The organism is Mesorhizobium sp. PL10 (assembly GCF_053714315.1).
In genome coordinates this window covers 1-54,735 of record NZ_JBSKBR010000006.1, presented here as the reverse complement: position 1 = coordinate 54,735, position 54,735 = coordinate 1, and the positions used below count along the sequence as shown (strand labels likewise).

At 62.2% G+C, this 54,735-nt stretch carries 58 protein-coding genes, 1 tRNA gene and 1 pseudogene (1 of these 60 only partly in view); 18 read left to right on the top strand and 42 right to left on the bottom strand.

From position 1 onward, the window contains the following. Nucleotides 1-253: the final stretch of a D-alanyl-D-alanine carboxypeptidase gene (locus tag ACWGTO_RS11625; protein WP_454574997.1), read on the top strand. It extends 1,127 nt beyond the left edge of the window; the window shows 253 of its 1,380 coding nt (coding positions 1,128-1,380); its start codon lies beyond the left edge, outside the window; the stop codon is at nt 251-253. A 46-nt stretch (nt 254-299) separates the two neighbouring features. Here the strand turns inward: ACWGTO_RS11625 and ACWGTO_RS11620 are convergent, their stop codons facing one another. The 4 genes from ACWGTO_RS11620 to ACWGTO_RS11605 all read right to left on the bottom strand — a co-directional run bounded on the left by ACWGTO_RS11620 (nt 300) and on the right by ACWGTO_RS11605 (nt 3,756). Continuing rightward, nucleotides 300-998, bottom strand: a complete 699-nt coding sequence (locus ACWGTO_RS11620; RefSeq protein ID WP_454574996.1) for a DnaJ domain-containing protein — start codon at nt 996-998, stop codon at nt 300-302. Beyond that, nucleotides 998-1,729 (bottom strand): VWA domain-containing protein, encoded by a 732-nt coding sequence (locus tag ACWGTO_RS11615; protein WP_454574995.1) that lies wholly within the window; start codon nt 1,727-1,729, stop codon nt 998-1,000. The genes ACWGTO_RS11620 and ACWGTO_RS11615 overlap by 1 nt, the downstream gene beginning before the upstream one ends. 107 nt (nt 1,730-1,836) lie before the next feature. Continuing rightward, nucleotides 1,837-2,274: a DUF1489 family protein gene (locus tag ACWGTO_RS11610; RefSeq protein ID WP_454574994.1), complete on the bottom strand. Its 438-nt coding sequence runs from the start codon at nt 2,272-2,274 to the stop codon at nt 1,837-1,839. 78 nt (nt 2,275-2,352) lie between these two features. Beyond that, nucleotides 2,353-3,756, bottom strand: a complete 1,404-nt coding sequence (locus ACWGTO_RS11605; protein ID WP_454574993.1) for an L-serine ammonia-lyase — start codon at nt 3,754-3,756, stop codon at nt 2,353-2,355. A gap of 187 nt (nt 3,757-3,943) precedes the next feature. Between ACWGTO_RS11605 and ACWGTO_RS11600 the strand changes: the two genes are divergently transcribed. Further along, complete coding sequence (locus tag ACWGTO_RS11600) at nt 3,944-4,687, top strand: DUF599 domain-containing protein (RefSeq protein WP_454575223.1); 744 nt, start codon at nt 3,944-3,946, stop codon at nt 4,685-4,687. Here the strand turns inward: ACWGTO_RS11600 and ACWGTO_RS11595 are convergent. The 8 genes from ACWGTO_RS11595 to ACWGTO_RS11560 all read right to left on the bottom strand — a co-directional run bounded on the left by ACWGTO_RS11595 (nt 4,636) and on the right by ACWGTO_RS11560 (nt 10,507). Continuing rightward, nucleotides 4,636-5,433: a YdcF family protein gene (locus ACWGTO_RS11595; protein ID WP_454574992.1), complete on the bottom strand. Its 798-nt coding sequence runs from the start codon at nt 5,431-5,433 to the stop codon at nt 4,636-4,638. The two genes, ACWGTO_RS11600 and ACWGTO_RS11595, sit on opposite strands and share 52 nt — an antisense overlap. A gap of 10 nt (nt 5,434-5,443) precedes the next feature. Beyond that, nucleotides 5,444-5,971, bottom strand: coding sequence for a hypothetical protein (locus tag ACWGTO_RS11590; protein ID WP_454574991.1), 528 nt, complete (start codon nt 5,969-5,971; stop codon nt 5,444-5,446). A 1-nt stretch (nt 5,972) separates the two neighbouring features. After that, complete coding sequence (locus tag ACWGTO_RS11585; protein WP_454574990.1) at nt 5,973-7,538, bottom strand: amidase; 1,566 nt, start codon at nt 7,536-7,538, stop codon at nt 5,973-5,975. Next, nucleotides 7,538-7,993, bottom strand: a complete 456-nt coding sequence (locus ACWGTO_RS11580) for a GNAT family N-acetyltransferase (protein ID WP_454574989.1) — start codon at nt 7,991-7,993, stop codon at nt 7,538-7,540. Before ACWGTO_RS11580 ends, ACWGTO_RS11585 begins: the two co-directional genes overlap by 1 nt. 7 nt (nt 7,994-8,000) lie before the next feature. Further along, complete coding sequence (gene gatC / locus ACWGTO_RS11575) at nt 8,001-8,288, bottom strand: Asp-tRNA(Asn)/Glu-tRNA(Gln) amidotransferase subunit GatC (protein ID WP_454574988.1); 288 nt, start codon at nt 8,286-8,288, stop codon at nt 8,001-8,003. A 70-nt stretch (nt 8,289-8,358) separates the two neighbouring features. Further along, a complete protein-coding gene (locus tag ACWGTO_RS11570) occupies nt 8,359-9,204 on the bottom strand; it encodes a radical SAM protein (protein ID WP_454574987.1) in 846 nt (281 codons plus the stop codon). Between the two features lie 134 nt (nt 9,205-9,338). Then, on the bottom strand, nt 9,339-9,755 hold the full coding sequence (locus ACWGTO_RS11565) for a hypothetical protein (RefSeq protein ID WP_454574986.1): 417 nt from the start codon (nt 9,753-9,755) through the stop codon (nt 9,339-9,341). 44 nt (nt 9,756-9,799) lie between these two features. Further along, complete coding sequence (locus tag ACWGTO_RS11560; protein ID WP_454574985.1) at nt 9,800-10,507, bottom strand: metal-dependent hydrolase; 708 nt, start codon at nt 10,505-10,507, stop codon at nt 9,800-9,802. Between the two features lie 134 nt (nt 10,508-10,641). Between ACWGTO_RS11560 and ruvX the strand changes: the two genes are divergently transcribed. Beyond that, nucleotides 10,642-11,148 carry a Holliday junction resolvase RuvX gene (gene ruvX / locus ACWGTO_RS11555; RefSeq protein WP_454574984.1) on the top strand — a complete coding sequence of 169 codons (507 nt, stop codon included), beginning with the start codon at nt 10,642-10,644 and terminating at the stop codon, nt 11,146-11,148. Here ruvX and ACWGTO_RS11550 read toward each other — a convergent pair. From ACWGTO_RS11550 to ACWGTO_RS11540, 3 genes are all read right to left on the bottom strand, one after another. Beyond that, nucleotides 11,066-11,407 (bottom strand): DUF6105 family protein, encoded by a 342-nt coding sequence (locus tag ACWGTO_RS11550; protein ID WP_454574983.1) that lies wholly within the window; start codon nt 11,405-11,407, stop codon nt 11,066-11,068. The genes ruvX and ACWGTO_RS11550 overlap by 83 nt on opposite strands. Then, nucleotides 11,407-12,015: a hypothetical protein gene (locus tag ACWGTO_RS11545; protein WP_454574982.1), complete on the bottom strand. Its 609-nt coding sequence runs from the start codon at nt 12,013-12,015 to the stop codon at nt 11,407-11,409. The genes ACWGTO_RS11550 and ACWGTO_RS11545 overlap by 1 nt, the downstream gene beginning before the upstream one ends. Before the next feature lie 128 nt (nt 12,016-12,143). After that, nucleotides 12,144-13,808, bottom strand: coding sequence for a DNA alkylation response protein (locus ACWGTO_RS11540; RefSeq protein ID WP_454574981.1), 1,665 nt, complete (start codon nt 13,806-13,808; stop codon nt 12,144-12,146). Nucleotides 13,809-13,950: 142 nt separating this feature from the next. On the opposite strand from ACWGTO_RS11540, the gene ACWGTO_RS11535 reads away from it, so the two are divergent. Genes ACWGTO_RS11535 through dprA form a run of 4 tightly spaced genes read left to right on the top strand, consistent with a single transcriptional unit; the run spans nt 13,951 to nt 17,994 of the window. Further along, the gene (locus tag ACWGTO_RS11535) at nt 13,951-14,916 is read left to right on the top strand and encodes an aspartate carbamoyltransferase catalytic subunit (protein ID WP_454574980.1); all 966 of its coding nucleotides are present in this window, start codon (nt 13,951-13,953) and stop codon (nt 14,914-14,916) included. Next, complete coding sequence (locus tag ACWGTO_RS11530) at nt 14,913-16,199, top strand: dihydroorotase (protein ID WP_454574979.1); 1,287 nt, start codon at nt 14,913-14,915, stop codon at nt 16,197-16,199. The genes ACWGTO_RS11535 and ACWGTO_RS11530 overlap by 4 nt, the downstream gene beginning before the upstream one ends. 56 nt (nt 16,200-16,255) lie before the next feature. Continuing rightward, nucleotides 16,256-16,861, top strand: a complete 606-nt coding sequence (plsY, locus tag ACWGTO_RS11525; RefSeq protein WP_454574978.1) for a glycerol-3-phosphate 1-O-acyltransferase PlsY — start codon at nt 16,256-16,258, stop codon at nt 16,859-16,861. Further along, nucleotides 16,858-17,994, top strand: coding sequence for a DNA-processing protein DprA (dprA, locus tag ACWGTO_RS11520; protein WP_454574977.1), 1,137 nt, complete (start codon nt 16,858-16,860; stop codon nt 17,992-17,994). The genes plsY and dprA overlap by 4 nt, the downstream gene beginning before the upstream one ends. A gap of 10 nt (nt 17,995-18,004) precedes the next feature. Here the strand turns inward: dprA and ACWGTO_RS11515 are convergent, their stop codons facing one another. Further along, nucleotides 18,005-19,147 (bottom strand): hypothetical protein, encoded by a 1,143-nt coding sequence (locus ACWGTO_RS11515; protein WP_454574976.1) that lies wholly within the window; start codon nt 19,145-19,147, stop codon nt 18,005-18,007. 1,482 nt (nt 19,148-20,629) lie between these two features. On the opposite strand from ACWGTO_RS11515, the gene ACWGTO_RS11510 reads away from it, so the two are divergent. From ACWGTO_RS11510 to ACWGTO_RS11490, 5 genes and pseudogenes are all read left to right on the top strand, one after another. After that, a complete protein-coding gene (locus ACWGTO_RS11510; RefSeq protein ID WP_454574975.1) occupies nt 20,630-20,911 on the top strand; it encodes a GYD domain-containing protein in 282 nt (93 codons plus the stop codon). Nucleotides 20,912-21,068: 157 nt separating this feature from the next. After that, nucleotides 21,069-21,230, top strand: a pseudogene (locus tag ACWGTO_RS11505) (HK97 family phage prohead protease); the annotation flags it as partial. A gap of 794 nt (nt 21,231-22,024) precedes the next feature. Next, the gene (locus ACWGTO_RS11500; protein WP_454574974.1) at nt 22,025-22,363 is read left to right on the top strand and encodes a hypothetical protein; all 339 of its coding nucleotides are present in this window, start codon (nt 22,025-22,027) and stop codon (nt 22,361-22,363) included. 142 nt (nt 22,364-22,505) lie between these two features. Beyond that, nucleotides 22,506-23,330: a Stf0 family sulfotransferase gene (locus tag ACWGTO_RS11495; protein ID WP_454574973.1), complete on the top strand. Its 825-nt coding sequence runs from the start codon at nt 22,506-22,508 to the stop codon at nt 23,328-23,330. A gap of 589 nt (nt 23,331-23,919) precedes the next feature. Beyond that, nucleotides 23,920-24,300, top strand: coding sequence for a hypothetical protein (locus tag ACWGTO_RS11490; RefSeq protein ID WP_454574972.1), 381 nt, complete (start codon nt 23,920-23,922; stop codon nt 24,298-24,300). 352 nt (nt 24,301-24,652) lie between these two features. Here ACWGTO_RS11490 and ACWGTO_RS11485 read toward each other — a convergent pair. Next, nucleotides 24,653-24,728, bottom strand: a tRNA-Lys gene (locus ACWGTO_RS11485). Nucleotides 24,729-25,053: 325 nt separating this feature from the next. Between ACWGTO_RS11485 and ACWGTO_RS11480 the strand changes: the two genes are divergently transcribed. Then, entirely contained in the window at nt 25,054-25,503 is a 450-nt protein-coding gene (locus ACWGTO_RS11480) for a BA14K family protein (protein ID WP_454574971.1), read from the top strand. A 96-nt stretch (nt 25,504-25,599) separates the two neighbouring features. On the opposite strand, the gene glpK is transcribed toward ACWGTO_RS11480, so the two are convergent. From glpK to ACWGTO_RS11400, 16 genes are all read right to left on the bottom strand, one after another. Then, nucleotides 25,600-27,093, bottom strand: a complete 1,494-nt coding sequence (gene glpK / locus ACWGTO_RS11475) for a glycerol kinase GlpK (RefSeq protein ID WP_454574970.1) — start codon at nt 27,091-27,093, stop codon at nt 25,600-25,602. Nucleotides 27,094-27,178: 85 nt separating this feature from the next. Further along, on the bottom strand, nt 27,179-28,906 hold the full coding sequence (locus tag ACWGTO_RS11470; RefSeq protein WP_454574969.1) for an ABC transporter substrate-binding protein: 1,728 nt from the start codon (nt 28,904-28,906) through the stop codon (nt 27,179-27,181). 77 nt (nt 28,907-28,983) lie between these two features. Then, the gene (locus tag ACWGTO_RS11465; RefSeq protein WP_454574968.1) at nt 28,984-29,271 is read right to left on the bottom strand and encodes a DUF2160 domain-containing protein; all 288 of its coding nucleotides are present in this window, start codon (nt 29,269-29,271) and stop codon (nt 28,984-28,986) included. Nucleotides 29,272-29,273: 2 nt separating this feature from the next. Then, nucleotides 29,274-30,188, bottom strand: a complete 915-nt coding sequence (locus ACWGTO_RS11460) for a carbohydrate ABC transporter permease (protein ID WP_454574967.1) — start codon at nt 30,186-30,188, stop codon at nt 29,274-29,276. Nucleotide 30,189: 1 nt separating this feature from the next. Next, nucleotides 30,190-31,056, bottom strand: a complete 867-nt coding sequence (locus tag ACWGTO_RS11455) for a carbohydrate ABC transporter permease (protein ID WP_454574966.1) — start codon at nt 31,054-31,056, stop codon at nt 30,190-30,192. Next, a complete protein-coding gene (locus ACWGTO_RS11450; RefSeq protein ID WP_454574965.1) occupies nt 31,057-32,124 on the bottom strand; it encodes an ABC transporter ATP-binding protein in 1,068 nt (355 codons plus the stop codon). It lies immediately after the preceding gene. A 10-nt stretch (nt 32,125-32,134) separates the two neighbouring features. After that, a complete protein-coding gene (locus ACWGTO_RS11445) occupies nt 32,135-33,214 on the bottom strand; it encodes an ABC transporter ATP-binding protein (protein ID WP_454574964.1) in 1,080 nt (359 codons plus the stop codon). A gap of 38 nt (nt 33,215-33,252) precedes the next feature. Continuing rightward, nucleotides 33,253-34,773 carry a glycerol-3-phosphate dehydrogenase gene (gene glpD, locus ACWGTO_RS11440; protein ID WP_454574963.1) on the bottom strand — a complete coding sequence of 507 codons (1,521 nt, stop codon included), beginning with the start codon at nt 34,771-34,773 and terminating at the stop codon, nt 33,253-33,255. A gap of 115 nt (nt 34,774-34,888) precedes the next feature. After that, complete coding sequence (locus ACWGTO_RS11435) at nt 34,889-35,656, bottom strand: DeoR/GlpR family DNA-binding transcription regulator (RefSeq protein ID WP_454574962.1); 768 nt, start codon at nt 35,654-35,656, stop codon at nt 34,889-34,891. Nucleotides 35,657-35,927: 271 nt separating this feature from the next. Next, a complete protein-coding gene (locus tag ACWGTO_RS11430; RefSeq protein ID WP_454574961.1) occupies nt 35,928-37,337 on the bottom strand; it encodes a pyridoxal phosphate-dependent decarboxylase family protein in 1,410 nt (469 codons plus the stop codon). A 71-nt stretch (nt 37,338-37,408) separates the two neighbouring features. Continuing rightward, nucleotides 37,409-38,140 (bottom strand): peptidase, encoded by a 732-nt coding sequence (locus tag ACWGTO_RS11425; protein ID WP_454574960.1) that lies wholly within the window; start codon nt 38,138-38,140, stop codon nt 37,409-37,411. Nucleotides 38,141-38,172: 32 nt separating this feature from the next. Further along, nucleotides 38,173-38,967 (bottom strand): transglutaminase family protein, encoded by a 795-nt coding sequence (locus ACWGTO_RS11420; protein ID WP_454574959.1) that lies wholly within the window; start codon nt 38,965-38,967, stop codon nt 38,173-38,175. A gap of 64 nt (nt 38,968-39,031) precedes the next feature. Continuing rightward, complete coding sequence (locus tag ACWGTO_RS11415; protein ID WP_142865793.1) at nt 39,032-39,973, bottom strand: alpha-E domain-containing protein; 942 nt, start codon at nt 39,971-39,973, stop codon at nt 39,032-39,034. Nucleotides 39,974-40,064: 91 nt separating this feature from the next. Next, complete coding sequence (locus ACWGTO_RS11410; protein WP_181057110.1) at nt 40,065-41,477, bottom strand: circularly permuted type 2 ATP-grasp protein; 1,413 nt, start codon at nt 41,475-41,477, stop codon at nt 40,065-40,067. 173 nt (nt 41,478-41,650) lie between these two features. Then, entirely contained in the window at nt 41,651-41,887 is a 237-nt protein-coding gene (locus ACWGTO_RS11405) for an Lrp/AsnC ligand binding domain-containing protein (RefSeq protein WP_112561551.1), read from the bottom strand. Between the two features lie 67 nt (nt 41,888-41,954). After that, on the bottom strand, nt 41,955-42,566 hold the full coding sequence (locus ACWGTO_RS11400; RefSeq protein ID WP_454574958.1) for a DsbA family protein: 612 nt from the start codon (nt 42,564-42,566) through the stop codon (nt 41,955-41,957). A gap of 196 nt (nt 42,567-42,762) precedes the next feature. Between ACWGTO_RS11400 and ACWGTO_RS11395 the strand changes: the two genes are divergently transcribed. Continuing rightward, entirely contained in the window at nt 42,763-43,191 is a 429-nt protein-coding gene (locus ACWGTO_RS11395; RefSeq protein ID WP_454574957.1) for a DUF4864 domain-containing protein, read from the top strand. Nucleotides 43,192-43,197: 6 nt separating this feature from the next. On the opposite strand, the gene tgt is transcribed toward ACWGTO_RS11395, so the two are convergent. The 7 genes from tgt to coaD all read right to left on the bottom strand — a co-directional run bounded on the left by tgt (nt 43,198) and on the right by coaD (nt 47,790). Beyond that, the gene (tgt, locus tag ACWGTO_RS11390) at nt 43,198-44,328 is read right to left on the bottom strand and encodes a tRNA guanosine(34) transglycosylase Tgt (protein WP_454574956.1); all 1,131 of its coding nucleotides are present in this window, start codon (nt 44,326-44,328) and stop codon (nt 43,198-43,200) included. Beyond that, nucleotides 44,321-44,590 (bottom strand): hypothetical protein, encoded by a 270-nt coding sequence (locus ACWGTO_RS11385; protein ID WP_454574955.1) that lies wholly within the window; start codon nt 44,588-44,590, stop codon nt 44,321-44,323. Before ACWGTO_RS11385 ends, tgt begins: the two co-directional genes overlap by 8 nt. Further along, nucleotides 44,580-45,668 carry a tRNA preQ1(34) S-adenosylmethionine ribosyltransferase-isomerase QueA gene (queA, locus tag ACWGTO_RS11380; protein ID WP_454574954.1) on the bottom strand — a complete coding sequence of 363 codons (1,089 nt, stop codon included), beginning with the start codon at nt 45,666-45,668 and terminating at the stop codon, nt 44,580-44,582. The genes ACWGTO_RS11385 and queA overlap by 11 nt, the downstream gene beginning before the upstream one ends. Beyond that, complete coding sequence (locus ACWGTO_RS11375) at nt 45,668-46,117, bottom strand: DMT family transporter (protein ID WP_454574953.1); 450 nt, start codon at nt 46,115-46,117, stop codon at nt 45,668-45,670. Before ACWGTO_RS11375 ends, queA begins: the two co-directional genes overlap by 1 nt. Before the next feature lie 12 nt (nt 46,118-46,129). Continuing rightward, nucleotides 46,130-46,642 (bottom strand): peptidylprolyl isomerase, encoded by a 513-nt coding sequence (locus ACWGTO_RS11370; protein ID WP_454574952.1) that lies wholly within the window; start codon nt 46,640-46,642, stop codon nt 46,130-46,132. Between the two features lie 43 nt (nt 46,643-46,685). Then, entirely contained in the window at nt 46,686-47,180 is a 495-nt protein-coding gene (locus ACWGTO_RS11365) for a peptidylprolyl isomerase (protein WP_454575222.1), read from the bottom strand. A 109-nt stretch (nt 47,181-47,289) separates the two neighbouring features. Next, a complete protein-coding gene (coaD, locus tag ACWGTO_RS11360; protein WP_454574951.1) occupies nt 47,290-47,790 on the bottom strand; it encodes a pantetheine-phosphate adenylyltransferase in 501 nt (166 codons plus the stop codon). 191 nt (nt 47,791-47,981) lie between these two features. Between coaD and ACWGTO_RS11355 the strand changes: the two genes are divergently transcribed. Further along, on the top strand, nt 47,982-48,128 hold the full coding sequence (locus ACWGTO_RS11355; protein WP_192253752.1) for a hypothetical protein: 147 nt from the start codon (nt 47,982-47,984) through the stop codon (nt 48,126-48,128). A 58-nt stretch (nt 48,129-48,186) separates the two neighbouring features. On the opposite strand, the gene gyrA is transcribed toward ACWGTO_RS11355, so the two are convergent. Further along, entirely contained in the window at nt 48,187-50,970 is a 2,784-nt protein-coding gene (gene gyrA / locus ACWGTO_RS11350) for a DNA gyrase subunit A (RefSeq protein ID WP_454574950.1), read from the bottom strand. Between the two features lie 210 nt (nt 50,971-51,180). On the opposite strand from gyrA, the gene ACWGTO_RS11345 reads away from it, so the two are divergent. Then, a complete protein-coding gene (locus tag ACWGTO_RS11345) occupies nt 51,181-52,863 on the top strand; it encodes a SulP family inorganic anion transporter (protein ID WP_454574949.1) in 1,683 nt (560 codons plus the stop codon). Between the two features lie 144 nt (nt 52,864-53,007). On the opposite strand, the gene ACWGTO_RS11340 is transcribed toward ACWGTO_RS11345, so the two are convergent. Beyond that, nucleotides 53,008-53,883, bottom strand: coding sequence for a helix-turn-helix transcriptional regulator (locus ACWGTO_RS11340; protein ID WP_454574948.1), 876 nt, complete (start codon nt 53,881-53,883; stop codon nt 53,008-53,010). 86 nt (nt 53,884-53,969) lie between these two features. On the opposite strand from ACWGTO_RS11340, the gene ACWGTO_RS11335 reads away from it, so the two are divergent. Next, on the top strand, nt 53,970-54,497 hold the full coding sequence (locus tag ACWGTO_RS11335; RefSeq protein WP_454574947.1) for a hypothetical protein: 528 nt from the start codon (nt 53,970-53,972) through the stop codon (nt 54,495-54,497). A gap of 32 nt (nt 54,498-54,529) precedes the next feature. After that, entirely contained in the window at nt 54,530-54,652 is a 123-nt protein-coding gene (locus ACWGTO_RS11330; protein ID WP_454574946.1) for a hypothetical protein, read from the top strand. Nucleotides 54,653-54,735: the final 83 nt, after the last annotated feature.

The window sequence follows — 54,735 nt, the reverse complement described above, 5'->3', positions numbered from 1 at the left end:
GGTGCCGTCCGGCTGGGCGGTGCAGGTGGCGTCCTCGCCCAAACAGTCCGAAGCGCAGGCTTTCCTCGACAAGACCGCCAAGCAGGCGCCGAAGATCCTTGCTTCTGCATCCGGATTCACGGTCGCTTTCGACAAGGATGGCGAGACCTATTACCGCGCCCGCTTCGGCGGTTTCGGTTCGAAGGATGCGGCCTGGAATGCCTGCAATGCTTTGAAGAAGAAGAAAATTACCTGCTACGCCGTCCAGCAATAGGGCGACGTCGAAACCATCTCCCGGAAATTTACTGCGTCGAAGGAGACTAGTTGTGATTGGAGAGCAAGACGTCCTTGGCTTCGTTGATCCGCGCCGCCAGGAAAGACGTGCCGCCGATGTCGGGGTGCAGGCGTTGCATCAGGCGGCGGTGCGCCTTGCGGACATCCGCCGCGGCGGCCCCCGCTTCAAGACCAAGGACCTTGTAGGCCTCCTCCTTAGTCATGGCGCCCGCACCTGGCGCAACACCCAGCCCTTCGCCACCGTTCGCCTCAGCGTCTTTGCGCCAGACGGGAAAACGGCCGTCAAGATACGTCTCTAGCAATTGACGGCTCTCCGGGTCGCCGGGGAGCTCGCGGTAAAGCTGCTGCAGTTCGGCCAGGCCCATCGCACCCAGCATCTTGCCTTCATGGCGGCCTGCCAGAACCAGGCCCTCAAGCCCGCCCGTATCGTGATCAAGCTCCATTTCCAGTGCGGCGGTTCGCACCGTCGAGCGCTTGCCGGGCGCCAATCCGGCTGTGGGCCGCTTCATCCGCATCGACCCATACCAGGCAAGGGCCGCGGCCAGGATGAGGCCGGCAATGCCTTCGCGGCCAACCACCAGCACGGCGAGGCCAACCAGCGCCAGAAGCAGCGGGCCAAGCGTGCGCATGCTGCTCGCCAGTTTTGCCGCATCGGCGCGCACGAAAATGGTCGCCGCGCCAAGCAGCACCAGAAACAGTGCAACAAGTGCAATGATTGCGCCCATCAATTCCCGCCGCCCCTGAGATGCTCGATCAACAGCCGGTCTCCCGGCCTGTCCCGTGCCTCGAGCGCCTTCAATCCACCGGTTGCATAGACGGCGACGGCCGAAAGCAGTCCGGCCAGGGTCGCGGCGGCCCGCCGGTCAAATCGAAACCAGGCCCCTTTGGACAGCCGCGCGATCTCCTTGAACGCCTTTTCTGCGCCGGAATCATGACCTTCCTGGAAGACGAAGACGGGAACACCGTGCAGACCGAGGCTGCCGGCCTTTTGCGCCAGGCCGTCGATATCCTCTTCCATGGCGTCGCCGATATAGACCAGAGCATTGACCTTGGCTGTCGCCGTTTCCTTCAACGCATGTGCCAGCACCTTGCCGATCTGGGTGTGGCCGGCGCGGCAATCAATCCGGGTCATCAATTGCTTCAGGGCGTTGGTATTGGCGACAAACGCCGATGACCGGCACTCGCCCAGTCCACGAAAATAGACGAGTTGGACACTGAGGGTTCCGGCCTTGCCGACGGCATCGAACATTTCGCCTTGCAGCTTGGTGGCGAGATCCCAGGTCGGCTGGCGACTCATCGTTGCGTCGAGCGCAAGGATCAGCCGCCCGGAGCCGATCGCGGACGCGGCAAGTCTCCGCGCCTGACGGATAAAGGCGTCGATCTCGCCGGCATTGGATTGAGGCTTGACCGGCGCAGGGTTGGCCCTTGCGGGCACTGGCTGCTTCTTGTCGCTCATCAGAAGCAAGATGTGGCGTTGCCGGCCCGCTTGCAAGTCCAGCCCCGGACAACATGAAGGGCCAGCGAGCGATCAGCACGGCGGAGAGGCGCGGGGGTGCCTTAGCGCTAGAGCAGACCGAGATCGGCGAGCTCGCGCTTCAGTTTCGGCGGCATCTCGACCATTCCAGCCTTGCCCTTGCCGATATCGGCCGGCGCATCCGACGGTTTCAGGTAGCGCCAGCCCTGGAAGGCGCGGCGCGGCTGCCAGTCGGTGCGCACGACCTCCGGATCGAGCATCAAATGGCAGCGGCCGATACCTTCATCGTCGGTGAAGGGGCGGATTTCGGTGATCAGCTGGCGGCATTGCACGCTGCCCTTGATCACCCAATAAAGCGACCCCCCATCGGTGACCTCGGCGCCGCGCGTCGGCACCATGCGGGTGGTGTGCCAATGCTCGGCCGGCTCACGGGCACGCCGCCGCTCGTCGAGACGTAAGGCGATCCACTCTTCGAGATCCTCGACGCTGTCGCAACCGACGCACAGTTTTAGGAGATTGAGTGCCATGGCTTAAGGTTTAGTCCGACGCGCGATTGCGTCAACGGCCCTGCCCGACTTCTCCACAGAGCCAGCGCGGTTGAGCGTTCAGCATTCAACAACATTGACGGCGAGGCCGCCAAGGCTGGTTTCCTTGTACTTCTCGTTCATGTCGAGGCCGGTCTGGCGCATGGTTTCGATGGCCGCGTCGAGCGGCACGAAATGGACGCCATCGCCTTTGATGGCCAGCGAAGCGGCCGTCACCGCCTTGACGGCGCCGAGCGCATTGCGCTCGATGCAGGGTACTTGCACCAGGCCGCCGACCGGGTCGCAGGTCATGCCGAGATGATGTTCGAGCGCGATCTCGGCGGCGTTCTCGATCTGCTCGGGCGTGCCGCCCATGACGGCGCACAGGCCGGCCGCGGCCATTGCCGAGGCAGAACCAACCTCGCCCTGGCAGCCAACCTCAGCGCCGGAGATAGAGGCGTTGGTCTTGATGATGCCGCCAACTGCGGCAGCGGTCAGCAGGAAATCGCGGATGCTCGGCTGGTCGGCCTCGGGGTGGAAATGCAGCCAATAGCGCAGCACCGCCGGCAACGTGCCCGCCGCGCCATTGGTCGGCGCGGTGACGACGCGGCCACCGGCGGCATTTTCCTCGTTCACCGCCATGGCGTAGATCGACAGCCAGTCATTGGCGAGCAACGGGTTTGGCTTGTTCTGCTGCCATTGTTCCTGCAGCTTGTCGTGCAACATGCGGGCGCGGCGGCGCACTTTCAAGCCGCCCGGCATGATGCCGTCCTGTGACAGGCCGCGGTCGATGCAGCCCTTCATGGCGCCCCAGATGGCATCGAGGCCGGAATCGAGTTCCTCGCGCGACATCTGCGTCTCTTCGTTGATGCGCTTCATGTCGGCAATCGACAGGCCGCTTTTGCCGGCCATCTTCAGCATCTCGACGGCGTTCTTGAAGGGATAAGGCACTTTCTTGCCTTCGGTCGTCACCGAGCCCTTCACCTTCATCCGCTGCAGCTCTTCCTCGGAGACGACGAAGCCGCCGCCGATCGAATAATAAATGCGCTTGAGCAGCAACCGGTCGCCGGCATCATAGGCGTAGAACGCCATGCCGTTGGCGTGGCCGGTGAGCGGCGTTTTCCTGTCGAGCACCAGATCCGTCGCCGGATCGAAGCGATAGGAGGGATGGCCGGGCGGCGAAATCCGCTTGTCGGCGGCGATGCGCGTGGCGATGGTATCGGCCTCATCGGGGTCGACCGTCTGCGGTGTCAGGCCGGCGAGGCCGAGGACAACGGCGCGATCGGAGCCGTGGCCGATGCCGGTATAGGCGAGCGATCCGTGCAGGCTGGCGCCAATCCGATCGACCTTGACGCCGGCCGGGCGTGGCCAGTCATCGCCGGCGATCTCGTCGAGAAACCGCCGCGCCGCCGTCATCGGTCCCATCGTATGCGAACTCGACGGTCCGATGCCGATCTTGAACAGGTCGAAAACCGAAAGGAACACGCTGCGCCATCTCCGGGAGTGAGATCAGACTTACATATAGGACTTTCCATGATGTTTGTGCTGTTTTGACGAATGCGGCGCTGCACCCGCCGACCTTGTTTGCTCCGGCAGCGACATTGTTGTGCGTCAGTCAGTGCCCGACGTCTCGGTCATCGAAGAGCTTGCTTTGCCTGTGCTAAAAGGGGGCATGGGCGATTCCTTCCATCTGTCGACGGCCGATCTCGCGGCGCTGGCTTTCTTCCTCCTTGCATGGGTGCTGCATACGCTGGCGTCCGACGGCAAGCTGGTCAGTCGCGTGTCGCTGACGATGGCCATGAATGTGCAGCGCGAGGCCTGGATGCGCACCATGGCCGAGCGCGAGATCCGCATCGTCGACACCGCCATCATGAGTGGCCTGCAGCAAGGCACCGCCTTTTTCGCCTCAAGTTCGCTGATTGCGCTCGGCGGCTGTTTTGCGCTGCTCGGCGCCTCCGATCAGGTGCTTGCCGTGCTCAGCGACCTGCCATTGAGCGCAACCTCGTCGCGTTCGGCCTTCCAGATAAAGGTCTTTGGCCTGGTGCTGATCCTGGCCTTCGCCTTCTTCAAATTCGGCTGGGCCTACCGCCTCTTCAACTACTGCACGATCCTGATCGGCGCGGTGCCGATCCCGCATGGCGAAGCCTCGCACAACCCGGTCAGCGAAATGGCGGTGTGGCGCGCGGCGCGCATGAACATGTTGGCCGGCAAGCATTTCAATTCAGGCCTGCGCGCCGTGTTCTTTTCGATCGGCTATCTCGGCTGGTTCGTCGACCCGATCGTGTTCGTACTGTCGACGCTGCTGCTTCTGGCGGTGCTGGTGCGACGCCAATTCTTCTCGGCAGCGCGGCAAGCGGTGATCGGTCAGCCGCCCGGCCCAGGGAAAAGCTGGTCGATCCGGCCGGACAGCCAATAGGCGGCAAGCCCGATCCATTCGCGGATCGCCATGGTGGTGGTTTGCAGCGAATCCGGCGCGTTGTCGCGGAATAGACCAAAGCCTTCCTTGCCCGACGTACGATAGTCGACAGGCCACGGGATCGTCTGAAAGCCAGCCTTGTCGAACAGCGCCTTGGAGCGCGGCATGTGGAAGGCGGAGGTCACCAGCAGCCAGGTCTCGCGCGGCTTCGGCGTCACCAGTTCCTTGGTGAAGACGGCATTCTCATAGGTGTTGCGGGATTTGTTCTCGAGCATTAGACGATCGGCGCTCACGCCGAGCGCGTCAAGCAGGCGTGGTGCGGTGGCCGCATCGCCCTCGCCGTCGATGAACAGTTCGCCGGTGCCGCCCGAGACAACCACCTTCGCGTCCGGAAAGCGCCGGGCAAGGATCGCGGTCTCGACCATGCGGTCGCCGCCGGAATTCAGTTCATAGCCGCCGCGCACCAGATTGATGGCGCCTTCGAATCCGCCGCCGAGCACGACGATTCCGTCGACCTTCTGCGGCAGCGTTGGCCTCGGGAAGCGCTCCTCCAGCGGATTGAGCATCATGGCGCCAAGCGACGTCCAGGCCGAAAGCGCGAGAATCAGGAAAGCGAACACACTGCCAGTGGCCGCCAATCGCCGGCGGCCGACCAGCGCCGCGAGCAAGCCGGCCAACAGCAGGAAGATCGCCAGGTTGAGTGGCTGGACGAAGAACCAGAAGATTTTGGAGAGATAGAAGAACATTGCGTGCCTATCACCGGCTTGAATTTTGACGGCCGATGAAGTGCTCGACCGCATTCGCTACTGCCTCGGCCTCGGGACGGCTCAACTCCCTGCCGAAAAGGAGGACGCCGTTCGCGTTGGTCAGGCTGATGACTTCCGACAGTCCCGCTTCATCGGTTGGATAGGTATGCTCGAGGATTTGGACCCTAAGATGCCCTTTCAAAGCCAGTGACGAACGATTTCGCAAAGAACCCCTGACGTCGCGCACGGCTGCGGCATTGGTCAGCCTGAGCGTTTCCTTGCCGAACACCAGCCAGATGAAATCCTTGCCGAGGAAATAGGTGAAGAGCGCAATGATAGCCACGAACGACAGCAGGCCAAGAGTGCCGCTGGTGACGGTTGCGGGCGACGTGTCGGCCAATCCCATATAGCCGGTGTAAGCAACGATCGCTGCCCCGATCAGGACAAAGGCCGTCCTGAAATCCGAGGTACGCGGTGGGTTTGTGATCAGCAGTTCGTCTCTCGTCTCGACGATGGCAATGCGAGACGAAGGCGGCATGCTACCACCATTTCTCCGGCTGGAAGGTTCCCGCCGCCTGCTCGATGACGGCAGCGGTCTGGAACAGGGTTTCCTCGTCGAACGGACGGCCGATCAGCTGCAGGCCGAGCGGCAGGCCCTTGGCATCGAGGCCGGCTGGCACCGCGATGCCCGGCAGACCGGCCATGTTCACGGTCACCGTGAAAATGTCGTTGAGATACATCTTCACCGGATCGGCGGCCATGTCCTCGTCGGCGATGCCGAAAGCGGCGGACGGCGTCGCAGGGGTCAGGATGACGTCGACGCCGGCGGCAAAGACGGTCTCGAAGTCGCGCTTGATCAGATTGCGCACCTTCTGCGCCTGCAGATAATAGGCGTCGTAGTAGCCGGCAGACAGCACATAGGTGCCGATCATGATGCGGCGCTTGACCTCGCGGCCGAAACCGGCGGCGCGGGTCTTTTCATACATGTCGACGATGTCCTTGCCGGGCACGCGCAGGCCGTAGCGGACGCCATCATAGCGCGCGAGGTTGGACGACGCTTCGGCCGGCGCGACGATATAGTAAGCCGGCAAAGCATACTTGGTATGCGGCAGCGAAATGTCGACGATCTCGGCGCCAGCGTCCTTCAGCCAGGCAATGCCCTTCTGCCACAACGCCTCGATCTCTTCCGGCATGCCGTCAACGCGGTATTCCCTTGGAATGCCGACCTTCATGCCCTTGATCGGCTTGCCGATCGCCGCCTCGTAGTCCGGCACCGGGCGATCGACCGAGGTAGTGTCTTTGGCGTCGACCGATGCCATGGACTTCAACAGGATCGCGGCGTCGCGCACGTCGCGGGCGATCGGGCCGGCCTGGTCGAGCGACGAGGCGAAAGCGACGATGCCCCAGCGCGAACAGCGGCCATAGGTCGGCTTGATGCCGACGGTGCCGGTGAAGGCGGCGGGCTGGCGGATCGAGCCACCGGTGTCGGTGGCGGTGGCGCCGGCGCACAGGAAAGCCGAAACGGCTGAAGCCGAGCCGCCTGACGAGCCGCCGGGCACCAGCTGGGCGTTGTCCAGCGTGCGCGCGGTCTTGGTGCCGCCGGCCGAAACAAAACCGCCATCGCCCTGATGCGTGGTCGGCATCACCACCGTGTCGAGGCGCGAACGCCGCCACGGATTGACGACCGGGCCGTAGTAAGACGTTTCGTTGGACGAGCCCATGGCGAACTCGTCCATGTTGAGCTTGCCCAGCATAACGGCGCCGTCGGCCCACAGATTGGATGTGACGGTTGATTCGTAGCGCGGCTTGAAGCCGTCGAGCACATGGCTGCAGGCCTGGGTGTGGACGCCTTCGGTGCCGAACAGGTCCTTGATACCAAGCGGGATGCCTTCCAGCGCGCCACCCTCGCCCTTGGCGAGCTTCGCATCCGAGGCCTTCGCCATGTCGCGCGCCTTGTCGCCGGTGACGACGATGTAGGCATTCAACACCGGATTGGCGCGCTCGATTGCCGAGAGATACGCCTCGGTGATCTCGGCGGCGGAAATTTCCTTGCCGCGCAGCTTGGCGCGGGCCTGCGAAATCGTCAGATGGGTCAGCTCGCTCATCAAAGGCTCTTTTCGTAAAACACCGACCACTCGGAATCGGGATAATCCAGCACCGGGCCGCAGCGCGAGAAGCCGGCGCGTTCATAGACGGTCCAGGCGGCGGGATGGCGGTCGCCGGTTTCCAGCACCAGCCGCTTCAGGCCTTCGCTGCGCGCCAGCGTCTCGACATGCTCGACGATCTTGGCGCCGATCTTTTTTCCGCGATGCGAGGGCCGCGTGTACATGCGCTTGACCTCGCCAACGCCGGGATCATGGCGCTTCAGCGCGCCACAGCCGATAGCCTGCCCGTCGTCGCGGGCGATGAAGACGGTGGTGTCTTCGCCGGCCATCTGCTCGACCGTCAAATGATAGCAGTGCTCCGGCGGCGTCAGTTCGAGCAGCGTCGCGTTGAGCTCCTCGACCAAAGCGCGGACATCGTCCTGCAGCGGTGTTTCGATGGCGATCTCGATTGCCATCGGCCGCCTACTCCACGACCTTCGGCACGAGGAAGAAATTCTCTTCAGTGGCCGGAGCGTTGGCGACGATATCGGCGGCCTTGTCGCCGTCCGTGACAATATCTTCGCGCTTCTTCATCTCCATCGGCGTCACCGAGGTCATCGGTTCGACGCCGGAGACATCGACCTCGTTCAGCTGCTCGACAAAGCCCAGAATGGCGTTTAGCTCGCCGGTCATGCGCTCGGCATCCTCCTCGCTCACCGCAATGCGGGCGAGACGCGCGACGCGCTTCACTGTCTGCAGATCAACGGACATGTCTTTAGCCTTTGGGAAAACCAGATGGCGCTATAGCGGCGCGGCGCGTGCCGCGCAACATCGATCGTGCTCAAGACTGCGCTGCGGTGCCGGCCCGGGCTTTCGGCAGGCGCAGCGGAAGCGGCAGTTCGAACAGGCGCTCCCTGGCCGGACACATGCCGCACGCGGCTTCGTCCTCGAGGGCGGCGAAAGCGTCAAGTTCGGCGCCAGAGCAATCCGGGTCGAGCGGCTGATAGGCGAGATAGCGATCCCATTTGTCGGCAAGGCGGTATTTTGCCTTCTGCATCGGCAGATAGGCCAAGGGTGCGCATTTCCAGATGCGTCCGTCGAGAAGCTGCTTGCAGTGGCGGGCCGGACAGGCCTCCCAGCTGGCGCGCGGGTCGCCGTCCTCGAACGGCAGCATGGTGTCGCCAAAACCTTCGTAACGCCGGGTCCAGTTCTTGTGCGCTGGACGCACCTTGGCGACGAAGCCGTGTTCCTGCCGCCATTGTTCCAGCAAAGCGAAGACCGGTTTCAACCGGTCGCGGTACTCTTCGGAATCATGATGCACGGAGATGACAAGGCGGGCATCCGGGTCCGCCGCAAGGACGGTGGGTAAGGACGGATGGCGATGCAGGAAGAATCCGTTGGAGACGATCTCGATCTGGGTATGCAGCCAATGCCGCCGCACCAGCCCGACAAATTGCGGCAAGTGCGGATGAATGGTGGGTTCGCCGCCAAGCAAGGAAAACCGGGTGACCGAGACGCGGCTGCTCCACAGCCCCATCCAGCGGTCGGCATCCTCGAGCGACACCGTGCCGGAATGGGCATGATTGGAATAGTGCGAACAGCTTTCGCAGGCCAGATTGCAGCCATGTGCGACATGCAGTTCGAGCTTCCGGAATGCCGGCTGCTCTCCCCGCAAAAGCGATCCCATCCGTTTCAGCATCCCCATGGGGCCACGCTAGCACGCGGATACGTGCGGTGCATCTGCCGCCGGCGGCAATTTCGGCCTCTTCCTTTTACGCAATTCCCGAGGGAAAACCGCTCCACACTTTTCCTGGAGTTGCTCTAAGGCAAGGACACGCCTTCGCCGAGGTAATAGCTGCCGCCATTGCCGGCCTGCTCGCCTTCGTCGGCGGTCGGGCGCACCGAGACGATATCGATCTGGGTCGCGTTCATCTGCGTGACCGAAAGCACGTCGGGAAAAAGAAAGCCCGGCTCCTGGCAGATGGCGGTGACCGCCCAGCTCGGCGAGCGCGTCGCCTTGGTGACCTGGACGAACTCGCAATTGTACTCGACGCTTTGCAGGCCGTCCGCCGACAAGATGACATTGCCGGCGTCGATCAGGGTCTGCAGCGTGTCCTTTTTGGCTTGCGCACAAAGCTCCTGGGTTTGGAGATAGACGCCCTTGATGAAGTCCTCGGCGGCCGATGCGGGTGACGCCGCAACCAGCATCGACACGCAAAGAGTCCTTCTCAAACCCATGGTTTCATTCCCTTTTGCGACAAGGGATCGTCCAAACGATCGCTCTACAGTGTGATCGTTTGGCCGATGGCTGGCAAGGCCACGTCCACTCCCGATCCTTCGAGGCCCGCAACGAACTTTTCCGCCGTCGGGTCGATGATCGGGAAGGTGCCGAAGTGACAGGGCACGACCGTGTCGAAGTGGAAGAAGCGCCGGCAGGCAAGGGCCGCCACCGCACCACCCATGGTGAAGCGGTCGCCGACCGGCACGATGCCGATCTTCGGTTCATGCAGTTCATTGATCAGCGCCATGTCGGAGAAGATGTCGGTGTCGCCCATATGGTAGAGCGTCTTGTCTTCCGGGAAATGCAGGACCAGGCCGCCGGGATTGCCGAGATAGACGTTCTGGCCACCATCGAGGCCGAACGATGAGGAATGCAGCGCCTGCACGAAGGTGGTGGTGAAAGCGCCGCAATCGACGGTGCCGCCCAGATTGCCGGGGTTGATCTTGTTGCCGTCGACGCCCTGGCCGACCAGGTACATGCAAATCTCGTAGTTGGCGACGAGCTGGGCGCCGCTCTTCTTCAGCACCTCCACCGCGCCGCTGACATGGTCATTGTGGCCGTGGGTCAGCAATACATGGGTCACGCCTTGCGCCGGCCCTTCCCAACCACCAGTCCATGACGGATTGCCGATGAGATAGGGATCGATGAGGATGGTCGCGCCTGATGTCTCGATGCGAAAGGCCGAATGTCCGTACCAGGTCAATTTCATCAATCGTGTTCCCTCGATTTTGGTTGCGCCGGAAGATAGAACGCCGGCTGCGAAATTAAAGTGACATAGTATGCTCGCGGTTCAAAAGAGCGTGTCAGGATCTTTGTCACGGTAAAACTGGTTTGGGGAAGCCGTTGGGCGTCATAGCAATCGAGGATCTGCCGGCACACCTGGAAGGCGGCAGGACGCTGGCCGGGCTCGACCTCGGCGACAAGACGATCGGCGTCGCCGTTTCCGACCGAGGGCTTTCCTTCGCCCATCCGCGCCCGGTAATCCTGCGCAAGAAATTTTCGCTGGATGCGGCAGCGCTGCTTGCCCAGTTGCAAAAGGACAATGTCGGCGCGTTTGTGCTCGGCCTGCCCATCAACATGGACGGTTCGGAAGGTCCACGTGCCCAGAAATCGCGCGCCTTCGTGCGCAATATGGCTGGGATGACCGACCTGCCCTTCGTGCTGTGGGACGAGCGGCTGTCGACGGTTGCAGCAGAGCGGACGCTGATCGAGATGGATTTCTCGCGCGCCAAACGCGCCGGCAAGATCGATTCGGCCGCCGCCGCCTTTATTCTGCAGGGAGCTTTAGATCGACTCCAGTCGCTTGGCTCATCCGATCGGACGGAACCCGATTTCCCCACCGGCACCTGATCCAGGCGGCGATGTTGCGGCGACGGCGGAACGCCCACAATGCCATCAGCAGGAAGCCGTCGAAAATGCAGGCCCTGGCCACCATGCCCGGAATGATCGCCGGATCGATGCCCAGCATCTGGCCGTAGAGCTCGAACACCACATCATGCAGCTGCCGGCTGAGCATAACGTAGCCGAAATTGATGTCGTTGAGCGACAAGAAGAACCAGCCCCAGAACAGAGCGAGCGGGGCGGCCCACAATGCGAACAGGGTGCGCATCAGTGACCGTCCCTGCGGCTGGAGCCGCCTCTATGGCCACTATCTCTGGGACCGCCGTCTTTGTGACCAATGTCCGGCCGGCCGGAAATGCGCGACAGCAAGGAGCCGTGCGCGGCGCCTTCGGCCATGGCATGCGCAGTGGCGCGGCTCTCGGCCTCGCGCGAAACCGCGCCGGCGACGACCGATCTCCGCTCGGCAAGCATTGCGACGTAGGAGGCCAGAAGTGCCGCCAGTTGCACGGCCACAACCATGAACAGGCCATTGATGCCTTGCGTGGCGCCGGCGATCAAGATCAACGACAGGACGGCGGATGCCGAAATGAAGGCGGTCCGCGCCACACTGTCGGCACCGTCGGGGCTCGCTGCGGCGTTAACCAAACTCTCGACGAAGACCCAGCAAAACAGCACCGCGACCACCAGCAGCGCAATGGCCAACGGCGCCACGACGGCAGCGTTGTCGAGATCGACCAGACGGGTATTTTCCATGACGACGCCGAGCACCCCCAGAGCGCCGGCAACACCGCGGTTTCCATCCATGCAGATGAACGCCAGCAGGGCGAAAACCACCGCCCAGTGCAAGGCCAGAAAAGAGGTCAAAATGGGCCGCATGGCATCCCTGCTTTTGTAACAAAGACAGTGGGCTTTGCGGCCCGCCTCTGCAATGGAAACCATTTGTTAAGGTTAACGTCCATCCACAGGCGGCGGTAAATTCGTGGTGATAGGCTGTGCAGCCGGCCTCAGTTCACCGGTGGATAGAGTGTGTCGATGATCATGCGCGCGTCATGGCGCGAATCGAGCATCCCATAGGTGTTGCGCCACTGGCCGGCGAGCCGCGTCTCGACGAAAGCATCAGCGATCCGCCCTGCCCCCAGCCGGCGCAATTCCGCGGCTGCCGCCGACAGCGCCAGCTGCTCGGTGAGCAGGCGCGCCGATCCCTCATCGGTGCCTGCGACCTGCATGGCTGCCTTGAGCACGCCGATGGTGCCGCGTCCGCCAGCGCCGAGATCGCGGTCGATGCCGGCCAGCACCTCCTCGAACAGGCCGGGCGCGCGGCCGAGCACGCGCAGCACGTCGAGCGCCATGACATTGCCCGACCCTTCCCAGATCGCATTGACCGGAGCTTCGCGATAGTAGCGGGCGAGCGGCGCTTCCTCGACATAACCGTTGCCGCCGAGGCATTCCATCGCCTCATAGAGCAGCGGCGGCGCGATCTTGCAGACCCAGTATTTGACCACCGGCGTCATGGCGCGGGCAAAGGCCGCCTCGCCGCGATCGCTGGCCGCTTCGTCGAAGGAGCGCGCCAGCCGGAACGAAAGGGCTGTGGCGGCGGCGACATCAAGCGCCATGTCGGCCAGCACACGCTGCATCAGCGGCTGTTCGATCAGCGTCGAACCGAACACCTGGCGGTGGCGGGTGTGATGGACGGCTTCGGCGAGCCCTGCCCGCATGATCGCCGACGAAGCGACGGCGCAGTCGAGCCGGGTCAGCGTAACCATGTCCATGATGGTCTTCACGCCGGCGCCGGGCTCGCCCACCATCTCGCCGATGGCATTGACGAACTCCACCTCCGAGGAGGCATTCGAGCGGTTGCCGAGCTTGTCCTTCAGCCGCTGAAAGCGGAAGCCGTTGCCGGAGCCGTCGCCGAGGATGCGCGGCACGAGAAAGCAGGAAAGCCCTTCCGGCGCCTGTCCGAGCACGAGAAAAGCGTCCGACATCGGGGCCGACATGAACCATTTGTGGCCGGTCAGGCGATAAAAACCGCTGCCGGCGCGCTCGGCCCTTGTGGTGTTGGCGCGCACGTCGGTGCCACCCTGCTTTTCGGTCATACCCATGCCGAGCGTCAGCCCGGTCTTCTCGACCGGCGGCTTCTGGCTCTGATCGTATTTGCGCGTCGTAACGCGCGGCGCCCATTCGCGAAACAGCTTTGGGCTGGCCATCAGCGCGGCCAGCGAAGCGCTGGTCATGGTGATGGGGCAGAGATGCCCAGTCTCGAGTTCGGCGGTCAGATAGAAACGCGCGGCGCGCACCTGATGGCGACGGCCGATCTCATTATCGCCATTCTCCCAGATCGAGGAGTGCAGGCCGCCGGCGACCGAGCGGCGCATCAGTGCATGATAGGCCGGATGAAACTCGACCTGGTCGATGCGCCGGCCCTGGCGGTCATGCGTGCGGAGCTTCGGTGTCTCGACGTTGGCAAGACGCGCCAGTTCCTGCGCTTCCTGCGTCAGGACGAACCGGCCAAGCCCGTCGAGATCCTTGCGCACCGGATCGGAAAAACGCTCGGCGAGCTGGATCAGCAACGGATCGCCCCGCCAGGCGTTGCCGCCCGTCAGCGGCGGCGGCTGGTTGGTTACGTCGTCGGTCACGCCCAGTCCTTCTATCGGGAGAAAGGTCCTTATCATCGGAAGGCCTCGAATCCGAAGCCATCGGCTAGATATAGCCCAAGCTTGCCGGCGCACGCGACGAAAATACCGGGGAGAAAGGCCGCAATCCCAAGCTGGCGCTTGCGGCAAGGAATTCTCCCCCCTATAGCAGCGCCTTGAGATGACCGACGCTTCGTCCCTGCCGCTTTATCCTCATCGCCATCTTCTGGGCATCCGCGATCTTTCCCCCGCAGATATCGAGCTTCTGCTCGACCGGGCCGATCGCGCCGTCGCCATTTCGCGGCAGTCCGAGAAGAAGACCTCGACGCTGCGCGGCCGCACGCAGATCAACCTCTTCTACGAAGCGTCGACGCGCACGCAGTCGTCGTTCGAGCTGGCCGGAAAGCGGCTTGGCGCCGATGTCATGAACATGTCGGTGGCGAGTTCTTCGGTGAAGAAGGGCGAGACGCTGATCGACACGGCGATGACGCTGAACGCCATGCGCCCCGACATTTTGATCATCCGCCACCAGTCGGCCGGCGCTGCTGCCCTTCTGGCGCAGAAAGTCGGCTGCTCCGTGGTCAATGCCGGCGACGGCGCGCATGAGCACCCGACACAGGCACTGCTCGACGCGCTGACCATCCGCCGTGCCAAAGGACCGCTGTCGAAGCTGATCGTGGCGATCTGCGGCGACATCCTGCATTCGCGTGTCGCGCGCTCCAACATCATGCTGTTGAACGCGCTCGGCGCGCAGGTGCGGGTCGTCGCGCCGTCCACGCTCTTGCCGTCCGGCATCGAGAAGATGGGCGTCATTGTCTCGCGCTCGATGGCCGAAGGGCTGAAGGGTGCCGATGTGGTGATGATGCTGCGCCTGCAGCGCGAGCGCATGGAGGGCGCCTTCGTGCCCTCGGTGCGCGAATATTTCCGCTATTTCGGCCTCGATGCGGAAAAGCTGAAGGCAGCCAAGGAAGGGGCACTGGTCATGCATCCCGGACCGATGAACCGCGGCGTCGAGATCGCGTCCGAAATCGCCGACGGCCCGCAAAGCGTCATCCAGGAACAGGTCGAGATGGGTGTCGCCGTGCGCATGGCGGTGATGGATGCGCTGCTCGACCCGCGCCGCAACGCAGAGGGCCGCGGCGCATGAGCACGGCGGTCTTTGAGCGCGCCCGCATCGTCGATCCCTCACGCGGCATCGATGAGATCGGCACCGTCATCGTCGAGGGCAAGAAGATCGTTGCCGCCGGCAAGGCCGCCTTGAACCAGGGCGTACCGGCCGGAGCCATTGTCGTCGACTGCGCCGGCAAGGCGATCATTCCCGGCCTGATCGACACGCGCGTCTTCATTGGCGAGCCTGGTGGCGAGCATCGCGAGACCATTGCCTCGGCAAGCGTGGCGGCGGCGGTCGGCGGCGTGACATCCATTGTGATGATGCCCGACACCGACCCGGTGATCGACAATGTCGCCTTGGTCGAATTCGTGCTGCGCACCGCGCGGGACACTGCGATCGTCAACATCTTTCCGGCGGCGGCGATCACCAAGGGCCTGGCCGGCCGCGAGATGACCGAGTTCGGCCTGCTGCGCGAGGCCGGCGCCGTCGCCTTCACCGACGGTCGCCACACCATCGACAGCGCACTGGTGATGCGCCGCGCGCTGACCTACGCCCGCGATTTCGGCGGCGTCATCGCGCATGAGACGCAGGATGACGACCTCGCCTCGGCCGGCGTTATGAATGAGGGCCTCTATGCCAGCTGGCTCGGCCTTGCCGGCATTCCGCGCGAAGCGGAGTCCATCCCGCTGGAGCGCGACCTGGCGCTGGCGCGGCTGACGCGCGGCGCCTATCACGCGGCCAAGATCTCAACCGAGATGGCCGCACAGGCGATGACGCGGGCGAAGGCCGACCAGGCCAATGTCACGGCGGGCGTCGCGATCCACAATCTTTCGCTCAACGAGAACGATGTCGGGGAATATCGCACCTTCTTCCGGCTGACGCCGCCGCTGCGCGCCGAGGAAGACCGGCTGGCGATGATCGAGGCGGTCAAGGACGGCACGATCGACATCATCGTCTCCTCGCACGACCCGCAGGACGTCGATACCAAGCGCCTCCCCTTCGCCGATGCCGCGGCAGGGGCGATTGGACTGGAAACGCTTCTGGGCGCGGCGCTCCGGCTCTACCACAATGGCGATTTGCCATTGCTCAGACTGATCGAGACGCTGTCCACCGCGCCGGCCAAACTGTTCGGCCTGCCCGGCGGTTCGTTGAAGCCGGGAGCGCCGGCCGATCTTGCAGTCGTCGACCTCGAAGAGCCCTGGATCGTCAGCGAAAGCGGCATCCGATCGCGTTCGAAAAACACCTGTTTCGAAGGGGCGCGGCTGCAAGGCATGGTCTTGCAAACACTGGTGGCGGGCCGCACAGTGTTTTCGAACTAGAGTGATCGCGGCACGTCGTGCGTCGATCCGCTGCCAGGGAAATGCGGGGGGAAACAATGAGTTACAACGCCATCCTGGCATTGCTGTTCGGCTATCTCCTCGGTTCGATTCCCTTCGGCCTGCTGATCACCCGCGCCGCGGGTCTGGGCGATGTGCGCAAGATCGGCTCCGGCAATATCGGCGCCACCAATGTGCTGCGCACCGGCAACAAGGGCCTGGCCGCCGCGACGCTGGTGCTCGATGCGCTGAAAGGCACCGCAGCGGTGATGATCGCGCGCCATTTTGGGCACGACTTCGGACTGTGGGCCGGCCTTGGACTCTGGGCGGGCCTTGGCGCCTTCCTTGGCCATCTGTTTCCGGTCTGGCTCGGTTTCAAGGGCGGCAAGGGGGTGGCGACCTATCTCGGCGTGCTGATCGCGCTCGGCTGGCATGTGGCGCTGATCTTTATCGTCGTCTGGCTGGCGATGGCTTTTCTGTTTCGCTACTCTTCGCTGGCAGCGATGACGGCGGCGGTCATCGTGCCGATAGCGCTTTATTTCTGGAGCACGCCTGAGACTGCCGGGCTGTTCCTGGTGATGAGCCTGGTCGTCATCTTCAAACATCGTGCCAACATTTCGCGCCTTGTTGCCGGCACGGAAGGCAAGATCGGAGCCAAGGGTTGAGCAATCCTGCCGCCGGGCCGCGCCTAAGCGACCGGCAGCGGCTGAGCTGGCTGCGCCTGATCCGTACGCAAAATGTCGGCCCGGCCTCGTTTCGCGAACTGATCAACCGTTTCGGCTCCGCCGAGGCGGCGTTAGAGATGCTCCCCGAGCTGATGATTTCGGGCGGCGCCAAAAGGATCGTGCGCATTCCCTCCGTCGAAGAAGCCGAAGCGGAACTGGAAGCAGCCAGCGAGAACGGCGCCCGTTTCGTCGGCATCGGCGAGGCCGACTACCCGCCGATGCTGAAAAACATGGACAACCCGCCGCCGCTGATTGCCATGAAGGGCGAGGCTGCGGTGTTTCGTCTGCCGGCGGTCGCCATTGTCGGCGCTCGCAACGCATCGCTCGCCGGCATCAAGATGGCGCGCATGCTGGCGGCGGATCTCGGCCGCGACGGCTATGCCATTGTCTCCGGCCTGGCGCGCGGCATCGACACGGCGGCACATCAGGGCAGTCTCTCGACAGGCACGATCGGGGTGCTGGCCGGCGGGCTCGATGTCCCCTACCCGCCTGAAAATATCGGCTTGTGCGACGACATCGCCGAACGCGGCGGCGCCGTCATTTCGGAAATGCCGTTCGGCTGGCAGCCGCGGGCACAGGACTTTCCGCGCCGCAACCGGCTCGTCGCAGGCGCGGCACTCGGGCTGGTCGTGATCGAGGCCGCGCAACGCTCCGGCTCGCTGATCAGCGCGCGCCTGGCCGGCGAAATGGGCCGGCTGGTCTTTGCCGTACCGGGTTCGCCGCTCGATCCGCGCTGCGCCGGCTCCAACGGCTTGCTCAAGGACGGCGCCACCCTCGTCACCGAGGCATCCGATGTTTCCGGTGCGATCGCGCCTTTGGCCGGCATACGGGCGCCACGAGCTACGCGGCCGGAAAAGGCACTCGACTTTTCGGCAACGCCGCCGCCCGGCGAGGACGAACGCAGCGGCGTGCTCGAAGTACTGGGCCCAACGCCGGTGGCTGTGGACGAGATCATCCGCCATACCGGCCTCAATGCCGCGCAAGTGTCGATGGTGCTTTTGGAACTCGACCTCGCGGGCCGCATCGAGCGCCACGCCGGCGGCAATGTCTCGCTGGTAATTGGGGGCTCCTGAATTCCGTCGGCTAGCGGAACAGGTACTTCGACACCTCCGGATTGCCTCGGCGCCACATCACGCTGTCCAGAAAATAATGATGCACGTTGATGAAGATCAGCACGATGAAGAAGAACAGCGATGATCCCAGCACTTGCCGGTCGTACGGTATCAGGGCGGTCAGTGCGGACGGGATCAGCCAGAAACCGAGATAGCCAAGGGCCGTGCCGCCAACGATAAATCCGAGGAGCCGAAACCTGTAGAGGGGGCCAAGAAACGACAGGACTTTCGGCTGCGGATCGCTTTCGGCATCGGAGCTGTCACGCTCGACGTTCGTCTGGTAGCGCCAGACCACGGCGAGGTACTGCAGCGAGTGGAGCGCAGGCACGATCAGCAGCCAGAGCGGATTTACTCTGGCAATCAGGATCCAGAGATAGAGCGAGGCGACATAGGCCACCAGACCGTTATAGGGCAGGCCTCCGCCGTTCTTTCGCCAGCGATTGACCAACATCAAAAGCGTGGCCGCCGTCGACGCAATGGCCGCCAGCATGGCGATGTCGGTTATCCAGGAAGGGGCGGCGAATGTATAATAGTCCAGCCCGTAATATTTGCCCTGAGTGACCGCCGTGTTGGTCTGCAGCCAGGCCAGGATCCACACGGCATAGGAGTTGAACAGCAACACCTTCTTGTCGCGATCGTCGAAGAATTTTCGCTTCAGCACCGCGTCCACCATCAGCATGCCGTAGCCCTGCTTGACGTAGTGCCAGCCGACAAAAAAGAACATGGCGTTGGTTGCATAGCCGAGCAGGCGCGTGTTCGCCGCCGCCGCGCCATAGGCAAAGAACCCGGCCATGACCAGGGGCACGACAATGCCCGCGAAGATGTAGCGGAGTTGCAGGCTCCGGTCGTAGCCGTCGCCAGATACCTTGCGCCCGAAATTGCGATAGAAAAGTTGGTAAGAGTGGGCGAAGTGGGGATAGTTCACGAGATAGGCCACGAAGACCATCGTGGCGGCTACCGGACCCTCATACTCGAGCGGCACCAGAAACAGCACCGGCAGAATGAGAAAAGCGCTGCCGCCCAGCATCAGGAAATCGGCGACCGGGCCGAAGAGGTATTTTTGAGGTGTCGCCGCCTTGGGGGCTACAGCGTCCGCCGAAAGCTGAAGTGTCATACGAGAACCCTCCCCTGGGAAGGCCCGAGTTTAGCCAGCGGCGGGTGTGGCGACAAGGTTGGAGGCGCGCCTTGGGCCGATGCAGGCCGCAAGTCGTCTGTCATTTTGCGAGTGGTGATGGTGAGCGCGACGGCGAACCCATGACCTACTGACTGAAGTCCGGGCCTCAACGCTAAAACGAATGTAAGCACTACGACTTCGACGGGGCGAGCGGCAAGGCTGTCACTCACCAGCCATGGGCCCATGCCGATGACGATATCCGGGAGCAAAAAAGGCAAGGCTCAAGTAGCCCGCGGCAGACGACAAGGACGGCCGACAATTTAGGCAGGTTGAAGGTGCCCGATCGACCGCTCGCGCATCCTCAGCACGAGCAGCCGGGTAGCTGCGAACGGCGCCAAGACGACAAACGCCATCGTGACACTGACGAAAACCGACAAGAGACAAATCCCGCCGGGGACGGAGCAAACTGTTTCCATGACGTACCCCTTTTCCACCGTTGACCTGGTGGCCTCCTCCGCGCGCCTGCAAGCATGCTCCCACTTCAGGGGAAATACAAGCATGCTCTAATAGACAAGGGCCGGAACAGGTTTCTCAGGAGAGATCAGATGAGCTTTCTTCGCCCTGGACCAAAGCCAAAAAGGCGTACCCCAACAGCGACTGCTTCGAGGCTGGGCTGTGAGGCGCAGCAGCCGGCTCAACAGGGTGCGAACAGCGGTCATGGCAGCGCTCTGGCGGGCTAAAGGAACCTAAATCAGAGCTTAATCGTTCAATCAGGGTATGGCGCCAATCGGGTGTGCGCATGAACCCTCGTGACAAGGCTATTTCTCCGTTTGAGGAGGAACAACACCAAGTCCAACTCGCAAAGAGCGCGCGCCTCCGAGAGCTTCGATCTCATGCGTCTTGGCTGGCCTTCGACCCTCATGCCCAGTTTCATGATGAGATAGACCTCTCAGCCATTTTTGAGGAAAACGCGTTGCGCCCACGCTTATGGAGCGACGTACGTCCCAGGGACTTCAGTCGTAATTGAGTCATTCCTAATATGCCTTTAGCTTAGGCAGTGCGGGGGACCCCCGAATTCCAAACCCGCAATGGCCGGTGCGCCTGCTTGCCCAAGCAACCCCCCGCACCGGCCATTCCTACTTTCTGGGGCTGAGGTGCTATCGCATCGAGGCGATGGAAGGAGACGGAGGGAAGTTCCTGCGGCTGAGCAGCGCCGAAAATGATCTGGATTAACGTCACATGTCGATTGGCGAAATGCGGAACGTCCAATCGACGATTCCGGGGATAACGTCAGACCTTAGTCCAACAGCAGAAGCCCGCTACTGAGTGCTCAGCAATGGGCATCTACCCCGCAAGGAACCGACCGCTGTATCCATAAATTGAATATTCGGCAGATCACCAGATCTGCTGATTATCGAGGGAGGATGTCATATGCCAACGTTCATAGTCACAGGGTCCTATTCAGCCACCGCAGCGAGTGGAATGATTGACAATCCGTCGAACCGAGAAAAGGCGGCCCGTGCCATCTTTGAAGCAGCGGGCGGGAAGCTGCTTTCTTTCTACGTCACGACGGGCGAAACTGACTGGATGGCAATCACGGAATTCGGCGACGGTGCCGACCTGATCCCCGCACTTCTCGTCGTCGGCGCATCGGGAGCAGTATCGAATGTCAAAACCGTGCGGGCCTACACGGGCGCAGAGTTCAAGGCGGCCCAAGAGAAGGCGGGCAAAATCGCCTCTTCCTACAAATCGCCGGCAAAATAAGCAGACCACCGATGCACCATAACGGGCCGGCAAGGCCTGTAATTTATCACGTTGCCAGGCCAGGCCCGCTGCTTCGGTGGCGGGCTTTCTTCAGGCTCGAAGGGTAGCTCATACCCACATTGTCGGCACTTAAACGCGCCACCGCTCGCCGAAGCGCACGATCCTACAGGCTCGCTTGACTGAGGTTAGTGCGGTACTATGGCCGGCCTACACCACCACAAGCATCGGGCTTTCGCGCTCAGATGAAAACCACTCCGCTGCCAAGCGCCGCTTGCTTGCAAAGGCCGAAGCGGCACACCGCCTGCGCGGCATCAATTAGATGATACTACTTGATTGTTGAAGTGTATCCGGGGTCCACATGTGGGGCCCGGTCCATCGCCAGCGCGATTACGAATAGCACTCCAACGATGAGAAATGGAGCGATTAGGATCGCCGCGCATGTCGGATTTATCTTTCTCATTGGGGTATCGTGCGCCGCTCAATTTAATCAAATCCAAAGAAACACGGTTAACCGTGCCGGCGGCAAGCGCAGGGGCATTCAACTAAAGCGGCAACTCGACCAATTGGCTGAAAGCGAAATGCTACGCGGTTGGGGAGCTCGACCTGCTTGGCGTCGAGCGGGAGGCGGGCAAGCCGGCCTTCGCGCTGATGGCGGAGCGAGGCACAGGGCGCTATGTCGGCTCGGCGTTCATCACATTGAACCGGGAAATGCGCGAACGGCTCTGGCAGCGGGTCCAGGACCACGCAGGGGCCGCTCCCAAGGGCATGAAGAGGCCAGCGACGAATGGGTCAAGCCCGGCATCATCGGCCGTGTGAAGCACCTACGTGGCGAGGACGACCTGCGGCACGCATCCCTGCAGGATTTCCGAGAGGACCAGGCTGAATAGCTTTTTGGATCTTTCTATTATTCTCCCAAGCGGGGCGCCCCGAATGTAATCGACCGCAATCGAGGTCGACTGGGCCTACCCTTTGAAGAAAAAAATACTATCACAATAACCACACCAGCAAACCCACCGGAAGACGCGGGAGCGCCGGCATATTAGCGATCGGGAACATACGGCTTCTGCGGGCGTTTATCGGGTGAAGGGTGATCTCGGCCTCTGGGAGGTTGCTATGAGAAAACTGTTCCTTGCTTCGGTGATTGCCATCGCCTCCGCCGCAGCCACGGTCGTGCCTGCGGATGCACGGTACTTCGGTCCTGGCATCGGTGTTTTTGGTCCGTTCGGCGGCTTCGGCCCGTTCGGCGGTGGCCCCTTCTACGGCGGCGACCCGTTTTACGACTATGGCGGCCGCTATTATGGTCCCCGGTACCACGATTATTATCCCGGCTACGTGGCCCGCTACCCACACCGCTACTATTACCGGCATCATCGTCATTGCCACGTGAAGTGGGTGAGGCACTGGCACCATCACCACCGGGTGTTGGAACGCGTTCGGGTTTGCCGGTACTGACAAGCCGGACATCCGGCCGCGGTGCGCTGTAGGTGCTGCGGCCATTCAGTGGAACACCTTCAAGCGACAAAGGCGGGGAAGGCGACGCCGACGACGGTCAAATCGACAATCCCCGACATGGTGCGACGCTTCGAATTCGCGCATGCCGGCGATATCGGATGGCGCGCGCCTGGCGTGCTACAGCGAAGGCGAGGTTACCATGCGGGGTGTCGCAATCTTAACAGAGCAAAGAAGCGGCTCGAACTGGTTGGGGAGTTTGACAAATGCGACTGGCCTGATGGGGCACTCGGAGGAATGGCTAGGTTCGGGAAACTTGCGATTCGCGCCTAGCAGCTACGTTGCTTTTGAAGAAGCTGTTATTAAAAAAGGGTCGACCGATAACGGACGGTTCGCAATCAAGATATTTCCGCGACACTTGGAACCGTGCAAGCGCAAGTACGGCAAGGACTTTTTGTTCGAGATAAACAGGAAGCACGATCTGCTCGTCATTTTACTGGAACGCCGAGACCGATTTCGACAAGCTATCTCAGCCTACCGGGCAAAGATGTCCGGGGTGTTTACTAGCCACCAGCACGAACGGACCACCCCGCGAACTGTTCCCTATAGCTTTACTGGTATTAGCCAGGCGTATTTCCAAATTGACCTAAGCTATGCATATTGGCGATCCTACGTGAATCTGCTTGGGTTGGATTGTCGGCTCTTTGTCTATGAAGATTTGCTGCCTGACCCAAATCTTTATCTAGAAGCGTTCGCTGAGTTTATGGAAGTGCCGGCTCCGGAGAGCACGTCTGCTTCGAAATTCATGATTCAACGAGACAGCGTGACGGAAGAATGGTTGGCTCGCTTTCGCGAAGACGTTGCGGCCAAGGGTGCGATTGAAGGGATCGGGAACACGACAGTTAGTAGGACATTGGGAAATCTGGTGCGCTTTCTCCTGAAGCGTCCGGTCTCGTTTGGTAGACTTTGATCTGTCATCGCTCGCCTGATACCGCTGACGCTCACGATCTGTCGAATATCCATGAAGACCGAGAAGCGTCGGTCGAAGAGATCCAAGACAACCTTCCGTTTAGCTGTCCGCCACTGCAAGAAAGCTATGAAGAAGGCGACAGCGATTCCTATCATGGGGTCAGCAACGCTTGGACGATGATCACCCAGTTCGGCAGCATCGTCATTTCCTCAGCCTCACCCCAGCGCCGCCGGCCACCAGCAGTCCGCCGCGTGCCCCCACGCGACGGACCTCTGATGGGAGCGGCTAAATCTCAAAGGAATCGGCCGCTTGTATTTGTATTGTGAACTGCGGGTCGCGTTAGCCTATGGTGTGATCGCGTAAGTCATGGTCCCGGTGGCGTCACCGGGCCTGTGCCGTTCCACTGGATAAATTCGGCCCGCTTGCCGGTGATGGTCACAATCGCTCTCAACAGCGGTTCATGGACCTCACGAAGCGCGCGGTAGTGCTGCCCTGGCCCATATCTGGATTCTGGGGCGGCGCACCGGTTAGTCAAGGGGTTGCTAATATACGACCCGAGGCGCAAAGTTTCTGACACATGAGGCTCTTTTTGATTGCGCTCGTCGTCGCTCATAACTGGTATTCCGGCTACCATGATCCGGTCACCGGCTATCAATGCTGCGACGACAAGAAGGACTGCAGGGTCATCAGCCCGCGCTATGTCGAACCGCTGCCGGGCGGCGATTTCAATATCCGCACGGGTTCCCGTTCCCGATATTTCATTTCCAAGAACCGCGTCTTAGAAAGCGAAGACAATCAGTATCATATCTGCACGTCGCCCCCAAATATTACTATCCGCTGCTTCTTTGCGCCGCACACGGAGGCCGGCAACCCGGGATCCAGGGAATACGACGTGAGGCGAAGGGCCGAATGGCCTTGGCCGCGCGAGCGAGAAGAATGGCATGAGAGGGTCGGACGGGCTCGCGCATAGGCAAGCGCGGGGCAGCTCGTTAAGGCTATGAAGAAGGAGGCCGAGGAACTCGAAACCCGAGCATTGACTGCAGGCTCATATGACATGACGGAGCAAGGGAGTCGAATCCTCCGGCCTCGCCATGCCTGGCATCTTGTAAGCCCAGAGAATGGCCTTCGCATTTCGTGCCGTGCCGAAATCGATTCTCTGTTGGGCGCACCGACCGGGGGAAAGACTCACTGGCGCGAAAGGCCGATGAGTGGCTGCTGCACGCGCTTCGCGTCATGAAGATTACACCTACCGCGCGGAACCCCACAGGAACCCTCGACGGCTTTCTCACACATTTATAACTTATTGATTTTCTTAATGTTTGTGGTGAGCGCGATGGGATTCGAACCCATGACCTACTGATTAAAAGTCAGTTGCTCTACCGGCTGAGCTACGCGCTCCCGCGGGCTCTAATAGGCCGCCCTCGAAATTGCGCGGAACATAGGGAGAGTGCCGCGACCGGTCAACCGGAAAAAGATGGGTCTTTCACCGAGGTTTCCGCCATCGCCTGATGCCCCGCAAATTGGCTTGGCAGGAGCCTGGTGAGCCGCTCCCTCAATGAGGTCACCGCTTCAAAATCTACAGGCGTCCGAGATGGGACTGTCTTCTCCGGGCGACTGGAGAAGCATTACAAATCAGCAACTTAATGTTTTGGCCGGAACCATCGCACTGCCGATCCGTTTTCTCCGCACAAGGGACATGAACCACCCATTTCGGGAGAAGGCCATGAACAAGATCATCTCGGGGATGCTGGCGGCGGCGCTGTCAGCTTCGTTCGCAGTGCCGGCGGGCGCTGCACAGGTGTTGGCACCGCAGGCGCCGTCGGCATCGTCCGATGTGCAGGCGGTGGACTACAAGCCGTGGATGAAGCGCAACTTCAACGGCAACCGCAATTTCTCGCGCTACAACAATGACGGGCCCTACTGGAACGGCCATCGCGGCTCCCGCCACTATCGCCATGGCTATCGCCGTCACGGCGACTACTGGTTCCCGCTGGCTGCCTTCGCCACCGGCGCCCTGATCACCGGCGCGATCATCAACAGCGAGAACCACCGCGTCTATGAAGGCGATGCGCATGTGCAGTGGTGTTATGACCACTATCGCAGCTACCGTGCCTCGGACAACACCTTCCAGCCGAACTACGGCGGCAGAAAGCAGTGCCGTTCGCCCTACTGACCCCGCCGGGTTGAGTAACAAGTGGTGAGTTGAGTGAGCACCAAGTAGCGAGGCTCGCGCCGGTAACGGCGCGGGCCTTCGTTTTTGTCGAGACCGTCAGGGTGCGCTCAGCGTCCTGCGCACCGCATCGCGCCAGCCCGCCAGCTTTGCCGAACGGACGGCGGCATCCATGTCCGGCTTGAAGCGCCGCTCGAGCGCCCAGCTCCTGGCAAAGTCCTTCGCCTTCGGCCACACGCCCGCCTTCGAGCCGGCAAGCCAAGCGGCGCCTAGCGCCGTCGTCTCCAGGATGGTCGGGCGATCGACCGGCGCGTCGAGAATGTCGGCCAGCCGCTGCATGGTCCAGTCGGACGCCACCATGCCGCCATCGACGCGAAGCACAGTTTTCGCCGAAGCCCCCTTCCAATCCTTGCGCATAGCGTCGAGCAGGTCGCGGGTCTGGTAGGCGACGGATTCGAGTGCTGCGCGGGCAAACTCCGCCGGGCCGGAATTGCGCGTCAGCCCGAAGATGGCGCCACGCGCCTCGGCATCCCAGTGCGGCGCGCCCAGCCCGACGAAAGCCGGCACCAGATAGACGTTCTGCGTGGGATCAGCCTCGGCCGCCAGTTTGCCGCTGTGCTCGGCCTTGCCGATCACCTTGATGCCGTCGCGCAGCCATTGCACCGCGGCCCCGGCGATGAAGATCGAGCCTTCCAGCGCATAGGTGGTCTTGCCGTTCAGGCGGTAGGCGATGGTGGTCAGAAGCCGGTTCTTCGAGCGCACCAGGTCGGCACCGGTGTTGAGCAGCGCGAAACAGCCGGTACCGTAGGTGGATTTCATCATCCCCGGCTCGAAACAGGCCTGACCGATGGTCGCCGCATGCTGGTCGCCGGCAACGCCAAGAATCTTGATTTCGGCGCCGAACAGGCTTTTCTCGGTCACGCCATAGTCGTCGGCACAATCTTTCACCTGCGGCAGCATCGCGGCCGGGATGCGCAGGATGGACAGCAGCTCGTCGTCCCAGACATTTTTCTCGATGTTGTAGACAAGCGTGCGCGAGGCGTTGGTGGCGTCGGTGGCGTGCACCTTGCCGCCGGTCAGCCGCCAGATCAAAAAACTGTCGATGGTGCCGGCGAGCAATTCGCCCTTCTCGGCGCGCTTTCTTGCACCTTTCACCTTGTCCAGCATCCAGGCGATCTTGGTGCCGGAGAAATAGGGATCGAGCAGCAGGCCGGTCTTTTTGGTGAATGTCTTCTCCAACCCCTGCTTCTTCAATTTCTGGCACAGCGGTGCGGTGCGGCGGTCCTGCCAGACGATGGCATTGTGGATCGGCTTGCCGGTCGCCTTGTCCCAGATGACGACGGTTTCGCGCTGGTTGGTGATGCCGATCGCCGCCACATCGGACGCCTCGCGCCCGGCCGCCTTCAGCGCGCCCTTGACCGTAGCGACGACGCCTGCCCAGATTTCTTCGGGATCGTGCTCGACCCAACCGGAGGCCGGGTAATGCTGGGTGAATTCCTGCTGGTTGGTGCCGGCAACCTTCATATCGCCGTCGAACAATATCGCCCTGGTCGAAGTCGTGCCCTGGTCGATGGCAAGGATGTGTCCGGTCATAGGTCCTCCCGGTAATCATACAAACAGGGGAGACGGCAAGTTGCCGCCTCCCCGTTTCACTATGGCCCTGGCGCGGACGCCAAGATTACTTCTGCCAGCTCTTCACCAGTTCGTCGTAGTTGATGGTGACCGGCTTTTCCTTCTCGTTCTCGATCTTGAGCTGAGGTGCGAGATTGCCCTTCTTGACCGCGTCGGCGTTCCAGTAGGCGAGGTCATGCTCTTCGGCCATCTTCGGGCCGATATCGCCCTGGACGCCCGACTTTTCGATGCGGCTCATGACCTTTTCCTGCTCGGCGCAGAGCGAGTCCATGGCTTCCTGCGCCGACTTGGCGCCGGACGAGGCATCGCCGATCGCCTGCCACCAGAGCTGTGCCAGCTTCGGATAGTCAGGCACGTTGGTGCCGGTCGGCGACCACTGGACGCGGGCCGGCGAGCGGTAGAACTCGATCAGACCGCCGAGCTTCGGAGCGCGCTCGGTGAAGCTCTTGTCGTGGATCGTGCTCTCGCGGATGAAGGTCAGGCCGACATGGCTCTTCTTCACGTCGACGGTCTTCGACGTCACGAACTGCGCGTAAAGCCAGGCGGCCTTGGCGCGGTCGGTCGGCGTCGACTTCATCAGCGTCCAGGAACCGACGTCCTGATAGCCGAGCTTCATACCGTCCTTCCAGTAGACGCCATGCGGCGAAGGGGCCATGCGCCACTTCGGCGTGCCGTCGTCGTTCATCACCGCCTTGGCGCCGGCGTCGACCATCGAAGCGGTGAAGGCGGTGTACCAGAAGATCTGCTGGGCGACCGCACCCTGCGCCGGCACGGGGCCGGATTCGGAGAAGGTCATGCCCTGGGCTTCGGCCGGAGCGTAGGCCTTCAGCCAGTCGAGGTACTTCTGGATCGAGTAGACGGCAGCCGGGCCGTTGGTGTCGCCGCCGCGCGCCGTGCAGGAGCCGACAGGGCGCGAATTCTCGTCGACCTTGATGCCCCATTCGTCGACCGGCAGGCCGTTCGGGATGCCCTTGTCGCCGTTACCGGCCATCGACAGCCAAGCGTCGGTGAACCGCCAGCCGAGCGACGGGTCCTTCTTGCCGTAGTCCATGTGGCCATAGACCTTCTTGCCGTCGATCTCGCGGCCGGTGAAGAATTCGGCGATGTCCTCATAGGCCGACCAGTTCACGGGAACGCCGAGGTCGTAGCCGTATTTGGCCTTGAAGTCGGCCTTGTTCTTCTCGTCGTTGAACCAGTCGTAACGGAACCAGTAGAGGTTGGCGAACTGCTGATCGGGCAGCTGGTAGAGCTTCTTGTCCGGCGCGGTGGTGAAGGAGGTACCGATGAAATCCTTCAGGTCGAGGTTCGGGTTGGTGACATCCTTGCCGTCGCCCGCCATCCAGTCAGTCAGGTTGCGGACCTGCTGGTAGCGCCAGTGCGTGCCGATCAGATCGCTGTCGTTGACCCAGCCGTCATAAAGGTTCTGGCCGGTCTGCATCTGGGTCTGGATCTTCTCGACGACGTCACCTTCCTGGATGGTGTCGTGCGTGACCTTGATACCGGTTATGGCGGAGAAGGCCGGCGCCAGCACCTGAGACTCATATGAGTGGGTGGCGATGGTTTCCGAGACAACCTTGATATCCATGCCGGCGAAAGGCTTCGCGGCATCGATGAACCACTGCATTTCGGCTTCCTGGTCGGCGCGCGAAAGCGTCGACAGCGGCCCGATTTCCTTGTCCAGGAACGCTTTTGCCTCGTCCATTCCGGCGTAGGCGTTGCCTACCCCGAGCAACAGGACAAGGGCGGTCGTTGATGTTAAAAATTGCCGTCGCATAGGTTTCCTCCACATTTAGGTTTCAAGTGCGATCTGGAGCGGCCGCCGGCACGCGGTCGCTCCAACAGTTTCCCCCTCTATACGTAGCGGAACACGCCAATGGCGTAGACCACGGAGAGAGCGAGAGCCCACCACAGGTTGGATCCGACAAGACCCAGCCAAGCGAGATGGATAAAGGCGCTGCCAAGCAGCGAAAGGAAAAGGCGATCGCCGCGCGTCGTCTCGAAGCGCAGCACGCCGACACGCGGATTGCCGCCCGGCGAGACGAATTCCCAGGCCGCCATGCCGCATAGCAGCAGAAGAATGGTGCCGAAGAACGCCGCCGTCGGCCACGTCCACGCCATCCAGGTGAGATCGAGGTTCATGGTCACACCCTCCCCAGGGCGAAGCCCTTGGCGATGTAGTTGCGGACAAACCAGATGACGAGCGCGCCGGGGATCAGCGTCAGCACGCCGGCGGCGGCGAGCAGGCCCCAGTCCATGCCGGCGGCAGAGACCGTGCGGGTCATGGTGGCGGCGATCGGCTTGGCGTCGGTGGTGGTCAGCGTGCGCGCGATCAACAGTTCCACCCATGAGAACATGAAGCAGAAGAAGCAGGCGACGCCGATGCCGCTGGCGATCAGCGGCATGAATATCTTCACGAAGAAGCGCGGGAAGGAGTAGCCGTCAATATAGGCGGTCTCGTCGATCTCTTTCGGCACACCCGACATGAAACCTTCGAGGATCCACACCGCCAGCGGCACGTTGAACAGGCAGTGCGCCAGGGCAACGGCAATATGCGTGTCGATCAGGCCGAAGGCGGAATAGAGCTGAAAGAACGGCAGCGCGAACACCGCCGGCGGCGCCATGCGGTTGGTCAACAGCCAGAAAAACAGGTGCTTGTCGCCGAGGAAGCGGTAGCGCGAGAAGGCGTAGGCCGCCGGCAGCGCGGCTGCGACCGAAATCACCATGTTCATCACCACATAGGTGATCGAGTTGATGTAGCCCGAATACCAGGAGGCGTCGGTGAAGATGGTGACGTAGTTGGCGATCGTCGGCTGATGCGGATAGAGCGTCAGCGAGGAGACGATCTCGGCATTGGTCTTGAAGCTCATATTGATGAGCCAGTAGATCGGCAGCAACAGCACGATGATGTAGACCGTCGGTACGATCCACCACCAGCGCGATTCCTCGCCGCGCTTGCGCATCAGCCGGGCGACCTGCTCCTGCGAGAGCGTGCTCGCCAGTTTGCCCTCGGCTGTCGTCTCGCTCACTCGGTCAGCTCTCTCATTGGCGCCGCTCATCTCAGCGCTCCGCGTCGTAGTTGGTCATCACGGTGTAGAACACCCACGACAACAACAGGATGATCAGGAAGTAGACCAGCGACATGGCCGCCGCCGGACCGAGGTCGAACTGGCCAAGTGCTGTCTTGACGAGGTCGATCGACAGGAAGGTCGTCGAATTGCCGGGGCCGCCGCCGGTGACGACGAAAGGCTCGGTGTAGATCATGAAGCTATCCATGAAGCGCAACAGCACGGCGATCAGCAGCACACGTTGCATCTTCGGCAGCTGGATGTAGCGGAACACCGCCCAACGCGAGGCGCCGTCGATCTTGGCCGCCTGGTAGAAGGCGTCCGGAATCGAAACCAGGCCGGCATAGCAAAGCAGCACGACAAGGCTGGTCCAGTGCCAGACGTCCATGATGATGATGGTGACCCAGGCGTCGTACGGGTCCTGGACGTAATTGTAGTCGATGCCGAGCGCGTTGACGTAGTATCCGAGCAGGCCGATGTCGTTGCGGCCGAAGACCTGCCAGATGGTGCCGACCACGTTCCACGGGATCAAGAGCGGCAGCGCCATCAGCACCAGGCACACCGGAACGCCCCAGCCTTTCTTCGGCATGTTCAGCGCGATGAAGATGCCGAGCGGCACTTCGATGGCGAGGATGATGAAGGAGAAGATCAGGTTGCGGACCATCGCTTCCCAGAAGCGGTCGGATGACAAGAGCTCCTCGAACCATTCGGTGCCGGCCCAGAAGAACTGATTGTTGCCGAACGTGTCCTGCACCGAATAGTTGACGACCGTCATCAGCGGGATGACGGCCGAGAACGCCACCAGGACCAGAACCGGCAGGACAAGGAACCAGGCCTTGTTGTTCCAGGTCTTTTCCATCTATGCCCCCATCTCGACGCGCCAGGAATCGGCATAGATGTTGATGCCGGCCGGATCGAAGCGCACTTTTGGTTCGGCCGGCACGCTTTCATCCTCGCCGATGACGGCTGCAATCTCGCGGCCTTCGAGACTGGCGCGCACCACCTTGTGGCGGCCGAGATCCTCGACCTTGCTGATTTTCACAGCCATGCCCTCGCGGCCGAGCCGGACATATTCGGGACGGATGCCGAGTTCGACAGGCCCAGCGCCTGTTTTGGGCACGCCGGGCAGTTCGATGCGCTGGCTGCCGATGGTCGCGGTCTTGCCGTCAATCGCCACCGGCATGACGTTCATGCCGGGCGAACCGATGAAATAGCCGACGAATGTGTGACGCGGGCGCTCGAACAGTTCGGCCGGCGTGCCGATCTGGACAATGCCGCCATCATACATGACGACGACCTGGTCGGCGAAGGTCAGCGCCTCGGTCTGGTCATGGGTGACATAGACCATGGTGTAGCCGAAGCGGCGGTGAAGCTGCTTCAACTGCGAGCGCAGCACCCACTTCATATGCGGGTCGATGACGGTCAGCGGCTCGTCGAAGAGGATGGCGTTGACATCCGAGCGCACCAGGCCGCGGCCGAGCGAAATCTTCTGCTTCTGGTCGGCGGTCAGGCCCCTCGCCTTCTTCTTGGCCCACGACGCGAGGTCGATCATCTCCAGTGTCTCACGCACCTTGCGGTCGACATCGGCCTCCGGCACGCCGCGGTTGCGCAGCGGGAAGGCCAGATTGTCGTAGACAGTCATGGTGTCGTAGATGACCGGGAACTGGAACACCTGCGCAATGTTGCGCTCCTGCGTCGACAGGTTGGTGACGTCCTTGCCGTTGAACAGCAGTTTTCCGTGCGAGGGATGCAAAAGTCCCGAAATGATGTTGAGCAGTGTGGTCTTTCCGCAGCCGGACGGCCCAAGCAGCGCATAGGCGCCGCCATCCTCGAAAGTGTGGTGCACTTCTCTCAGCGCGAAATCGGCATCCTTCTGCGGGTTGGGCAGGTAGGAGTGCCTGATATGGTTGACGTCGATGCGCGCCATCTCTTCCCCCTCAAGCCGCGAGCTTCGGTGCGGCGACGGCACTGCCGTTGCCGTCGAAGACCATGATGTGGCGCGGATCGATGAACACGTCGATCTCGGCGTCGGGCTCGAAGTCGAGGATGCCGTGAGTCAGCATGACCCAGCGCGCGTCGGCGAAATCGAGATGGATGAAGCTTTCCGAACCGGTGATCTCGGTGATCGTGACCTTGGCGCGGACCGGCACGGCGGCTGCGTCGGGCCGCTCGAGCGACAGATGATGCGGCTGGAAGCCGATTGTGTAATTGGCGTCGGCAATGCCGGCGAGTTCGGTCGGCACCGGCAGCTTGACGCCGCCCTCAAGCAGAAAATCCGGACCCTTCTTGGCCAGCACGATAGTGTTGAGCGGCGGATCGGCAAAGGTCCTTGCCGTCACCAGGTCGATCGGCTTGCGGAAGACGTCAATGGTTGGGCCGAACTGGGTGATGCGGCCTTCCGAAAGCGTAGCCGTATTTCCGCCGAGCAACAGCGCCTCGTGCGGCTCGGTCGTGGCGTAAACGAAGATGGTGCCGGCGGCGGCAAAAATCTTCGGCAGTTCGGCGCGCAGCTCCTCGCGAAGCTTGTAGTCGAGATTGGCGAGCGGCTCGTCGAGCAGCACCAGGCTGGCGTTCTTGACGATGGCGCGGGCGAGCGCAGTGCGCTGCTGCTGGCCGCCGGACAGGCTGAGCGGGGTGCGGTCGAGATAGGGCGTCAGCTTGAGGAGCGCTGCCGCGTTGCGGACTTCCTTGTCGATCTTGGCCTGATCGGTGCCGGCCACCCGCAGCGGCGAGGCGATGTTCTCATAGACGGTCATCGCGGGGTAATTGATGAACTGCTGGTAGACCATGGCGATCTTGCGCTGCTGCACGGGCATGCCGGTGACATTCTGGCCGTCGAACCAGACCGAGCCGGAGGTCGGCACGTCGAGGCCGGCCATCAGCCGCATCAGGCTGGTCTTGCCGGACAGCGTCGGCCCGAGCAAGACATTGAGCGAGCCGTGCTGAAGCGTCAGCGACACGTCGCGGATATGCTCCGCCGCACCGACCGTCTTCGTCACGTTTCTCAGTTCCAGCATAATGCCTCCTCCCAGGCTTTTTGCATCAATCGCCTTCCCTATTCTGCGGCCACGACATGGCGCTGGCTGATGCCGCGCATGAATTCGTCGAGGGCCGAAACCTGCTCGCGGCTGAAATGCAGGCCGCGCTTAGTGCGGCGCCACAATACATCTTCGGCAGTCAGCGCCCATTCGTTTTCGCAGAGGTAGCGCACTTCTGCCTCATACAGATCGGCACCGAAATTGCGGCCGAGGTCGGCATTCGACTTGGCGAGACCGAGCAGCACTTGCGCGCGCGTGCCGTAAAGCCTCGTCAGCCGGCGCGCCAGGCGCTGGTCGAGGAAGGGATAGGCGCTCTTCAGCTTCGCTACCTGCGCGTCGAAACCGGTGGCCGGGAAATCGCCCCCTGGCAGGGACGCGTTCGCCGTCCATGGCTTGCCGCGCTTGCCGAGAAAACCTTCGATCTTTTCCAGCATCGATTCCGACAACCGGCGATAGGTGGTGATCTTGCCGCCGAAGGCATTGACGATCGGCGCCTTGCCTTCGCCGCCATCGGCCTTCAGCACATAGTCGCGGGTCGCTTCCTGCGCCTTCGAGGCGCCATCGTCGAAGAGCGGGCGAACGGCCGAATAGGTCCAGACGATGTCGGAACGCTTCACGGGCTGGGCAAAATATTCGCTCGCCGCCGCGCAGAGATAATCGATCTCAGTGTCACTGATCTTCACGTCATGCGGATCGCCTGGATAGTCGCGATCGGTGGTGCCGATCAGCGTGAACTCTTCCTCATAGGGAATGGCGAAGATGATGCGCCCGTCCTTGTTCTGGAAGAAGTACGCGCGCGGATCGTCGAACTTCTTCCTGATGACGATATGGCTACCCTGCACCAGGCGGACATTGTGCACATCGTTCTGGCCCACAGTGGTCGACAGGACATGGTCGACCCACGGACCGGCGGCATTGACCAGCAGCCGGGCCTTGACCTCCTCGGCCTTCCCGGTCGCCAAGTCTTCCAGCCGGATCGCCCACAGATCGCCTTCGCGCCGCGCCGCGACGACTTTCGTGCGGGTGCGGATGGTGGCGCCGCGGTCGGCGGCATCACGCGCGTTCAACGCCACCAGGCGGGCATCGTTGACCCAGCCATCCGAATATTCGAAAGCCTTATGAAACAGCGGCTTCAGCGGCTTGCCGGCCGGGTCCTTCGCCATGTCGAGCGTGCGCGTCGCCGGCAGCAATTTGCGGCCGCCAATATGATCGTAGAGGAAAAGGCCGAGCCGGATCAGCCAGGCAGGGCGCAAACCCTTGGCATAGGGCAGCACGAAGCGCATCGGCCAGATGATGTGCGGCGCATTCTTCCACAGAACCTCGCGCTCCATCAGCGCCTCGCGCACCAGCCGGAATTCGTAGAATTCGAGGTAGCGCAGGCCGCCATGGATCAGCTTGGTCGAACCGGAAGAGGTTCCGCTGGCGAGATCGTTCATCTCGGCCAGAAACACGGAAAAGCCTCGCCCAACGGCGTCGCGGGCGATGCCGCAGCCATTGATGCCGCCACCGATGACGAAGATGTCATGGATTGCGTCCAAAAAGCCCTCCCGCGATTTCGCATTGCAGCATTTTTAGGTTTTTACGAAACCGTATCGGGATTATTTCGAAATCAGAACGAATGTCAAACGAAATGTAACGGCGCTGTGATCACACCTATCCGAGCGACGTTTCGATCAGTTGCACCTCCGCCTCTTCGCAGATCCGGCGCACCGAAGGGATGTCGCAACGATCGGTGATGAAGGTGTTGACCTGCGACAGATGGCCGATGCGAACCGGTGCGGTGCGTTCGAACTTGGTCTGGTCGGAAACCAGGATGACATGTCTGGCATTGGCAATGATGGCCTGCGCCACTTTCACTTCACGAAAGTCGAAATCGAGCAGAGCGCCGTCATGGTCGATCGCTGAGGCGCCGATGACGGCGTAGTCGACCTTGAACTGCCTGATAAAGTCGACTGCCGCTTCGCCGACAACGCCGCCGTCGGAGCCGCGAACGACACCGCCGGCGATCACCACCTCGATCGAAGGATAAATGCGCATCCTATTGGCAACATTGATGTTATTGGTGATGACCATGAGCCCGGCATGGTCGAGCAGCGCCTTGCTGACCGACTCGGTCGTGGTGCCGATATTGATGAACAGCGAAGCGTTGTCCGGGATCAGCCTGGCTGCCGCGCGGCCGATCGCCTCTTTCTCCTCGGCCGCGATCTTGCGGCGCGCCTCATACTCCATGTTCTCGATGCCGGACGGGAACAACGCCCCGCCATGGATGCGCGACAGCAGCCGCTGGTCGCAGAGATCGTTGAGATCCTTGCGGATGGTCTGCGGCGTCACGTTGAAATGCGTGGCCAGGTCTTCAACCAGCACGCGGCCATGGTCTTTGGCCATCTGGATGATTTCGGCATGGCGTGGCGACAAATACACTGAGAGAACCTCCCGTTTTCGTTTTTCTTGCTTGTAGCTGAAAACGAAAGCAATGAACAGGTAGACGCCGGCTAATGAAATATCGATGATTGTAAAGGCGAACCGGGCAGATACGGCTCAGACGCACTCAGACACCTTGAGGGCAACGGAAGTGACTTTGCCCGGCGAGCGGATCATTCAGATTCTGGCTCGCCTCTCCGCCTTGCCCGGTCATATGCTTGCTCGCAATTCCCTGCTGGCCACCTCGGCGACGGCAACCGGGCAATTCCCGTCAGTCCCTCAGGGATCTTGCACAATCGCAAATGACAGTGAAGGCGATATCGACGTCCGCCGCAGTGGTCTCGAATTGTCCTACCTGGAAACGAATGGCGACCTGTCCATCGACCCGCGTCTGCGTCAGATAAAGGCGGCCGTCATCATTGATGGCATTGACCAGGCGCAGATTGTGTTCGTCGGCATCGCCGGCGGCCTTATGACGGAACGAGAACAGCGACAGCATCGGTTCGGTGACGATCTCGAAATCCGGCTCGCTTGCCAGCCGGGCGGCAAGCCCTTCGCTCCAGGCGACGTGGTTTCGGATCATGGTGCGCAACGCCTCCAGCCCATGCGCGCGCAGCAGGAACCACAGTTTCAGCGCCCGGAAGCGCCGGCCGAGCGGCACCGACCATTCGGAATAATTGATGATGCCGTCACGGCCGTGCGTCTTCAGGAATTCGGGCTTGATCGCCAGCGTTCGGACCAGATCCTCCGGCTGGCCGATGAACTGCATCGAGCAGTCGAACTGCGCGCCGAGCCATTTGTGTGGGTTGAAGACGATGGAATCGGCCTGCTCGGCGCCGCTCCAGAAATGACGAAACTCCGGGCAGATCATCGCCGATCCGGCCCAGGCGGCATCGACATGCAGATAGAGCCCGTGGCGCTTGGCCACCGCGGCGACTTCAGCGACATTGTCGGTGCCGCCGGTGCTGGTGCCGCCGACGCTGGCGATGATGCCGGCGGGCAGCATGCCGGCGGCGCGGTCGGCGACGATTGCCGCCTCGAGTGCCGCCGGGTCCATGGCGCGAAAGCGCCCGGCGACCGGAATGCGGACCAGATTGTCCTCGCCGACGCCCGACACCCAGATCGCACGGTCGATCGAAGTGTGGACCTGATCGGAGGAGTAGATGCGCACCCGCTTCTGCCCTGTCAGGCCGTGTTTGTTGCCCTGCCAGTCGAGTGCCCGCTCGCGCATGGTCAGCACGGCCGCCAGCGTCGCCGACGAGGCCGAGTCCTGGATGACGCCGGAAAAGCCTTCGGGCAGGCCGAGCGCCTGGCGCATCCAGTCGACGATGCGGGTTTCGAGTTCGGTGGCGGCCGGCGAGGTCTGCCACAGCATGCATTGCGCGGCCATCGCCGAGACCAGATATTCGGCCACCACCGAGACCGGTGCGGCATTGGCCGGGAAATAGGCGAAGAAGCGCGGATGCTGCCAGTGCGTCATGGCGGGCACGATCTTCTCTTCGAAATCGGCAAAAATCCTGTCCATCGGCTCAGCCGCTTCCGGCGGCGAAGCCTCGATGCTGCGAAAAATATCACCGGGCTCGACCAGCGGCCGCACCGGTTTTTCGCGCAGCGAGGAGCGGTAATCGACGCCCCAATCCGCGGCGCGTCTCGACCATTGGCGGAAATCATCGTTGTTCATTCGGGTCCCCAGATTTGGGCCAACATCATCGGCCGCGGCAGCAAGCGCCTGCCCGCTAGCCGTGGTCATCTCTATCCCGGGAAATCAGGCAGGCTGGCAAAGGCGGCCTTCAGCGCATTCGACCAACCGTCCGAGATGGTGCGGTAGTACTGGTCGTCCTGGCCGATGCGCTTCTTCAGTCCGACCTTGAACGTGTCCTTTTCCAGGAACAGCAGGTCCAGAGGCAGGCCGACGGACAGGTTCGATTTCAGCGTCGAATCGAACGACACCAGCAAGAGCTTGACCGTTTCGGCCAGGCTCATCGTCCTTTCATAGGCGCGGATGATGATCGGCTTGCCGTATTTGGTCTCGCCGATCTGGAAGAAAGGCGTGTCGTCGGTGGATTCGATGAAATTGCCCTCGGGGTAGATCATGAACAGCCGCGGCGGGCTGCCCTTGATCTGACCGCCGAGGATGAAGGAGGCATTGAAATAGGAATCCGCCTTCTCGCCGGCTGGCGACGAACTGGCGATGACTTCCTTGACGGTGTCGCCGACCAGCCGCACGGTCTGATACATGGAGGGGGTTTCGAGCAGAGTCGCATGGCGATCCTCCACCGCCTTGGTGCGCTCGTCGAGCAGGCTGACAACGGCCTGCGTCGTTGCCAGATTGCCGGCCGACATCAAAACGATCACGCGCTCGCCCGGCTCTTCCCAGACATGCATCTTCTTGAAGGTCGAGATCGAATCCATGCCGGCATTGGTGCGCGTGTCCGACATGAACACGAGCCCACGATCGATCTTGAGGCCGACGCAATAAGTCATGGAATCTCTTCAGGCAGCAATCTTGCCGAGAACTACTGCTCTACCGTGACGGTGACCGCAAGCTGTTCCTCCGCCTGTCCCAGTCGAATTCCCGACACCGGCGAGGCGTCGCGATAATCGCGACCGTTGGCCACCCTGACATAGCGCTCATCAGGGGAAATGCCATTGGCGGCGTCGAAGGCGACCCAGCCGAGACCCTGAACGTGGGCTTCGGCCCAGGCATGGCTCGCCGCCTGTTCGATGGCCGCATCCATCATCAGATAGCCGCTGACATAGCGGGCCGGGAAGCCCATGGCGCGGGCGGCGGCGACAAATATGTGGCTGTGGTCCTGGCAGACGCCGGTTTTCAGCGCCAACGCCTCTTCCGCCGGGGTCGTCACGCTGGTGGTGCCCGGCGTATAGGCGACGCGCTCGACGATCAGCGCCATCAGCCGATGCAGCCTTTCAATGTCGGTGCCTTTGCCGACGGCCGCCGCAAGCTCGCGGATGCCGTCGCCGGGGACGGTCAAAGCGGTCTCCTGACTAAACAGCCAGAGCGGCGCGAAGCCGTGATGCGGGCCGGAAACGCCCGCAGTGTCGCGCGTGACAACCTCGCCGGAGGCCTCGACAGTGATGAAGTCGCGCTCGCCCTCGACACTCAACAGCCTGTTATCGTTGCCGAAATGGTCGCTGAAGCGCACTTCCTCGCGCGCACCTTCGATCTTCAGCGCCCAGGACAAGACCGTTTGCGTCGGGCCGCTGACCGGTAACAGCCGCAACCGCTGCAGCAGATAGTGCACCGGCGCATCGTAGCGGTATTCGGTCCGGTGGGTGATTTTCAGCCGCATAACTTGTCTTCCGTTTTGAGCATGACCTCATCCGAAAACCGGGTCCCACTTTTCGGGGGCATACTCAATTGAACCGGTAATCTTGTGCGATCTCGTCACCGAGCTTGGTGTTGTCCTGGATAAACCTGGCCAGGAATTCATGCAGGCCGGCGTCGAATATGTCCTTGATCGATCCTGCCCTTAGCATCGCCTGTGTCCTGTCGACGGTCGCGTGGCAGGCATGGCGTTCGCCATAGTCGTCGCCGAGGAATTTGAGGTGCTCGGCGAGAAAACGATAGCAGAAGGTCAGCGAGCGCGGCATGCGGACATTGAGGATCAGATAGTCGGCGATGTTGGTCGGTTTGTAGTCGGCCTCATAGACCCAGCGATAGGAACGATGTGCCGACACCGAGCGCAGGATCGATTCCCACTGATAATTGTCGAGGCTCGAGCCGACCCAGGAAATCGACGGCAACAGCACGTAGTATTTGACGTCGAGGATGCGCGCCGTGTTGTCGGCTCGCTCAACATAGGTGCCGAGTTGCGAAAAATCGAAAATCTCGTTGCGCAGCATGGTGCCGTAGAACGAACCGCGGATCAGCGCCGTCTCGCGCTTGATGGCGTCGAGCACGTTGGGCAGGTCGCGCTCGTCGATGGGTTTGGCCAGCATCCGCTTGAGCGCCATCCAGGCCTCGTTGATGCTCTCCCAGGTCTCGCGCGTCAGCGCGGTGCGCACCATGCGGGCATTGTTGCGGGCGGTCTCGATCGCCGACATCGTGCTCGACGGGTTCGAGGTGTCGCGCAACAGGAAGTCGGCGACATTGGCGGCGGTATAATCCTGGTATTTCTGAGTGAAGGCGACATCGGAGCCGGCACTGAGCAGCACCGAATTCCACTCTTCCGAAGCACTCTGGGTGCGGGTCAGCGCCATGCGCAGCCCGGCATCGACCAGGCGCGCCATGTTTTCCGCCCGCTCGATATAGCGGTTCATCCAATAGAGCCCGTTGGCGGTGCGGCCCAAAAGCATGTCAATGTGCCCCGATGTCGAGCGAATAGCGAATAGCGAGTAGCGAATAGGGAAGAATGCTTTTCATGATTGCTGCGTCCCCCTGCCCAGCTCAGTCATCGAGTACCCACGTATCCTTGGTGCCGCCGCCCTGTGAAGAATTGACCACCAGAGAGCCCTCTTTGAGGGCGACACGAGTCAAGCCGCCGGGCACGATCTGGATACGGTCGGAGACCAGCACGTAGGGGCGCAAGTCGACATGGCGCGGCGACAGGCCTTTTTCCGTCAGGATCGGGCAGGTCGACAGCGCCAGCGTCGGCTGCGCGATGTAGTTCGAGGGCTTGGCCTGCAGTTTCTTGGCGAAATCCTGGCATTCCTTCTTGGTCGCCGCCGGCCCGACAAGCATGCCGTAGCCGCCGGAGCCGTGCACTTCCTTGATGACCAGCTCATGGATGTGCTCAAGCACGTATTTCAGACTATCGGCTTCCGAGCAGCGCCAGGTCGGAATGTTGCCGAGGATGGCCTTGCGGCCGGTGTAGAATTCGACGATCTCGGGCATGTAGGAATAGATCGCCTTGTCGTCGGCGATGCCGGTGCCCGGCGCATTGGCGATGGTGATGTTGCCGGCGCGGTACACATCCATGATGCCGGGCACGCCAAGGGCCGAGTCGGGCCTAAAGGTCAGCGGGTCGAGGAACGAATCGTCGACACGCCGGTAAAGCACGTCGATCTGCTTGTAGCCTTCGGTGGTGCGCATGGCGACATGACCGTCGACGACGCGCAGGTCCTGGCCTTCGACCAGCTGCACGCCCATCTGGTCGGCCAGGAAGGCATGTTCGAAATAGGCGGAGTTGAAGCTGCCCGGCGTCAGCACGGCAATGGTCGGCGCGCCCTTGGTGCTTTGCGGCCGGACCGCGGCCAGCGACTGGCGCAAGAGCTGCGGATAGTTCTCCACCGGCCGCACCTTGATCTGCTGGAACAGCTCAGGGAAGAGCTGCATCATCGTCTCGCGGTTCTCCAGCATGTACGAGACGCCCGACGGCGTGCGTGCATTGTCCTCCAGCACATAGAACTCGTTCTCGGAGATGCGCACGATATCGACACCGATGATGTGGGTGTAGACGCCGGCGGGCGGCCTGACCCCGATCATTTCCGGCAGGAATGCCTCGTTCCTGGCGATGAGCTCCCTCGGCACACGGCCGGCGCGCAGGATCTCCTGGCGATGGTAGATGTCGTCGAGGAAGGCGTTCAGCGCCTGCACGCGCTGCTCTATGCCTTGGGTCAGCCTTCGCCACTCATTGCCCGAGATGATGCGCGGAACGATATCGAAGGGGATCAGCCGCTCGGAGGCTTCCTGCTCGCCATAGACGGCAAAGGTGATGCCGGTCTTGCGGAAGACGCGCTCGGCATCTTGCATCTTTTCGGTAAGCCTGGCCGGGTCCTGCTCCTTCAGCCAGCGGTCGTAAGCCGTATATGGTTTTCTCAATCCGGAAACTTCCGGAAGCATTTCATCGAACGCTGCCAATCGCATACTCCCCTGTGAGACCATTTCACTGGCCTCGACGGAGAAAATCAAGCGCAATCGAAGATTTGTGGGATACCGGCGATCAGTATGTCGCAACTGCCCAAAATTCAGGCAGTCGAAACCGGCGCGTAATCAGGCTTTGCCTCGTCGCCGGGCAAGTGCCTGATGTGGCTTTAGAAAGCACGGAAAGTGACGACCGTGAAGGTGTCCTTGATTCCGGGAAGATGCTGCACCTTCTCGTTGACGAAGTGGCCGACATCTTCCTCGTCGTCGACATAGAATTTGGCGAGCAGGTCGTAATTGCCGGCGGTCGAGTAGATTTCCGAGGCGATCTCGGCATCGGCGAGCGCACTGGCAACCTCATAGGACTTGCCCAGGTCGCACTTTATCTGCACGAAAAACGTCTTCATTGCCGGTCCCGATCAAGCTTCGCAAACAAGCGGCCCTTGTGGCAGACTGCCGCCCGGCTTTCAAGCATCAGGCCGAACGTGCCTTGGCAACAGCCTGCCTGAGTTCGGACACCGGCATGCCGCGCCGGTAGAGGCTGCCGCCGATGACCAGAGCCGGCGTGCCGCGCAGCTTGAAGGCGGTCGCCTGGCTGTCGGTGCGCAAAAGCGCGGCGTCAATGTCGGGCTCTCGGACGGCGAGATCGGCCCGCACCATTGCCACATCGACGCCGACCGAAGCCAGGATATCGTTGGTGCGGCGTTCCGAGAGCCCGCGCTGGTTGGTCATCAGCGCATCGACCGCGGCGGCATAATGTTCGCCGCTCAGCAGAGCCACACGCGCCGCATCGCGCGAGACGTCGCCGAAGATCGGCCAGTCCTTCATCACCAGCCGGATGCCGCGGTCCTCTTCCATCAGCTTCTTCAACTCGACGAAGACGAGTTTGCAGATCGAGCACTGATAGTCGACGAATTCAGCGATGGTGACGTTGCCTTTGGGATTGCCGAGTGCTGGAATGGCCGGATCGAAGGCGATTTCAGTGACAGTCGGGCCGGTGGCTGCCCAGGCGGGCAAGGGAACCAGAGCTGCAAAGCTAGCCGTGCCCTTCAGAAAAAGGCGCCGGTCAATCGGCTGTCCAGACATGGTTCGTCCCTGGTTGCGCGAACGGGTCCCCACCCGTCCCCTACGATGCGCGCCCCCGCCATAAAGGATGCTTAAGCATGATCTTGTGGCCCTTGCGTGGCGAATATTTGCGGTTTCTGAAACCGTGAGGCCACGCCAAGCGTATGGTATGATGCGTCCTGGGACAGGTTTTGTTGGGGGACAATGGAGACAGGCCATGCGCCGCATCGCATTCGCAGTCGTTTCATTGCTGTTCGCGTCAGTCCTGCTCGTCTCGGCAGTCCGCGCCGGTGACGCCGAAGTCAAAGCCGGCCAGGCCGTCATCGATGGTCAGTTGAAGGCGCTCATCGCCAATGACGGCGCCAAGGCGTACAGCTTCGCGGCTCCAAACGTGAAGCAGATTTTCCCGACCGTCGACGCCTTCATGAACATGGTGACCAACGGCTACGCGCCGGTGCGTCAGCCACAAAGCTATTCCTTCGGCAAGGTCGAGCAGACCGGCCCGGGTTCGATCATCCAGCAGGTGCTGATCGTCGGGCCTGACGGCAAGGATTATGAGGCGGTCTATACGCTGCAGCAGCAGCCTGATGGCAGTTTTCAGATCACGGGATGCAGCTTGCGGGCGTCGAATTCACTGAGCACCTAACCCCGGTTAGATGGCAGGAATATCGCCCCTTGCCCATCCCTCGGAAATCTCGGCCGTGCGTGCCTCAAAAGCCTGCGCTTCGATGGCGGCGCGAATGTCCTGCATCAGCTTCTGATAGTAGGACAGGTTGTTCCAGGTCAAAAGCATAGCCCCCAACGCCTCCTGCGAGCGCACGAGATGGTGCAGGTAGGCGCGTGAATAATCCCGCGCTGCCGGGCAGTCGCTCTCCTCGTCGAGTGGGCGCGGATCGTCAGCGTGGCGGGCATTCCTGAGATTGATCTTGCCGCGCCTGGTGTAGGCGAGACCGTGGCGGCCGGCGCGGGTCGGCATGACGCAATCGAACATGTCGATGCCGCGCGCCACCGATTTCACGATGTCGTCCGGCGTGCCGACACCCATGAGATATCTAGGCTTGTTGTCAGGCAGTTCCGGACAGGTGATCTCGAGCATCTCGAGCATCACCGCCTGCGGCTCGCCGACGGCGAGGCCGCCGACGGCATAGCCCTTCAGCTCCATGGCGCTCAGCGCCTGAGCCGAGCGCACCCTGAGTGCTGCGTTGTCGCCGCCCTGGACGATGCCGAACATCGCCTTGCCCGGCTGGTCGCCGAACGCCGTCTTGCAGCGCTCGGCCCAGCGCAGCGACAGCTCCATGGCGCGCTCGATCTCCTTGAGATCGGCCGGCAGCGCCGTGCATTCGTCAAGCTGCATCTGGATGTCGGAATCGAGCAGTCCCTGGATCTCGATCGAGCGCTCCGGTGACATCTCGTAGGCAGCACCGTCAATATGGGAGCGGAAGGTGACGCCCTTTTCGGTCAATTTCCTGAGTTTCGACAGCGACATCACCTGAAAGCCGCCGCTGTCGGTCAAGATCGGTTGCGGCCAACGGGCGAACTCATGCAGACCGCCAAGCCGCGCCACGCGCTCGGCGCCGGGCCGCAGCATCAGATGGTAGGTGTTGCCCAAGATAATGTCGGCGCCGACGCCGCGCACCTGGTCCATATACATGGCCTTGACCGTGCCACCGGTGCCGACAGGCATGAAGGCCGGGGTGCGGATTTCGCCGCGCGGCATGTCGATGACGCCGCGCCGTGCCTTGCCGTCGGTTGCGAGGACCTTGAAAGTAAACGGCTTAGCCATTGAATTCCTTGTCATGGACAGGTGCGTCTGGCGCCTGTCTGTCGAGCGACTGGCGGTACTGGATGCAGCCGCGCATGAATTTGGGCCACGGCGGAACGGCAATCGATGGGTCGGTCTTTTCCGGCAGCAGATCCCAGAGATCGGGATGGTGCCAGCAGAGATCATGGCCCGTCGTGTCGCGGTGCGCGCGGATGCCGGCACGCAATTTCTTCACTTCGGCAATCAGGCTTTCTCGGTCAAAGGCTTGCAGGTCATCGTCCATCGCTCATCTCCGCTCGATACAGCAGGCTTGCATCTCCGTAGGAATAGAATCTGTAGCTGTTCCCGATGGCATGCGCATAGGCAGCGCGCATCGTATCGAGGCCGCTGAAGGCTGAAACCAGCATGAACAGCGTCGAGCGCGGCAGATGGAAATTGGTCATCAGCAGGTCGGCGGTGCGAAAGCGATAGCCGGGCGTGATGAAGATGTCGGTCGGGCCGGACCATGCGGCCAGGGTACCGTCCTCACGCGCCGCGCTCTCCAGCAGGCGCAACGAGGTGGTGCCGACGGCGATGATGCGCCCGCCCCTCGCCCTGGCGGCATTGAGCGCCTCGGCGGTTGCTTGGCTGACTGAGCCGGTCTCGGCATGCATCTTGTGGTCGGCGGTATCGTCCGCCTTGACCGGCAGGAAGGTGCCGGCGCCGACATGCAAGGTAACGAAGCGGCGTTCGATGCCTTTGGCGTCGAGCGCGGCAAACAGCTCCGGCGTGAAATGCAGGCCGGCGGTGGGCGCTGCGACAGCGCCCTCCTCCCGGGCGTAGATGGTCTGGTAGTCGGTCAGGTCGCGCGCATCGTCATCGCGCTTGGAGGCGATATAGGGCGGCAACGGGATGTGGCCGACGGCGCGCAGCGCTTCGTCGAGAAACGGGCCGGACAGGTCGAAGCCAAGCAGCGCCTCACCGGCCTCGCCCTTCTCGATGACCGTTGCGTCGAGCTGGCCGAGGAAGCAGGAATTGCCGTCATGGCCGAAATGAATGCGGTCGCCGGCGGCGATGCGCTTGCCCGGCCTCATGAAGGCCAGCCAGCGGTCCGGCGTCATGCGCATGTGAAGCGTGGCTTCGACCTGCGCCTGCGCTTCGCCGCGCCGCCTGATGCCTCTCAACTGCGCCGGGATCACCTTGGTGTCGTTGAAGACCAGCACGTCGCCGGCCCCGAGCAAGGACGGCAAGTCGCGCACCGAGCGGTCCGAAAGGTCTTCACCCGGCCTGACCACCAGCATTTTTGCGCTGTCACGCGGCTCCGCCGGGCGAAGAGCGATGCGCTCCTCCGGCAGGTCGAAATCGAAGAGGTCGACGCGCATCAGTATAGCCGGACGAGCAGCGCTCCGACCAAGAGCAGCACCGCGCCCGCGATGCGGCCGAGCGAGATTTCGCGCACCGCCACGCCAAGGAAGCCGACGCGGTCGATCAGCATGCCGGCCAGCAGCTGGCCGGCAACCAGGAACGCCATCAGGGCGGCCGCCCCAATGCGCGGCGTCAGGATGGTCGACAGCGTGACATAGAAGCCGCCGAGCATGCCGCCGGCGACGAACAGCCAAGGCACCGGCGCCTTCCAGTCGAGCGAGATGCCCTGCAGCCGTACGACCGCAACAGAGATGATACCAAGCACGATTGCACCCGACAGGAACGAAAACGCAGCCGCCGCGACCGGGAGACCCAGGCCGCGCGCCAGCTGCGAATTGATCGGCGCCTGGATGGCGATGAACGCGCCGGATAGGATGCCGAGCAGCGACCAGACCACGCCCATCATCGTTATCAGCCCTTACTTGACGTCGGCCGCGACCTTCAGCGACACGATCTTGTCGGGATCGACCACCGGCTCGCCGCGCTTGATCTTGTCGACATTGTCCATGCCTTCGATGACCTGGCCCCAGACCGTGTACTGGCGGTTGAGGAAGGCGGCATCGTCGAAGCAGATGAAGAACTGCGAGTTGGCCGAGTTCGGGTTCTGCGAACGCGCCATCGAGCAGGTGCCGCGGCCGTGGTTGGCGTTGGAGAACTCGGCCTTCAGGTCCAGCTTTTCCGACCCGCCCATGCCCGCGCGGGAGGGGGCAAAAGTCGGCTTCGACGAATTGCCGAACTTGACGTCGCCGGTCTGCGCCATGAAGCCTTCGATGACGCGATGGAAGACTACGCCGTCATAGGCGCCTTCGCGCGCCAGTTCCTTGATGCGGGCGACGTGGCCGGGGGCCAGTTCGGGGAGCAGTTCGATGACGACCTTGCCCTTGGTCGTTTCCATGATGAGCGCGTTCTCGCGGTCCTTGATCTCAGCCATGTCGGATATCCTTTATCTCAGAAAAACAGATTGATTTGACAGATTACTTGTCGGCCGCGATGCGGACCTTGATCATGCGGTCGGGGTCGCCGACCGTGCCATTGTCGGCCTCGTCACCCTTTTTGATGTGATCGACCAGTTCCATGCCGCTGACGACATTGCCGACGATGGTGTACTGGCCGTCGAGGTTCGGCGCCGGCGCGAACATGATGAAGAACTGCGAATTGGCGGAGTTCGGATCCTGCGAGCGGGCCATGCCGAGCGTGCCACGCTTGTAATGCTCGCTCTGCGAGAATTCTGCGGGCAGATCAGGCAGCTCGGAGCCGCCGGTGCCGACGGCCTCGGGGCTGAACCCTTTCTTCATGTTGCCGAACTTGACGTCGCCGGTTTGCGCCATGAAGCCGTCGATGACGCGGTGGAAGGCCACATTGTCGTAAGCGCCCTCGCGCACCAGCTTCTTGATCTGGGCAACATGCTTGGGTGCCAGGTCGGGCCGCAGTGCGATGGTGACGTCGCCATCCTTCAACGTGATGATCATGGTGTTTTCCGGCTCGGCGGCATAGGCCGACACCGATGCGGTCACAAGACCGGCGAGCACGACGAGGAACGAGGCGAGCTTCTTCAGCTGCATAGGGATCTCCGAACGATTATTTCTTGAATTTTGCGGTGAGCGCGCCGGAAACCGCCGCCGGCACGAAGGGACGGATGTCGCCGCCCATCGAAGCTATCTGGCGCACAAGTGTGGCGGTAATGGTTCTGACTGATGGGCTGGCGGGTAGAAAAACCGTCTGCAGCTCTGGCGCCATGGTCTCGTTCATACCGGCCATCTGCATCTCGTAGTCGAGGTCGGTGCCGTCGCGCAGGCCGCGGATCATGATCGAGGCGCCGTGCTTGCGGGCGGCGTCGATGACCAGCCCGTCGAAGGCGACGACCTTGATGCGGCCGCCGTCACGGCCGAATTCGGCCTTCGTCGCAGCCTCGATCAGCTGCACTCGTTCCTCGAAGGAAAACAGCGGCGTCTTGCCGGGATGGGTGCCGATCGCCGCATAAACCGTGTCGGCGACAGCCAATGATGCCTTCAGGACGTCGAGGTGTCCGTTGGTCAGCGGGTCGAAGGAGCCGGCATAAAGGGCGGTGCGTTCGGTCATGGCAGGCTTCTAGCGGGGCATTGGACGGAAGGCAAATGCGATTGGGAACATCTGCGTGAACCTTTTCGCAGACATGAACGACAGATGAATGCCTTGATCACGAAGACTTCACGCAGGCTTCGCTAGTTTGCACTTCAGAAGATGAAACCAAAACCCCATCTAACCGTTGTAAGGCGCAGGAGAACACGCACATGCTGATCTACATGCTCGCCACCGCAATGACCGTCGCCATGCTGATCGCAACCGCATTCGGGCTGCATCAGGAGGCAGAGCGCGTCCGTGTCCGGACCAAGCGCTTCGAAGGCTTCGGCGCCCGCTGGCCCCACCGTCACCACTGATTTTATTGCTATTTCTTGATTGCGCCGGCCCTGGGGCCGGCGTTGTTGTATCCAAAGCCTATTCGGGCGCAGCATCCGAGGCATCCGGACCGGCCTCGCCCTCGCCGTTTTCTTCGACATCCTCGTCCGACTGAGGCTCAGAGATCCGCTCGACCGAAACCACCTTCTCGCCTTCGGCGGTGTTGAAGATGGTCACGCCCTTGGTTGCGCGGCTGGCGAAACGGATACCGTTGACCGGCACCCGGATGACCGTGCCGCCATCCGAAACCAGCATGATCTGGTCGTCATTGCCGACCGGGAAGGTCGCCACCAGTTGGCCAATCTCGGCTGTTTTCGAGACGTCGGTGGCGCGAATGCCCTTGCCGCCGCGCCCGGTCAGGCGGAAATCGTAGGACGAAGAGCGCTTGCCGTAACCATATTCGGTTACCGTCAGCACATACTGCTCATGCGCCTTGAGGAGTTCGTAGCGCTCGTCGGAAAGCTCCGTCTCCTCGCCGATCTCCTCATTGGTCAGCGCGATTTCTTCGTCCTCGCCGGCCGTCTCAAGCCGCCGCTCCGCCGCAGCCCGCTTGAGATAAGCGGCGCGCTCCGCCGGTGAAGCATCGACATGCTCGATCACCGACATGGAGATGATGCGGTCGGTCTCGGCCATGCTTATGCCACGCACGCCGACGGAATTGCGGCTCTGGAAGACGCGCACGTCGCCGACGGAGAAGCGGATGCACTGGCCGGAGTTCGCCGTCAAAAGCACGTCGTCATTGTCGGTGCAGGTCTCGACGCCGAGGATCTCGTCGCCTTCCTCTTCCAGCTTCATGGCGATCTTGCCGTTGCGGTTGACCTGGACAAAGTCGGACAGCTTGTTGCGGCGAACGGTGCCGCGCGTGGTGGCGAACATCACGTCGAGCTCGCCCCAGCTGGTCTCGTCCTCCGGCAGCGGCATGATGGTGGTGATGCGCTCGCCCTGCTCCAGCGGCAGCATATTGATCAGCGCCTTGCCGCGCGACTGCGGATTGCCGATCGGCAGGCGCCAGACCTTCTCCTTGTAGACGATGCCGCGCGAGGAGAAGAACAGCACCGGTGTGTGGGTGTTGGCCACGAACAGCCTGGTGACGAAATCCTCTTCCTTGGTCGACATACCGGAGCGGCCCTTGCCGCCGCGGCGCTGCGCCCGGTAGAGCGACAGCGGCACGCGCTTGATGTAGCCGGAATGGCTGACGGTAACGACCATGTCCTCACGCTGGATCAGGTCCTCGTCTTCCATGTCGGCGCCGCCGTCAGTGAGTTCGGTGCGGCGTGGCGTACCGAACTCGTCGCGCACGGCGGCGAGCTCATCCTTGACGATCTGCTGGATGCGCGCGCGGGACGACAAAATATCAAGGTAATCAACGATTTCGGCGCCGATCGTGTTCAACTCGTCGGCGATCTCGTCGCGGCCGAGCGCGGTCAGGCGCTGCAGGCGCAGTTCGAGGATGGCGCGCGCCTGTTCCTCGGAGAGATTGTAGGTGCCGTCCTCGTTGATGCGATGACGCGGATCGTCGATCAGAAGGATCAGCGATTCGACGTCGCCGGCGGGCCAGCGCCGCTCCATCAACTGTTCGCGCGCCGTCTGCGGATCGGGCGCGGTGCGGATCAGCTTGATCACTTCGTCGATATTGGCGACGGCAATGGCGAGACCGACCAGGACGTGGGCGCGGTCGCGCGCCTTGCGCAACAGGAACTTCGTGCGCCGGCTAATCACCTCTTCGCGGAAGCCGACAAATGCCTTCAGCATATCGGCCAGCGTCATCACTTCCGGCTTGCCGCCGTTCAGCGCCACCATATTGGCGCCGAAAGACGTCTGCAGTGGCGTGAAGCGGTAAAGCTGGTTGAGAATGACGTCGGCGACAGCGTCGCGCTTCAGTTCGATGACGACGCGGTAGCCCTGGCGGTCGCTCTCGTCGCGGATGTCGGAAATGCCTTCGATGCGCTTGTCGCGCACCAGTTCGGCCATTTTTTCGATCATCGAGGCCTTGTTCACCTGATAGGGAACCTCGGTGATGATGATCGATTCACGGTCATTGCCGCGCTGTTCGACATTGACCTTGCCACGCATGACGATGGAGCCGCGCCCCGTCGCATAGGCGCTGTAGATGCCGGAACGGCCAAGCACGATGCCGCCGGTCGGGAAATCGGGACCCGGAATGATCTCCATCAGCGCCGGCAGGTCGATCGCCGGATTGTCGATGATGGCGATGGCGCCGTTGCAGACTTCGGCCAGATTGTGCGGCGGAATGTTGGTGGCCATGCCGACGGCAATGCCGCCCGAACCGTTGACCAGGAGGTTGGGGAAGCGAGCCGGCAGAACCTTCGGCTCGGTGTCGGAGGCATCATATGTTTCCTGGAAATCGACGGTTTCCTTGTCGATGTCCTCAAGCAGTTCATGCGCGACCTTGGTCAGGCGCGATTCGGTGTAGCGCATGGCGGCCGGCGGATCGCCGTCGATGGAGCCGAAATTGCCCTGCCCGTCGATCAGCGGCACGCGCAGCGACCAGTCCTGCGCCATGCGCACCAAGGCGTCATAGATCGAGGCGTCGCCATGCGGATGGTATTTACCCATCACGTCGGCGACCGGGCGGGCCGACTTCACATATTTGCGGTTCCAGTGGTAGCCGCTCTCATGCGCGGCATAGAGAATGCGGCGATGCACCGGCTTCAGCCCGTCGCGAACGTCCGGCAGCGCACGGCTGACGATCACGCTCATGGCGTAGGAAAGATAGGAGCTCTGCATCTCCTCGATGATGGAGATCGGCTCGATGCCGGTGGGGCCGCCGTCGGCGCCGCGCGGTGTTTTTTGGTCGGTCAAATCGGATCACAATCTAATCGGGAATCACTGACCGCTTATATAGGAAGCCAGCCTGAAACTCCAATATTCGCGGCACTTTTCCAACGACAATTTCGGTGGTAATTTCAAATGGATACCGCTGATTGCGACGATTTGGCCATAGCCCATTTCGCCGCCATCAGGGCAAAAGCCTGCGATGGGTCGTTTTGCTAGCCAAGAGCCATAAGCACGATGAACCAGTGGCTGCCTTTGCGAGCGCTGAGCGGTTGGCGGCCGGGGGATCTCAATGGCGATCTGGCCACCGGCCTGACGCTGGCGGCAATCGCCATCCCCGAACAGATGGCGACGGCGCGGCTTGGCGGCTTTGCGCCCGAGATCGGCTTCTTCGCCTTTGTCGCGGGATCGCTGGCCTTTGCCCTGTTCGGCGCCAACCGCCATCTGTCGTCCGGCGCGGATTCGACCATCACACCGCTGTTTGCCGGCGGGCTCGCACTCATCGCCGTTGCCGGCTCGGCGCATTATCTGGCACTGGCGGCCATGTTGGCGCTGATGGTCGGCCTGCTGGTGGGTTTGAGCGGGATCTTCCGGCTCGGCTGGATCGCCGACCTGTTATCGGTGCCGGTCACCACCGGATTCCTGGCCGGCATCGCCGTCCACATCATTGTTTCGCAATTGCCCGGACTGCTCGGTCTGCCTGCCGAAAGTGGCGAAACGTTACGCGGCGTCGGTGAGATCGTCGGCAATCTGCACCTCACCAACCCGTGGAGCTTGACGATCGGCCTTGGCGTGTTTGCAATCGTGTTCGCTGCCGAGCGCATCAGCGCCCGCATCCCCGGCGCCTTGATCGGCATGGTGCTGGCCACTGCAGCGGTCGCCGTCTTCGGCCTGAAGGGGCGCGGCGTCGAGGTGCTTGGCGCCTTGCCCGACGGCCTGCCGCAGGCCGGCCTGCCGACGGTCAGTCTCAGCGATGCCCAGGCGCTGCTGCCGCTGGCCCTGCTGATCGCCATCGTGGTCATGGTGCAGACGGCGGCCACCAGCCGCTCCTTTGCCGGCGACGACGTCAACCGGGATTTTGTCGGCGTCGGCGCCGGCAGCATCCTGTCTGGCTTGTTCGGTGCCTTTGCGGTCAATGCCAGCCCGCCGCGCACCGCAATCGCCTCCCAATCGGGCGGCCGTTCGCAAATGTCCGGCCTGATTGCCGCGGCCATCGTGCTGGCGCTGGGAGCCTTTGGCGGCCGCCTGCTTGCCGATGTCCCGCAGGCCGCCCTTGCCGGCGTGCTGATGTTCGTTGCCCAGTACATCTTGCGCTGGAAGGTGTTCGCCAGCGTCTACCGGCAGGCGCCGGTCGAATTCGCGCTGATCCTGGTCACCATGACGGCGATCGTCGTGTTGCCGATCGAGACCGGCGTCGCGGTCGGCATCGGCCTGTCGCTGCTACACGGTCTGTGGAGCGCGACACGCACGCAGGCCATCGAGCTGGAACAGGTGCCAGGCACCTCGGTGTGGTGGCCGCCAAACACGCCTTCGGCAAGCGAGCAACTCTCCGGCGTGCTGGTTGCGGCCTTCCAGGCGCCGCTTTCCTTCGTCAATGCCGACAGCTTCAAGCGCGGCGTCTGCGAGCTGATCGATGCCAGAAGCGACAGTGTGAAACTGGTCGTGCTGGAGGCCAGCAACATTGCCGAGATCGACTATACCGCCGCGCAGGCGCTGATCGACACCATCGCCCACTGCCGCAAGGCGGGTGCGGTCTTTGCAATTGCGCGGCTGGAATCGCTGCGCGCCCAGGCAGCCCTTGCGCGCTTCGGCATTGCCGACCTCGTCGGCCCGCACAGGATCTTTCACAGTGTCGACGCCGCCATCAAGGCGCTGGCGCCGGACAAGCAACTTGTCGGACAACAGGACGAGACACCATAACGACCGGCCGGGAACCCTTGCTGAGGCCTTTCGCGGTACAGGAGCTGCGGCCGACGCAAATCACCGTCGGCATGCGCGAGGTCGAGCTGAAGGGCCGGATGATCCGGGCGTACGTCCGGAGAAGACCGGTACTTTCCTGGGACGTCACATGGTGCCGGTGGTGCTTGGCAAAACGCTGCCTGACCGGCGGCCGCGATAGTCGCCCGGCGTCTCGCCCATGACGCGCCGGAAACGGCGATTGAATGTGGAGAGGTCATTGAAGCCGGCCTCGAAGGCAATTGCCGAGATCGGCTCATCCGACATGCGCAGCCGCACCGCAGCGCGGTGCAGCCGGGTTCTGAGCACGAACTGATAAGGCGTCATGCCCGCGACCTGCCGGAAGGTGCGCAGGAAGTGATAGGGGCTGGTCGCCGTCGAGCTGGCGAGCTCGGAAAGCGAGACTGGCCGGTCAGCATTGAGTTCGATCTGCCGCACCGCTTCGGCAACCCGTTTCTGGTCGCGGCGGCTCGGCGGGCGAGCGGCAGGCAGGGCCTCACTGGCCACAGCAAGTGCTGCACCGCCGACGGCAAGAGCCGCGGCGGCAATGCGCAGGCCAAGCTCCTCGAAGGCATCGATGTCGGCCGTCTCGCGTGCCGCTTCGGCCTCGGCCAGCAGAGACGCCAGCGCCGGCAAGGGCGGCAGATGCGGCACCCCGAACGTCAGCTTCTTCGTGCCAGCCACGTCGCTGGCGATGCGGTCGAGATGGGCCGGAGCGAAGTGGAAGGACAGGCAACGGTCGCCGGCGCCGTGCTCGTGCCCGCATTCATAGCAGGCGCCGAGATTGCCGAGCAGGATGGCACCTGGCGCCAGCATGGCGGCGCCCTGGCTGGTGCGGTAGCGGAAGCTGCCGCTCGTAACCGCGGCAATGCAGACACTGCGGTGCTCTTCCTCGAAGGGCCGATCGCCGGCGCCGGCCGTGCACAGCACGTCGGACACATACCAGTCCGGCCCCGAAGCCAGTTTTTGCTCAGTCGTCGTCATGGCTTGAAAGATAGCAATTTTTCCCAAGCGCAACACCCCGCCCCGGCCTATCGGTTGCAGCCTCCTGACACCACGAAGGCAGCAGCATGACCGATCCATTCACAAAAGCCCTCCACAGCGACGGCCCTGTCCCCGATCTGGCTGCAAAGCTCGATCTCTACGGCCGCTTTGTCGGCGCCTGGACATTCGATGCCACGCGCCACCTCGAGGACGGCACGGCTTTGACCGGACGCGGCGAGGTGCATTTCGGCTGGGTCCTGGAAGGCAGGGCGATCCAGGATGTGTGGATCCTGCCCGCGCGGGATGCCGGCCCCACGCCGTCGCTCGGCAAATGGACTTTCTATGGCACAACGCTGCGGGTCTATGATCCCGGCCAGGACGCCTGGCACATCTTCTGGAGCGACCCGCGTAACCAGTATTACAGCCGCCAGCTTGGTCGCGCCGAAGGCGACACGATTGTGCAGGTCGGCGCCGACGGCACCGGTTCCTCGGTCCGCTGGAGCTTTTCGCGGATCACCAAGGACAGCTTCCGCTGGCTGGGCGAGCGTTCGCACGACGATGGGGCGACGTGGCGGCTCGAGGTCGAGTTCCTGGCGCGCCGCGCCGAGGCCTGACAACGCAACATATTGTAAAAACGGTGAAAAACATGCTTGACCATGTCTCGATCGGTGTCCGCGACACCAACGTTTCGAAGCCCTTCTACGACTCCGCACTCAAGCCGCTCGGTTATTCCTGCCTCAGCCAGTCGCCAGGTTCGCTAGGTGTTTGATCCCAGGCTTTGATGGGGCATCCTTATCTTCCGAATCAAAGGATGCGCTATGGGCCAAGTTCTGCATGGGAGCGCCACAACGA

What these genes read in the sequence shown, in the direction of transcription:
- ACWGTO_RS11610 (WP_454574994.1), bottom strand. Translation starts at nt 2,274, where the DNA reads ATGGCACTCAATCTCCTAAAACTGTGCGTCGGTTGCGACAGCGTCGAG.
- gatC (WP_454574988.1), bottom strand. Translation starts at nt 8,288, where the DNA reads ATGTCCGTTGATCTGCAGACAGTGAAGCGCGTCGCGCGTCTCGCCCGC.
- ACWGTO_RS11500 (WP_454574974.1), top strand. Translation starts at nt 22,025, where the DNA reads ATGAGAAAACTGTTCCTTGCTTCGGTGATTGCCATCGCCTCCGCCGCA.
- ACWGTO_RS11455 (WP_454574966.1), bottom strand. Translation starts at nt 31,056, where the DNA reads ATGGAAAAGACCTGGAACAACAAGGCCTGGTTCCTTGTCCTGCCGGTT.
- plsY (WP_454574978.1), top strand. Translation starts at nt 16,256, where the DNA reads ATGAGTTACAACGCCATCCTGGCATTGCTGTTCGGCTATCTCCTCGGT.
- ACWGTO_RS11385 (WP_454574955.1), bottom strand. Translation starts at nt 44,590, where the DNA reads ATGGACGATGACCTGCAAGCCTTTGACCGAGAAAGCCTGATTGCCGAA.
- ACWGTO_RS11595 (WP_454574992.1), bottom strand. Translation starts at nt 5,433, where the DNA reads ATGTTCTTCTATCTCTCCAAAATCTTCTGGTTCTTCGTCCAGCCACTC.
- ACWGTO_RS11565 (WP_454574986.1), bottom strand. Translation starts at nt 9,755, where the DNA reads ATGGGTTTGAGAAGGACTCTTTGCGTGTCGATGCTGGTTGCGGCGTCA.
- ACWGTO_RS11445 (WP_454574964.1), bottom strand. Translation starts at nt 33,214, where the DNA reads ATGCTGGAACTGAGAAACGTGACGAAGACGGTCGGTGCGGCGGAGCAT.
- ACWGTO_RS11450 (WP_454574965.1), bottom strand. Translation starts at nt 32,124, where the DNA reads ATGGCGCGCATCGACGTCAACCATATCAGGCACTCCTACCTGCCCAAC.
- ACWGTO_RS11580 (WP_454574989.1), bottom strand. Translation starts at nt 7,993, where the DNA reads ATGGCAATCGAGATCGCCATCGAAACACCGCTGCAGGACGATGTCCGC.
- ACWGTO_RS11560 (WP_454574985.1), bottom strand. Translation starts at nt 10,507, where the DNA reads ATGAAATTGACCTGGTACGGACATTCGGCCTTTCGCATCGAGACATCA.
- ACWGTO_RS11540 (WP_454574981.1), bottom strand. Translation starts at nt 13,808, where the DNA reads ATGATAAGGACCTTTCTCCCGATAGAAGGACTGGGCGTGACCGACGAC.
- ACWGTO_RS11545 (WP_454574982.1), bottom strand. Translation starts at nt 12,015, where the DNA reads ATGCGGCCCATTTTGACCTCTTTTCTGGCCTTGCACTGGGCGGTGGTT.
- ACWGTO_RS11470 (WP_454574969.1), bottom strand. Translation starts at nt 28,906, where the DNA reads ATGCGACGGCAATTTTTAACATCAACGACCGCCCTTGTCCTGTTGCTC.
- ACWGTO_RS11495 (WP_454574973.1), top strand. Translation starts at nt 22,506, where the DNA reads ATGCCGGCGATATCGGATGGCGCGCGCCTGGCGTGCTACAGCGAAGGC.
- ACWGTO_RS11415 (WP_142865793.1), bottom strand. Translation starts at nt 39,973, where the DNA reads ATGCTTTTGGGCCGCACCGCCAACGGGCTCTATTGGATGAACCGCTAT.
- ACWGTO_RS11590 (WP_454574991.1), bottom strand. Translation starts at nt 5,971, where the DNA reads ATGCCGCCTTCGTCTCGCATTGCCATCGTCGAGACGAGAGACGAACTG.
- ACWGTO_RS11355 (WP_192253752.1), top strand. Translation starts at nt 47,982, where the DNA reads ATGCTGATCTACATGCTCGCCACCGCAATGACCGTCGCCATGCTGATC.
- ACWGTO_RS11515 (WP_454574976.1), bottom strand. Translation starts at nt 19,147, where the DNA reads ATGACACTTCAGCTTTCGGCGGACGCTGTAGCCCCCAAGGCGGCGACA.
- ACWGTO_RS11420 (WP_454574959.1), bottom strand. Translation starts at nt 38,967, where the DNA reads ATGCGGCTGAAAATCACCCACCGGACCGAATACCGCTACGATGCGCCG.
- ACWGTO_RS11620 (WP_454574996.1), bottom strand. Translation starts at nt 998, where the DNA reads ATGGGCGCAATCATTGCACTTGTTGCACTGTTTCTGGTGCTGCTTGGC.
- ACWGTO_RS11460 (WP_454574967.1), bottom strand. Translation starts at nt 30,188, where the DNA reads ATGAGCGGCGCCAATGAGAGAGCTGACCGAGTGAGCGAGACGACAGCC.
- tgt (WP_454574956.1), bottom strand. Translation starts at nt 44,328, where the DNA reads ATGGCTAAGCCGTTTACTTTCAAGGTCCTCGCAACCGACGGCAAGGCA.
- glpK (WP_454574970.1), bottom strand. Translation starts at nt 27,093, where the DNA reads ATGACCGGACACATCCTTGCCATCGACCAGGGCACGACTTCGACCAGG.
- ACWGTO_RS11585 (WP_454574990.1), bottom strand. Translation starts at nt 7,538, where the DNA reads ATGAGCGAGCTGACCCATCTGACGATTTCGCAGGCCCGCGCCAAGCTG.
- ACWGTO_RS11510 (WP_454574975.1), top strand. Translation starts at nt 20,630, where the DNA reads ATGATTGACAATCCGTCGAACCGAGAAAAGGCGGCCCGTGCCATCTTT.
- ACWGTO_RS11395 (WP_454574957.1), top strand. Translation starts at nt 42,763, where the DNA reads ATGCGCCGCATCGCATTCGCAGTCGTTTCATTGCTGTTCGCGTCAGTC.
- ACWGTO_RS11370 (WP_454574952.1), bottom strand. Translation starts at nt 46,642, where the DNA reads ATGGCTGAGATCAAGGACCGCGAGAACGCGCTCATCATGGAAACGACC.
- ACWGTO_RS11535 (WP_454574980.1), top strand. Translation starts at nt 13,951, where the DNA reads ATGACCGACGCTTCGTCCCTGCCGCTTTATCCTCATCGCCATCTTCTG.
- ACWGTO_RS11615 (WP_454574995.1), bottom strand. Translation starts at nt 1,729, where the DNA reads ATGAGCGACAAGAAGCAGCCAGTGCCCGCAAGGGCCAACCCTGCGCCG.
- ACWGTO_RS11335 (WP_454574947.1), top strand. Translation starts at nt 53,970, where the DNA reads ATGACCGATCCATTCACAAAAGCCCTCCACAGCGACGGCCCTGTCCCC.
- ACWGTO_RS11425 (WP_454574960.1), bottom strand. Translation starts at nt 38,140, where the DNA reads ATGACTTATTGCGTCGGCCTCAAGATCGATCGTGGGCTCGTGTTCATG.
- ACWGTO_RS11345 (WP_454574949.1), top strand. Translation starts at nt 51,181, where the DNA reads ATGAACCAGTGGCTGCCTTTGCGAGCGCTGAGCGGTTGGCGGCCGGGG.
- ACWGTO_RS11340 (WP_454574948.1), bottom strand. Translation starts at nt 53,883, where the DNA reads ATGACGACGACTGAGCAAAAACTGGCTTCGGGGCCGGACTGGTATGTG.
- ACWGTO_RS11570 (WP_454574987.1), bottom strand. Translation starts at nt 9,204, where the DNA reads ATGGGATCGCTTTTGCGGGGAGAGCAGCCGGCATTCCGGAAGCTCGAA.
- ACWGTO_RS11480 (WP_454574971.1), top strand. Translation starts at nt 25,054, where the DNA reads ATGAACAAGATCATCTCGGGGATGCTGGCGGCGGCGCTGTCAGCTTCG.
- ACWGTO_RS11330 (WP_454574946.1), top strand. Translation starts at nt 54,530, where the DNA reads ATGCTTGACCATGTCTCGATCGGTGTCCGCGACACCAACGTTTCGAAG.
- ACWGTO_RS11375 (WP_454574953.1), bottom strand. Translation starts at nt 46,117, where the DNA reads ATGATGGGCGTGGTCTGGTCGCTGCTCGGCATCCTATCCGGCGCGTTC.
- coaD (WP_454574951.1), bottom strand. Translation starts at nt 47,790, where the DNA reads ATGACCGAACGCACCGCCCTTTATGCCGGCTCCTTCGACCCGCTGACC.
- ACWGTO_RS11600 (WP_454575223.1), top strand. Translation starts at nt 3,944, where the DNA reads ATGGGCGATTCCTTCCATCTGTCGACGGCCGATCTCGCGGCGCTGGCT.
- ACWGTO_RS11365 (WP_454575222.1), bottom strand. Translation starts at nt 47,180, where the DNA reads ATGATCATCACGTTGAAGGATGGCGACGTCACCATCGCACTGCGGCCC.
- ACWGTO_RS11530 (WP_454574979.1), top strand. Translation starts at nt 14,913, where the DNA reads ATGAGCACGGCGGTCTTTGAGCGCGCCCGCATCGTCGATCCCTCACGC.
- ACWGTO_RS11550 (WP_454574983.1), bottom strand. Translation starts at nt 11,407, where the DNA reads ATGCGCACCCTGTTCGCATTGTGGGCCGCCCCGCTCGCTCTGTTCTGG.
- ACWGTO_RS11400 (WP_454574958.1), bottom strand. Translation starts at nt 42,566, where the DNA reads ATGTCTGGACAGCCGATTGACCGGCGCCTTTTTCTGAAGGGCACGGCT.
- ACWGTO_RS11430 (WP_454574961.1), bottom strand. Translation starts at nt 37,337, where the DNA reads ATGAACAACGATGATTTCCGCCAATGGTCGAGACGCGCCGCGGATTGG.
- ACWGTO_RS11405 (WP_112561551.1), bottom strand. Translation starts at nt 41,887, where the DNA reads ATGAAGACGTTTTTCGTGCAGATAAAGTGCGACCTGGGCAAGTCCTAT.
- queA (WP_454574954.1), bottom strand. Translation starts at nt 45,668, where the DNA reads ATGCGCGTCGACCTCTTCGATTTCGACCTGCCGGAGGAGCGCATCGCT.
- ACWGTO_RS11465 (WP_454574968.1), bottom strand. Translation starts at nt 29,271, where the DNA reads ATGAACCTCGATCTCACCTGGATGGCGTGGACGTGGCCGACGGCGGCG.